This is a genomic window from Collinsella sp. MSK.8.10 (genome assembly GCF_019041915.1).
Taxonomy (GTDB): domain Bacteria; phylum Actinomycetota; class Coriobacteriia; order Coriobacteriales; family Coriobacteriaceae; genus Collinsella.
Window position 1 is genome coordinate 1 of record NZ_JAHPYF010000008.1, and the last position, 57,671, is coordinate 57,671.

Consider the following 57,671-nt stretch of genomic DNA (forward strand, 5'->3'; position numbering starts at 1 on the left):
TGTCCATCCTCGCAGTATCCGGTTCTCAAGGTGCACGCCCCGCGGCTCATCCGGTCCGACCGGGCCGCGCGGCAAGGAGATATATTGCCAGACCGGAGGGGCGCCGTGGGCGGGAATCTGGGCGTACACATTTCCTACACATCCTGGGATTCGACTAACGTTTGCCAGCCGTTAACTACCGCTCGCCGAGCATCTCTTTATATAAGGCAGTCTCATGGTTAAAGCGGATACGTCCCCCTAGCTAAAGCACAGCCAGCATCGAGCAACTCATCGCGTTCTTCCACCGAGAACCCCTCGGCGTAGACGCGCACCACTGGTTCGGTCCCACTAGGACGGACCAGCAGCCACGTGTCATCCTCGAATGCCAAACGCAAGCCATCCATATGACTAACGTTTTGCGGCACCTTGCCACAAATCGACTTGGGGTTTACGCCCGGCAGCAGGGTTCGTAACGTTTCGGCATCTTCGGCCTCAAGGCGTAAATCGCGTCGACCGTAACTCGTCTTACCAAAACTGTCCTCGAGTTGGTCGACCAGAACGCCCAAAGGCGCGTCCGTCTTTGCCATAAGCTCACACAGAATCAGACAGGCGAGGATTCCATCGCGCTCGGGCATATGTGCGGCGATGCCGATACCACCGGCTTCTTCGCCGCCTATGAGGACGCCGCCCTTCTTCATCTCCGCCGCTATATATTTGAAACCGACTGGTTTGACGGTCACGCGGCAGCCAAGCGCCTCGGCAATGCGACGCACGAGCGTCGAGCACGAAAGATTGACGACGACGCGCCCCTCCAAATTACGAAATTGAACCAAGTCGCCCAAAACGAGCGCCATGATCTGATGCGGATGTATATATCTGCCGCGCTCGTCAACCGCGCCGATGCGGTCGGCGTCGCCGTCGGTCACCAGGCCAGCGCAAGCTCCGTCCTCGATAACCGTGCGCTCGCAAGCGTCCACCCACGGCTCAACGGGGTCGGGGCAGATATCTTCTTGGTCAGACGCCTGCCCGGCGTGAATCTCGTGCACCTCAACGCCAAGCTCGCGCAGCAAGTCGGCTAGATAGCCCTGGGCTGCGCCGCCCATGGGATCGACAACCACGCGCAGGTGCGCGGCGCGGATGGCTTCGGCATCGACAAACGATGCCACCGCCTGCATATAGTCAGGAATGATATCCGCGGTGCGATATTGCCCCTCGATCCCCATTGGCTCGGGAGCCATAGTCTCTTCGAGCTCTTCGATGACATCCTGGTTGGCGGTCGAGCCGTCACCCATGCGAATCTTGAGGCACAGATAGCCCTGCGGATGATGGGACCCCGTCACCATGAGCGCGCCGCACGCTTCACCGTCATAAGCCGCCGCCCACGTAAGGGCAGGGGTCGGGACAGGTCGCGAAGCGAGCACGGCGTCTAGCCCGTGCGCTGCTAGCACGCCCGCCGCAAGCTCAGCGAACTCGCGCGCCAGGGGCCGGGTGTCGAACCCTATATATACCGTTTTGCCCGGATTGGTCTTTTGCCACAACTCGCCGACGGCATCGGCGATACGGGCAACGTTATCGGCAGTGAAGTCCTCATCGACGCGAGCGCGCCAACCGTCAGTTCCAAAATGAATTATCGCGCACACGCGCAGACACCTCACAGTGTTTGGATCATGGTACGCATGGGGTATACCCGCAACATGCACTCGGCAACCTGCCGGCACCAGCATTCACCATTTGGGCAAATGCTGCCGAGGACATGCAAGCAATAAAAAAAACCGCCCCGTATGGAGCGGTTTGCCCTTTATATATCGAGCGCCTCGGCCATCGCGGCCGTAGTGATTGCCGTGGTTCCACAGCAACTGCCCACCATTGCGGCACCGGCATGTCTCCATTCGATGCATGCGCGCGCGAAAGCTTCGGGGTTCTCGTGCCATACGGGGCCATCCTGAGTCTGGACCGGATCGCCTACGTTGGGACGCACCGTGACGGGAGTAGTCGCCGATGCAACCATCCTGGGCACCGCCGCGTTCGCGGCCGCAAGCGAACAGCAATTAACACCAACCGAATTTGCGCCGTGTTTTTCGGCGTACAAAACGGCTGCCTCGATGTTGAGGCCATCGCCCAGCAGGTCGCCTTTATCGTCAACGACAAAACTCACCAGAACAGGCATGCCGTCGGCGGCATCTCGGGCGCCGGCAAGCATGGGCTGCAGATTACGGATAGACGTCACCGTCTCGATCAGCAGACCGTCAACACCAGCATTGAGCAAGGCGTGCGCCTGTTCGCGCGCAATGCCGCGGATTTCACGATACTCGGCAGAGTCCTCGGCAAACCACTCAATACCGATCGGGCCCATCGAGCCCAGCAGCAGCTGAGGGTGCGCCTGGCGGGCATCGTCGACGGCCCCGCGATTGACCTCCGCCACGGACGGCGAAATCTGGTCGTGCTTGAGGGCATAGCTCGATGCCTGAAAGGTGTTGGTAATGAGCACCTGCGCGCCGGCGACGACATACAAGCGATGGATACGAGAAACGGTCTGCGGCTCTGCCAGATTCCAAAACGCCGGTGGAATGTCGGCGGCATCGTACTCACTCAACAAGACACTGCCCATGGGACCCTGCGCCAACAAGGTCTCGCTCGACAAGCGGCGCGCAAGTTCCTCGGCACCAAAGCGGTTGTAATAACTCGTATCCATATATATCCCGCTATTCCTCGACGCTGATTCCCTGCTTTTCGAGATAGGCGAGCCAGCGGCTCATCGTGTCCTCGGATAGCGCATGCTCCATCATGCAGGCCTCGGAATCGGCTCGCTCAAATTCGACACCGAGCTCCTGAACCAAAAACGTGCGGATGAGGCGATGACGGTACCAGATAGCCGTGCCAACCTCGCGGCCGCGATCGGTCAGGATCACCTTGCCGTAGTGCGATTGCTCGACAAGCTCGGATGCCTTGAGAGCCGAAACCGCTTTATTGACCGATGCCTTGGAGACGCCAAGGCGCTGCGCGATGTCGACCGATCGAACGCCGTTGGTTTCCCCCTCTTCGCTTTCAATGCGAACCATGCACTCCAAGTAGTCTTCGTTCGCCACCGTCAGATGCAGTTCGCGCGAGCTATTTGTCGTATCCATGATCTTCCGTCCCTTCTGCATTCAATGGCTGATTCTACCCCATCCAAGCGTCGCGGTATGTCGTGGCATACCGTGCTAGAGTTCTTGTTGCACACGACGACCAAGATTGGAGCGGTCTTTATGGAAAACACCACCACGAACCCCGATGTCCTCGAGCGCTTTTTGCGCTACGTCCAGATCAACACGCAGTCCGAGGATGCAAACTGCGACCAGGTACCCTCGAGCGCCGTTCAGTTTGACCTTGCCAACGTGCTGGCTAAAGAGCTGCGCGAGCTTGGTGCGGAAGATGCCCACGTGACCGAGCACGCCTATGTCTGCGCGCATATCCCCGCAAGTGCGGGCGCTGAGGACAAGCCCGCCCTGGGCCTGATCGCCCATCTCGACACCACCGAAGTTGCACCGGGTGCCGGCGTGAAACCGCACATCGTACACTACGAAGGCGGCGACCTGGTCTGCGGCACGGTTGACGGTAAGCCCGTTGCCATGAGTACCGCCAAGCTTCCCGCCCTGAACGACCTCGCGGGTGAGGACCTGGTCTGCAGCGATGGCACCACGCTGCTGGGCGCGGACGACAAGGCAGGCGTCGCCGAGATCATGTCACTTGTCGCGCGTATCGCTCAGGACCCCTCTCTGCCCCATCCCGCACTCGGCATTTGCTTCTGCCCTGACGAGGAGATCGGCCACGGAGCCGAGCTGTTGGATATCGATACCTTTGGCTGCAAGTACGCCTACACGGTCGACGGCGGCCCCATCGGCGAGCTGGAGTGGGAGTGCTTTAACGCCGCCGAGGCGACCGTCCGCTTTGAGGGCCAGTCCATCCACCCGGGCGACGCCAAGGGCCGTATGATCAACGCAGGCAATCTGTTCTGCGACTTCAACGCGTTGCTCCCCTACGTGCAGCGCCCGGAGTATACGGAAGGCTACGAGGGCTTTTATCACCTTGAGGGTGTATCTGCGACCGTCGATCACGCCACAGCGCGCTATATCGTCCGCGACCATGACGCCGCCAAGTTCCAGCAGAAACTCGACCTTATTGATGCCGCCGCCTCGATGCTCAACCTGCGTCTGGGTGAGGAGCGCGTGACGGTCGAGATTAAGCAGCAGTATCGAAATATGGCCGAGATCGTTCGTGACTATCCCGAGCTTATTGATGTTGCCAAGGAAGCCTACCTTGCCTGCGGCGTTGAGCCCCAAGTGCTGCCGATTCGCGGCGGCACCGACGGCGCGCAGCTGTCGTTCCGCGGTCTGCCCTGCCCCAACCTTTCCACCGGCGGCTATTGCTACCACGGCGTCAACGAGTTCGTCCCGGTCAGTTCGCTCGTCAAGATGACCGACGTGCTCCAGGAGCTCGTCGCCCGCTTTGCATAAGGAACTCGAACAATCTTGGTAAGCAAAATCGCCCCGTCCTCAAAACCGAGAACGGGGCGATTTTTGGTGCAAGGGGAGTAGTCAGCACCGCAGGTTGAGCCAACGTCAGCGAGCGACGTCCAAGGCGAACAAGTTGGCATGAAAAAGGCAGGGCATTGACCTTCTGGTCATGTCCTGCCTTTTGAATGACAAATTGTCGCCTTGGGCGGCGCGCAGCGTCGAGCCGTTACGGCGTTTGGTAAAACGCCGTAACTTAGTAGTTGGCCTCGTAGCCGTTGCCGTCGCCGGTGGGCTCTTCGTAGTAGTCCGAATCGCTCGAATCGTTTGAGTCATCGGAATCGTCAGAGCTGACCGATGAGGTTGCGGTACCGTTTGCGTAGTCGTCAGACGTGTTGTTGTTCAGGTCGCCGATCGTAGAGCTGGAACCGTCGGAAAGACCCATGGTGTTGGGACCCTTGGGATCCTTGCCGGCATCGACGCGCTCCATCATTTCCTTGAGCTCGTCCTCGTAGACAAAGACGTAGCTCACACCGTCGATCATGGTGCTGTCGTCGGCGTACGAGGGCAGGTTGGCCGAGTAGATACCGTCGACATCCATACCGCGCATGGCGTTGACCGTAGCCACGATATCCTGAACGCTCATATCGGTTACGAGCATATCGGACAGCGAATTAACCAGGCCAAAAATCTTCGTGGCATCGAAGTTATTGAGAATCTGGTTGGCAAGGGCGCCAAGCACCTGACGCTGGTGGCGCATGCGCGTGTAATCGCCGTCGGCATAGGTGTAGCGGCAGCGGGCATAGGTAAGGGCGGTGGCACCGTCCATATGCTGCTGGCCAGCGGTAATCTTAATATCCAGGTGCTCGGGGTCGTCAACATCATCGGTTGCGTTAATGTCGATACCGCCAACCGAATCAATCAGTGCCTGCATACCGTCGAAGCTGACCTCGGCATAGTGGGAAATCTGAACACCGCACAGCTCGTTGACCGCCTCGACCATGGCCTCGGCGCCGCCAACGGTATGGCAGGCGTTGATCTTCATGGTCTCGCCCTTGTACTCGACCTTGGTGTCGCGCGGAACGGAAATGAGCGTCGCCTGCTTTTGCGTGGGGTCGATGCGTGCCAGGATAATCGAGTCGGCACGATACGTATCCTCGCCCGGACGGCCGTCGGTGCCAAGAAGCAGCACGTAGAACGGATCCTTTGCCTCATCGGTGTCAACCAGAACCCGACGCAGATTGTCGGTAATGACATTAGAATCGCCGAGCTTGCCCATAATGGTGGCAAACCACAGGCCGGCAGCGGTAGTGGCACTCAGCAGCACGCCAAGCACGACAATGAGCGCGACGTGACGAATCGTGTGGCTACGACGACGTTGGCGAGCGCGCTCGGAATAGCGAGCCACGTTATCGCGACTGTAGATCTTGGCCTGCGCACCAGTTGAGGGTCTTCGGGCGGTGGTATCCGCGAGGGGCTTTTTATTAAACATAGGCAACCTGTATTAGTAGATGACGGGATCGGGGACGGTAGCATGCTCGACATGCGCGCCGAGCGCCTGCAGCTTTTCGACAAACTGCTCGTAGCCGCGCTTGATGTGATGGATGGCCGAAACCTCGGTCGTCCCGTCGGCGATCAAGCCCGCTACGACGAGGGCCGCTCCGCCACGCAGATCGGGCGAGGTAACCTGTGCGCCCGAGAAGCCCCTGACGCCATGAATCATGGCATGATGGCTCTCGATACGAATGTCGGCACCCATGCGCACCAGCTCAGAGGCAAACATAAAGCGATTCTCGAAGATGTTCTCGGTGATAACGGAGCTACCGTCGGCAAGGGCGGAGAGTACCATAATCTGCGCCTGCATGTCCGTCGGGAAGCCGGGGAACGGAAGCGTCTGGATGTCGACCGGCTTGATGCGCTCGGCACGGTTCACATGGACGCCATCCTCGACGCGCTCGCAGTCGATACCCATGAGCTCCATCTTCTTGAGCACCATGCCCAAGTGAATGGGGCAAAAGCCCGTGACATCGACACCGCGATCGTCGGCCATCAACGCACCGGCAACGATAAAGGTACCGGCCTCGATGCGGTCGCCCACTACGCGATGGGTAACAGGATGGAGCTCTTCCACGCCTTCGATAGTCACGACGGGCGTGCCGGCGCCAACAATCTTGGCGCCCATCTCGTTGAGCATGTTGGCGAGATCGACGATCTCGGGCTCGCGGGCGGCATTGTCGATAACCGTGGTACCCTGCGCGCGCACGGATGCCATAATGAGGTTCTCGGTCGCACCGACACTGGCAAACTCGAGCGTGACGGTGGTACCGCGCAGACCTTGGGGCGCATTAGCGTTGATGTAACCGTGGGCGGTATCGAACTCAACGCCCAGGGCCTCAAGACCAAGAATGTGCATATCGATCTTGCGAGCACCCAGGTTGCAGCCGCCCGGCATGGCGATCTTGGCGCGATGGAAGCGACCCAGCAGGGGTCCCATCACGGCTGTGGAAGCACGCATCTTGGCAACGAGCTCGTAGGGGGCCTCCCAAGAATCGACCTGAGAGGTATCAATCTCGAGCGTGTGCTCGTCGAGAACATCGATCGTAGCGCCCATGCCCTTGAGCACCTTGCCCATCACGTGGACATCGGAAATATCGGGCACGTTCTGCAGCGTCGTCTTGCCCGGCGCCAGAAGCGTTGCCGCCATGAGTTTGAGTGCGGAGTTCTTGGCGCCCGAAACGGGCACGGAGCCTCCGATGGCGTGGCCACCCTCAACGCGGATAATATCCAAGGTCTACCCTTTCAAAAAGCATGCCCGGGATGGCTGGGCCATCCCGGGCATGATGTGTTCGCAAATGGTCGAACGCTAAATCGTTTGACTATTGGGCAAGCTTGAGCTTACACCATGCGATTTCATTATAGAGGTAGGCGCGGCGTGCATCATCCTCCGACAAATTACCCAGCTTCTCTTCAAAACCTTGAATATCAGCTTTAAGCTTGTCGGCATCGACGGTCGCCAAATCGCAAGCGCGCTCGGCGAGAACGGTCACGACATCGTCCGCAACCTGGGCATAGCCGCCGGCCACGGCAAACGTGTGGTCGACAGTGCCCATGGCCTTATCGGAAACGCGAACGTAACCGCGGTCGATCGTGCAGATCTCGCTGGAGTGAGCAGGCAGAACGCCAAACTCGCCATCCGTGGACGGAATCGACACAAACGCAGCGTCGCCCTCATAGGCGCAGCTCACGGGGCACACGATGCGGATACGCATAACCTACTTCTCCCCCATCTTGCGGGCGCGCTCGCGCACGTCCTCAATCGTGGAAGCATAGCGGAAAGCCTGCTCGGGCAGGTCATCGGCCTTGCCGTCGACAATCTCGGCAAAAGAGCGGACGGTATCCTCGACGCGGACGTAGACACCGGGGTTGCCGGTGAACTTCTCGGCGACGTGGAAGGACTGCGAGAGGAACTGCTGAATCTTACGGGCACGGTTGACCGTAAGGCGCTGCTCCTCGGACAGCTCGTCCATACCCAGAATTGCGATGATGTCCTGAAGGTCGGAGTACTCCTGCAGGAGCTCCTGGACCTTGACAGCGACACGGTAGTGCTCCTCGCCGACGATCGAGGGATCGAGAGCGTCGGAGGAAGACGCGAGCGGGTCGATAGCCGGGAACAGGCCGAGCGACGAAATGCTACGCGAAAGAACCGTGGTGGCATCGAGGTGAGTAAACGTCGTGGCAGGCGCCGGGTCGGTCAGGTCGTCTGCGGGGACGTAGACAGCCTGGACGGAGGTAATGGAGCCCGTCTTGGTCGAGGTAATGCGCTCCTGGAGGTCGCCCATCTCGGTTGCCAGCGTGGGCTGGTAACCAACGGCGGACGGCATACGGCCCAGCAGTGCGGAAACCTCGGAACCTGCCTGGGAGAAGCGGAAGATGTTGTCGATGAACAGCAGAACGTCCTGGCCACGATCACGGAAATACTCAGCGGTGGTAAGGCCGGCCAGACCGATGCGCAGACGCGCTCCGGGCGGCTCGTTCATCTGACCGTAGACCAAGCAGGTCTTGTCGATAACGCCAGACTCGCTCATCTCGAGGAACAGGTCGGTGCCCTCGCGGGTACGCTCGCCGACGCCGGTGAACACCGAGGTGCCGCCGTGCTCCTGGGCGAGGTTGTTGATGAGCTCCTGAATCAGAACGGTCTTGCCGACGCCGGCGCCACCGAACAGACCTGTCTTGCCGCCGCGGATGTAGGGCTCGAGCAGGTCGACGGCCTTGATGCCGGTCTCGAAGATCTCGGTCTTGGTGGTGAGCTCGTCGAAACGGGGCGCTGCATGGTGGATGGGGTAGAACTCCTCCACCTCGGGCATGGGCTTGCCGTCGACGGGCTTGCCCATGACGTTCCAAATACGGCCGAGCGTCTTGGGGCCAACGGGCATTTTCATGGGCTCACCGGTATCGGTGGCGATGAGGCCGCGCTGCAGGCCGTCGGTCGAGGACATGGCGACCGTGCGGACGACGCCGCCCGGAAGCTGGCTCTCGACCTCGAGGATCGTGCTCAGATGACCGATCGGGGTCTCGGCCTCGACCGTGAGCGCGTTGTAGATCGGGGGCACCGCGCCGTCAAACTTGACGTCGACGACAGGGCCGATGATTCGCACGATGCGACCATCACCGGCAGTCGTCTTCTTGGTGGCTTCCTCGACCGCAAGCTTTACGGTGTTATTAGCCATTACTGTTCCTCCAATGCTGAGGCTCCGCCGACGATCTCGTTAATCTCGGTCGTGATCGAAGCCTGGCGCACGCGACTATACGTGCGGGTAAGGGTCGAGATGATCGCGGTGGCGTTTTCCGTCGCGGAGTGCATGGCCTTGCGGCGTGCACCCTGCTCGGCAGCCGCCGAATCGATCAGGGCCTGGTAGATGACCGTCAGGATATAAGACGGCACAAGCTTGCCGAGAACATGCTCGGGAGAGGGCACGAACTCGAACGTGGACGAGATGCGCTTAGGGGCGTCGGTCTCGTTCTTACGCGGACCGTGGGCCATAGCGATCATCTCGGGGTCGAGCGGCAACAGATGCTCGACGCGAAGCTCCTGATCCACGCGGTTCTTGGCGTGGTGGTAGACAAGCTCGACACGGTCAAGCTCACCGGCACGATACGCATCGCAGATATGAGAGGAGATCATGCGGGCCTGATTGAAATCGGGCTCAGAGGAGTTGCCCTCAAAGTGCATGATGACGTTTGCGCGGTCGCGGAAATACGTGGCCGGCTTACGCCCGCACGCGATGATCTCGCACTCGATGCCGTCGTTCGCCCAAGAAGCGGCGAGCTTTTCGGCCGTGCGCTCCACCGTCGTATTGAAACCGCCGGCAAGGCCGCGGTCCGAGGCAATAACGACAATCAGGCCATGCTTGACGCTCTCATGCTTCTGCAGCATGGGATCGGTGCCCGAACAGGAGGCGTCGCCGGCGACCGTCAACATGACGTCGGTCAGCGCCTCCTTATAGGGCTCGGCCTGCTTGGAGCGATCGAGGGCACGACGGATCTTGGCCGTAGAGACCATCTCCATCGTGCGCGTGATCTGCTTGGTCGTGGTAACCGAGGAGATTCGCTTCTTAATGTCGCGAAGGTTGGCCATGGGGCTTAGTTCTCCTCTGATCCAGAAACATCCGAATGGTGCTTGGCCATGAACTGCTGCTTGAAGTCGCCGATGACGCGCAAGAGCTCAGCCTTGGTGTCATCATCGATCTTCTTGGCGCGAACCTTGTCGAGCAGCGAGCCAAAGCCATTGTCCATGTACTCGATGAGCTCGGCACGGAAAGGCAGCACGTCGGCGATCTCCAGGTCATCCAGGAAGCCCTCGTTGCCAGCGAACAGCGTAACGATCTGCTCGCCAACCTCAAACGGCTTGTAACGCGGCTGCTTCAGGAGCTCGGTCATGCGGGCACCATGGGTCAGCTGCTTCTGAGTAGCCTCGTCGAGGTCGGAGCCGAACTGCGTAAAGCCGGCGAGCTCCTGGTACGAAGCGAGGTCCAGACGGAGGTTGCCGGCGACCTGCTTCATAGCCTTGGTCTGCGCGTCGCCACCGACGCGGGACACGGAAATGCCCACGTCGACTGCCGGGCGCTGGCCCTGGAAGAAGAGTTCGGACTGCAGGTAGATCTGACCATCGGTAATGGAAATGACGTTGGTCGGAATGTAGGCCGAGACGTCGCCGTCCTGGGTCTCGATGATCGGAAGAGCCGTCATGGAGCCGTAACCGTTCTTCTTGGACATCTTGACGGCACGCTCGAGCAGACGAGAGTGCAGGTAGAAGATGTCGCCAGGATAGGCCTCGCGTCCGGGCGGACGATGCAGCGTCAGCGACATCTGACGGTAGGCCACGGCCTGCTTGGACAGGTCATCGTAGATGACGAGCACGTGGCCACCGGGGTTGGTCTCGCTGGCGGGCTTGCCGTCCTCGCCGTTGTACATGAAGAACTCGCCAATAGCGGCACCGGCCATAGGCGCGATGTACTGCATAGGGGCGGAATCGGCAGCAGTGGCCGAAACGATGATGGTGTAGTCGAGCGCACCGTGCTGAGCGAGGGTCTCACGGATGTTGGCAACCGTGGAGGCCTTCTGGCCGATGGCGACATAGATGCAGACCATGCCCTTGCCGCGCTGGTTGAGGATAGCGTCGATGGCGATGGCGGTCTTACCGGTCTTACGGTCGCCGATGATGAGCTCACGCTGACCGCGGCCAATAGGCACCATGGAGTCGATAGCGAGCAGACCGGTCTGAACCGGCTCGCACACCGGGGTACGATCGATGACGCCGGGAGCCTTGAACTCGATGGGGCGACGGTGCGTGGCGACGATGTCGCCCAGGCCGTCGATGGGCTGGCCGAGCGGATTGACGACGCGGCCGAGCATGGCACGGCTCACAGGGATATCCATAATGCGGCCAGTGGTGCGGCACTCGTCGCCTTCCTTGATGGAGTCGACGGCACCGAACAGAACGGCGCCGACCTCGTCACGGTCAAGGTTCTGGGCAAGGCCGAAGACGGTCTCACCGGTATCGGAGCTCTTGAACTCCAGAAGCTCGCCTGCCATGGCGCTCTTGAGGCCGGAGACGCGCGCGATGCCGTCGCCTACCTCGTCGACCGTTGAAACCTCATGCGTATCGACCGTCGCGGAGAGGCTCGTGAGCTGCTCCTGCAGTTTCTTGGCGATATCCTGGGCATTGAGGGTTTCGGACATTAGGCTTCACCTCCGTACGAATTAGCAGAGTTTGCGAGGGTCTCCTGCGCGATGCGCAGCTGCGTCTTGACGGAAATGTCACGACGCTCGCCGCGGGCCTCGAGCACCAGGCCGCCCACGATAGACGGGTCGACCTGCTCGATAAGGAATACCTTGCGGCCGAAGTCCTGCTCGCATTTCTTAGTGATGGTTTGACGCAGCTCGTCGTCGAGCGGGATCGCCGTGGTGACGGTCACGCCCACTACATCCTCGTCTTCCTCGGCAACATACTTAAAGGCAGCTGCCACCTTGGGAAGAAGGTCGAGCTGGTCGCGCTTGGACATGGTGTCGAGCACGGCGATGATCTCGGGGCTGGCAGAAGCCAAACGCTCGACCATCTCGAGGTCCTCGAACACATGGTTCTCGGCCTTGGCGGCTTCCAAAAGGGAACGCGCGTAGGTCTCGAGCACCTTGTCCTGATAGCGGCTAGTCGGCATTCAGGCTACCTGCTTCCTGGATGTAGCGCTCGATGAGCTTCTTCTGCTCGGCATCGTCCTCGAGTGCCTCGCCCACGATCTTGGTGGCGACGGCAACGGACAGGTCGGCGATGGAGCTCGCGGCACCGGCGTAGATGGACTTGCGCTCGTCCTCGACGGTCGTATGGGCCTTGGCGATGATCTCCTCGGCCTCCTTGTGAGCAGCCTCGATGATACGGGCACGCTCGGACTCGGCGTCCTTACGGGCCTCGAGAACGATGTCGGCAGCCTGACGACGGGCGTCGGTGACGATCGAGTCGGACTCAGCGCGCTTGGCGATAGCCTCCTGCTTGGTCTTCTCGGCCTCGTCGAGGCTCTCCTCGATCTTCTTGCCGCGCTCCTCCATGGTTTTCATGATGCCCGGCAGGGCGACCTTGGCCAGCACGATCCAGATAATCAGGAAGGCGATAAGCGCCGGGATGAACTCCGCCATCTTAGGGATGAGGATGTCCGCACCGGCGGCGCCGTCCTCGGCGAACGCGGAAACCGGCATGAGCAGCGCGGCCGCGGACGCGGAGAGTGCGATCGCGCTCTTCTGGGATGAAAGATTCATACTTGACGCTCCGTGCTATTTAACGATCAGCGCGACAACGAAGCCGATCAGAGCCAGAGCCTCGCCGAAAGCGGAGCCCATGATGAAGACGGTGAACACGCGGCCCTGGACCTCAGGCTGACGGGCCATAGCACCCGTAGCACCCAGAGCAGACAGGCCGATAGCAAGACCAGCGCCGATAACACCGAGACCGTAACCGATAACTCCCACGATTCCTCCTTTGTCGTGCGTGTCTTATTTCACGCAGGATAACCTTTTTATAACTGCCGGGCTCCATGGGTACGGGCACCGGCGGTTTAACGAATTGCCTTACCTTTAAGGCACGAACGGAAGACTACTCCTCCTCCGCGACCTCCTCTGCCTCGGAGACATACACGGCGGTAAGGACCGTGAAGACGTAAGCCTGGATGGCGCCGACCACAAGCTCGATCGCATAGATCAGGATGAGGATGGCAAGCCAGGCCAGCGAAGGCAGGGCGCCGACGGCGTGGGCCGCGGAAACCTGCTGAAGCAGCGGCTGCATGAACATGCTCGCCATGATGGCGAACGAGCCCATGACCACGTGTCCTGCGAACATGTTGCAGAACAGACGGACGGCAAGCGTGATGAGGCGCAGGAAGGTCGAGAAAAGCTCGACGACCCACACGAGCACGTTCATCGGGAAGCTCACGCCCTGCGGGGCGAGGCTCTTGATGTAGCCGATCACGCCGTGAGCCTTGCATCCGTAGTAGATGAAGTACACGAAGGCGAAAATGGCGAGTGCGGCGGTGGAGCCGATTGCGCCGGTGCCGGGCTTCATTCCCGGGATCAGGCCGATCATGTTATTGATCAGGATGAACAGGAAAAGCGAGCACAGGAACGGGAAGTGCTTCTTCCAGTTCTCACCCACGACACCCTTGCCGATATCGTTCTCGACGTACTCGATGATGTACTCGAAACCGTTGACGAAGAAGCCCTTGGGAACCAGGGTCTGCTTCTTCTTGAACACGGCCAGGACGATCAGGAGCACGATCGTGGAGACGATCAGCCAAAACGAGTACTGCGTGATGCCGCAGCTCAGATCGCCCACGACAGGGGTGGAGCTGAACTCGCTGACCAGATGATTAATCTCATCAGGCAGCTTTTCAAAAATTTCCACGACTTACCTTTCGACCTCATGAGGATCTCGCAGCGCCTTGGCGACGCGAACCGCGCAGGCGGCCATAAAGGCCACGAAGCCGATCGCCTCGCCCAGGAGGAACATGCGAAATGCCTCTCCGAACAACACAAACACAACCAAGGTAAAGACAAGCAACGCGATTGCCGAGACCGCGAGACTCACCATACCCTTGAGCATGTCCGCATTCTGCTTATCGTCAAGAACCGGCTTGAGCGTAAAGACAAAGGGAAGGAAGGCAATCGCGCCCGCGATGGCACCTGCAACGATAGCGAGCAGATCGGCTATCTGAAACACTGGCGTCCTCACTTTCCTTTTTTATCGCCTCACAGGACAGTTCCCGCCAAACATTGGTGACTATTGTACGAGCCAATCGCTAAAGTACAACCGAAAAAGCATCGGTTAATACGCACCTGTTCGTTTTCTTAAGACCTTCTTTATGCCGCAGGTACGGTAATACGTTTTTCTCGAACCCTGCAGGGCAAAACGTCCGTTAACAGGAGTGCGCGCGGTCGTCTTTTGCTCGCCCGCGCGCACCATTTCTTCGTATTTTCGACGTTAGCCGGTATGGCCCTGAGATTACAGCGTGCCGTAGATGCGGTCGCCGGCGTCGCCCAGGCCGGGAACGATGTAGGCAGCTTCGTTGAGATGGTCGTCGATGGCGCAGGCATAGATATGCACATCGGGGTCCTTCTCAGTCAGCGACTTGAGGCCCTCGGGGGCCGCGACGATGCACAGCATGCGGATGTCCTTGACGCCGCGCTCGCGCAGGTAGCTGATGGCCATCTCGGCCGAACCGCCCGTGGCGAGCATGGGGTCGACGACCAGGCAGATGCGCTGGTCGATATCCTTGGGCATCTTGCAGTAATACTCATGCGGCTCGTGGGTAACCTCGTCGCGCTCCATACCGATGTGGCCCACGCGAGCGGAGGGTACCAAGTCGAGGATGCCATCGACCATGCCAAGGCCCGCACGCAGAATGGGAACGATGGCGAGCTTTTTGCCGGCGAGCTGCTTAAACGTTGCGGTGGTGATGGGGGTCTCGACTTCGACGTCTTCCATGGGCAGGTCGCGCATGGCCTCGTAGCCGTCAAAAAGTGCGAGTTCGCGCACGAGCTGGCGGAACTGGTTGGTGCCGGTGTTTTTGTCGCGCAGAATCGACAGCTTATGCTGGACGAGCGGGTGATCGACAAGGGTCACACGGGACGTATCGTAGGTGACGGTCATGGGTTGATTGCCCCTTTCGTTGCGGCCGGAAGATGGCCTTGCTGACAAGGCGCATGGCGATGTTGTTGCCGCGCGCCGTGCATAAGTTTAACGGTTTGTTGTATCGAGCAGCTCGTCGCAACCCTACTGAGCGGTGTTGAGCGAACGCTTGACGGCATCACGCCAACCAGCGAGATTGCTCTCACGGCGCTCGGCGGACATATGGGGAAGGAAGGTCTTAACGATCTGAGCGTTTTGCTCCAGCTCCTCCAGGTCCTCCCAATAGCCGACGGCAAGGCCCGCCAAGTACGCGGCACCGATCGCCGTGGTCTCCACCGTCTCGCACTGCAACACGGGGATATCCAGCAGATCGGCCTGGAATTGCATGATGAACTCGTTGCGCGAGGCACCGCCATCGACAGACAGGCGCTCAATCGAAAGTCCCACGTCCTGCTCCATGGCGCGCAGCACGTCGTAGCTCTGATATGCCATGGATTCGCAGGCGGCACGTACGATGGTCGCACGGCTCGAGGCGCCGGTCAGACCGCACACGATACCGCGGGCATGCGGGTCCCACCAGGGAGCGCCCAGACCCGCAAAGGCGGGAACGAAGTAGCAGCCCTCATTGTCGTTGATCGAAGCGGCGAGTTGTGCCGACTCGCTCACACTCGAGATGATGCCGATGTTGTTGCGCAGCCAGTTCATGGTGGAACCGGCAGCAAAGATGGAGCCCTCGAGTGCATAGCTGATCTTGCCGTCCGCGGCGATACCGATCGTGGAGACCAGACCGTTCTTGGATTCGACGACCTCGTCGCCGGTGTTCATGAGCATAAAGCAACCCGTGCCATAGGTGTTTTTGGTCTGGCCGGGATGGAAGCAGCAGTGGCCGAACAGCGACGCCTGCTGATCGCCCGCCACGCCCATGATGGGCGGCATGTTGGTCATGATGTCGCTCGCGACGCGGCCGTAGTCGCCCGAGCTCCAACGAACCTCGGGCATCATGGAACGTGGAACGTCAAAGAGCGCCAGCAGGTCGTCGTCCCAATCGAGCGTATGGATATTAAAGAGCGCCGTGCGGCTGGCATTGGTGTAGTCGGTGGCAAAGACCTGACTGCCGGTGAGGTTGTAGATGAGCCAGGTATCGATGGTGCCGAACATGAGGTCGCCCGCCGCCGCGCTCTCACGCGCACCGTCGACGTTGTCGAGAATCCACTGCACCTTGGAAGCCGAGAAATACGGATCGAGCGTGAGTCCCGTGCGGGAGCGCACCAGCTCTTCTGCGCCCCGCTCGACCAGCTCGTCGATCAGAGGTGCGGTGCGACGGCATTGCCACACGATGGCGTTATAGATGGGCTGGCCGCTTATGCGGTCCCACACCACCGTGGTCTCGCGCTGGTTGGAGATACCGATGGCGGCGATGCGGTCAGAATGGATACCGCTCTTAAACTGGACCTCCATCATCACGCCGATCTGGCTGGCAAGCACCTCCATGGGGTCTTGCTCTATCCAACCGGGACGCGGGAAGCTGGTTTTGACGCTACGACGTGCCTGCGCGACGATGCAGCCGTACTCGTCGACGATGGTCGCAAGTACCGAGGTGGTGCCGCAGTCGAGCGCCATGATGTAGGAACCGCCAAAGTTAAACGAGGCATCTTCCATGCCCAGGCTGCCCAGATTCAACGACATCGCTTACACCTTTCTATTGCATCGGGTCGGACAGGACCCGTTCGATCTCTGATGCGGGAAGTGCGCCTTGGCGCAGGATCTGGAGCCCGCCGTGCTGGAACGACACGATGGTCGAGGCGTCGCGACACGGGGTCTCGCCGGCGTCGACGGCAACATCGACCCCCTCCAGGATGCGACCTTCGACGGCGGCAAAGCTTGCCGGCGAGGGCGCGCCGTGTGTGTTGGCGCTCGTGCAGGCAAGGGGACTGCCGCAGGCGCGGATGAGCGCTTGGACCACGGGAGAGGCCGAAGCGCGCAGGGCCACGGTGTCGTCGGCAGCACGCATAAAGGTCGGCACGCAGGGAGCCGCCTTGACCACGATAGTCAGGGCTCCCGGCCAGCATCGTCGCGCAAGTACGCGGGCATCTTCCGGGATATCCACGCCATAGCGGTCGAGTGCTTCGGCATTATCAACCAGCCAGGCGACCGTTTGGGTGAGTTTGCGCTGCTTGAGGGTAAAGATGCGGCGGTAGCCGGTACCGAGCGCAGGGACCGCGGCGCCATTGACGACAGCCTGCGGATCGCGCGGCCACGATGGGAATTCGCTTGTATCTTGGGGCACGGCGTCCGAGAAGGCGTTGACTGCCACGGCGACACCGTAGACGGTCTCGGTCGGGATCAAGGCCAGGCCGCCGCGGCCGAGCACCTCGGCCGTGCGCTCGACGGCGAGCCGATGCGGCTCGCGCGTTCCCTCGTATACCCGATAGACCGTCTGCATGTGTATGCCAGCCCCTTACGCTCTGGTGAAAGTTTGTTTACTGAGGGGCATTCTCGCACGAAACGTTCAACCTATTTGGCCAGAGTGCATGTTGGTTTGGTGAGCGGCTTTAGTAGTCGGTGAAAGTGAGGGGGTCATTGGACTGCGATGAACTTCTTTGGCCTGCCGGCGTGGCGTTTTTGGGCGGCGTAGCGCTCGATGCTGTCTATCGTTATCATCCGACGGCCGTCGACAAGTTCAACATCGAGCTTTCCGGCTTTGACCAGCGCGGTAATCCGCGGAGCGGAGACTTTGAGGTCCAGCGCTGCGTCTTTAAATGTTCGGCACGCCGCTTCCCGAGCGTCCTCGTGGTCGATTTCGACTGAAAGGGCCACGACCTCGGCCGAGCGTTCGTACCCTGCCGGAGTCAAACCGTTGTTGAGGTCGTCGGCCAAAAACGCCATCAGCGCCTCGGTGGCATGGGCAATCGCTTCTTCGCGCGTATCGCCATCGGCAAAAGCGCCGGGAATCTGCGGGAAGCTGGCGCAGTACCCGTCGTCTTCTTTTATGAGAACGCAGTCATAGGTAAATCGCTGCCTCATTTTGCCTCCAACTACCATCCAGCTTGGCGACGAATACTTGCCCACGTGCCCTTCTTTGGTCGATCACCACCAGAGCCGTTCACGGTGACAACACGGTCGCCAGAAACATACTTAGCATGACTACCGACTTGCGCGACCTTCACGAATCCATCGTGCTTGAGTAGGGCAATGATTTCCCGAAAGGTAGGAGGTTGCATGGGCCGACCTCTTTCAGCCGTCCTAATTATAAACTAGTTTATAATTTTTGCTAACCAGTTAATAAATATTACTGGCGCTGTTTGGGCTCGGTGACGATGGCTCGGACGATGCGGGGGCGATCGGTGAGGTCGCGGACGATGCGCACGTCCGAGAGACCCGCCTGGCGGCAGAGCTCGGCGGCGGCGTCGAGGGCACCCTCGTAGAGCTCGCAGGCAAACAGGCCGCCGGCGCGCAGCATGTAAGGCGCCGCATTGAGCAGGCGGCGGAAGATATCGAGGCCGTCGGCGCCGCCCTCAAGCGCCAGGTCGGGCTCGAAGTCCTTGACCTCGTGCGGCAGTGAGCGCATGACGTCGGTCGGAATGTAGGGCGGATTGGAGACAAGCACATCAAAGGTGCCCCACTCTTCGCGGGGAATGGAACTCACCAGGTTGGTGAGGCTAAAGGCGACCTCATCGGATGTGAGACCGAGCGCGTCGCGGTTTTTGGTGGCCAGATCGATAGCGCGCGGCTCGATATCGGTAGCGGTGCAGGTAACGTGGCCGCGGCGCTCCCAGGCAAGGGAGAGCGAGATGCAGCCCGTGCCGCAGCCGACCTCGAGAACGCGGGCGATGCGGGGCTCGGCTGGGGCAGGCGAAGCGGCATCCTGAGCTGAAGCCGTCTCCTGGTCGGCACCCTCGATGGCGATGCCGTATTCGTCGAGCTCGGACTCGGCGGCTTCCGCGACTTCGGCTTCTGCTGCCTGCGCGGCGGCTTCCTCGGCCTCGCGGTCGGCCAGCTCCTCGGCATAGGCACGGCTGCCGAGCACGTCGCTACCCAGCGCAGCCTCATCGGCGGCCGTCAGGTTGGCGGCACGGCGCTCGGCGGTCGCGCGTTCGTCTGCCAGCGCGGCCTCAGCCTTGCGTGCCTCCTCGACCTCATCGTTCCAAGGCAGCTCAACACGCTGACGGGCAGCAGCCTCGGGGCTCAGCACCTCGGCATCCAGATAATTGAGGACTTCCTCGACGAGCATCTCGGTCTCGGGACGCGGAATGAGCACGCCGGGGGCGCACGTGACGTCGATCATGCGAAACTGCGTGCTGCCGGTGATGTACTGCAGCGGTTCACCTTTAGCGCGACGAACAACGGCCGCGTGCATGGTCTCGAGCTGAGCCGCGTTAAGCGTCTCGTCCATGCGCATATATAAGTCGATGCGTGCCAAACCCGTGGCAGCGCAGAGCAGCCACTCGGCAGAAAGACGGGGGTGCTCCTCGCCGCGCTCGGCCAGGTACTCCTTGGTCCACTCGAGACAACGCTTGATGGTCCAAATCTCGTTTGCCATGGGGCCCTCCCCTCTTAAGCGCCGGACGGCGCGCGAATGTCGGAGCAGATTGTACGCGAGGGCGGCACGCGGCAAGGGACGATTGGAAGCGATTATCGAGAATCAGCCCAGAATTTTGCTTGAATCGCAATCGAAGTGTTCATTCGTCGACGTCTAAATCTGCATCCGTCAAGCTTTTGGCAAGGTTGCCCCAAAACTGACCAATATCTAACCAAGAACTTGCCAAATCACTTGACGCGCGACGCATCAAAAATCGCCCCGCGACTTCTCGGACGATTTTTTGAGCATTATTTTCGATAGCAGATGAATGCCGCTAATTTCTTTGAGCAGGTAGCCGGCTTAATGGCCATCAAAGCCGATTAAATAACATCTCAAAGCAATGTGCCCAACCTAGTCATTTAAGAACGTCCCCAATGACTAAAATGCCATCACAGCCGACTGAATATAATATCAAGGCAATGTCCCCAATGACTCCCTACGGATCATTTGACAACCAAGAAAACGCCGATGTTTTGGCAATGCCAGCGAGCGACGTCCAGAGCGAACAAGTTGGCATGAAAAAGGCAAGGCATAGACCTTCTGGTCATGCCTTGCCTTTTGAATGACAAATTGTCGCTCTGGGCGGCGCGCAGCGTCGAGCCGTTACGCGGTTTGGCAAAACCGCGTAACCCACTACACAGCCTGCGCCAGCTTCTCGGCTCGCTCGGCGGCGGCGAGTGCCTCGATCACGGTGCCGAGCTGATCGCCCAGAAGGACGCCGTTGTAGGTGGAGTTGAAGCCGATGCGGTGATCGGTCACGCGGTCCTGGGGCTGGTTGTAGGTACGGATCTTCTCGGAACGGTTGCCATGGCCGATCTGGCTCTGGCGCTCGGCACCGAGCTCGGCCTGCTGCTTCTCGAGCTCCATCTCGTACAGACGGGCACGCAGCATCTGCATGCAGACCTCGCGGTTCTGGATCTGGGAGCGCTGCTCCTGCGACTGCACCACGGTGTTGGTGGGCAGGTGGGTAATGCGCACGGCGGAGTAGGTGGTGTTAACGCACTGACCGCCAGGGCCGGAGGCGCAGTAGGTGTCGATGCGCAGGTCGGACTGGTTGATCTGGACGTCGATCTCCTCGGCCTCGGGAAGCACGGCGACGGTAGCCGTGGAGGTCTGAATGCGGCCCTGGGACTCGGTCTTGGGGACGCGCTGGACGCGGTGCACGCCGGACTCGTACTTCATGACGGAGTAGACGCGGTCGCCCTCGACCTTGAACTCAATGGACTTAAAGCCACCGGCCTCGCTGGGGCTGGAGTCGAGCACGGTAGTCTTCCAGCCGCGCGACTCGCAAAAGCGCTGATACATCTTGTACAGGTCGCCGGCGAAGATGGCCGCCTCGTCGCCACCGGCGGCGGAGCGGATCTCGACGATGGTGTTCTTGTCGTCGTTGGGGTCGCTCGGGATGAGCATGTACTTGATGTCTTCCTCGAGCTGGGGAAGCTTGGCCTCGTTTTCGGAGATGTCCATCTGGAGCATCTCCTTCTCATCGGCATCGGTGGTATCGTGCAGCATTTCCTTGGCAGCCTCGATGTCATCGAGCGCGCCGATGTACTCGCGCGAGGCGGCGATGAGGTCGGACTGGTGCGCGTATTCCTTGTTGAGACGCGTGAACTCCTTGATATCGGAGGCGACGGCCGGGTCGGAAAGCTTCTTCTCGAGCTCCTCGTAGGCCTTGATGATCTTTTCGAGCTTGTCGCGCATGACGGACTCCTTTATATGCGTGAAGGTGAAAATCGGCAGAATTGATGGGGCGCGGGGCGCCGCTGCGGGGGTAAGCCCGGCTAGAACATGTCGATCCTCAGATACATGCGCATCCCTTCGCGTATGGGGTACATAGTTGCGGTCTAACCCATACATGATAGCGTGCGCAGGCAAACCTGCATATAACCCGCACGGAATCCGACAAAGGGACAGTCCCTTTGTTGGATTCTAGAGCGTGTGGAGCAGAGCGATGAAAAAGCGGACACCCTGAAGGTAGACTCGGCGGGTAATGCGCTCGTTGGTGCCGTGGACGCCTCGGTCGCACTCGTCATCGTCGACCACAAAGGCCGAGAAACGAATGCACTCAGGGCAAATGCGCTGATAGTTGGCAGCGTCGGTCGCGCCGATCACGGTCGAGGGGACGATGCTGACAGGAGCCCCGCCCGTCGCACTCGGTCCGTTTTCCTCCGTCCCCTTTGGATCACGGAAATAGCGGGCGGCGATGGCGCGAACGGCCTCGAGCCCCGGTCCACCGACACGCGGAGACGGCGAAGGCTCGGAGCTGCCGGGGCCCAGCTCCACTTCGACACAACCGGCAAGGTCCGCCCCGGCAACCGCCTCACGGCAGCGCGCCACAACGTCGACCACGCTCGTACCCTCGAGCATGCGGAAGTTAATGTTGGCCCACATATCCTGCGGCATTACGTTGGCGCCGGTGCTGCCACCCTCGATCTGCGTGGGCGCGCAGGTGGTCGTCACCAGCGGATAGAGCTTTTTGCTGGCGAGGCAATCGCGGACAATGGCATCCCCGTTGGCGGCAATTTCATCGGCCGTGTAGAGCCCCAACTCGACGAGTTGAGCGGCAAGCAAGTCGGTCACGCGCGTCGGCCACTCGATATCGCAGATTGCGGTGATGGCACGGCTGAGCACCTCGAGCGATGTGCCGCCGTAGGGGTTGGACGAATGCCCGCCCTCACTCTTCGTCTTGAGTATGATATCGGCGTAACCCTTCTCCGCGAGGTCGGCATGCATAAGCCAGCCCTCGCCCGCGCCATACTCGGCAGCCGAAACAATACGGTAGTCACCCTCGTCGATCAGATATTCAAGTTCAACGCCACGCTCCTCGAGCACACGACCGATCGCCCCCGCGCCGTACTGCGTGGTTTCCTCGTCCTGGCCAAAGGCGAGCAGCAGGGTACGCTTGTGCTCCCAGCCGTGCGCGAGCGCATACTCAACCGCCTCGAGAATGCCTGCGACCTGGTCTTTCATATCGATGGCGCCGCGACCCCAAATGTAGGTGTCGTCCACATGTCCGCTAAAGGGGGCATGCGTCCAGTCAGCCTCGGTGCCGGGTACCACGGGAACCACGTCCATGTGGCCCATGAGCATAATGGGCTTGAGGGCAGGGTCGGAACCGCTAAGCGTCACCAATAGCGAATGGTCGATAAGCTCGACCTTACCCGCCGTAAATACGTGCGGCCAAGCCTGCTGCATATACGCGCGCAGGTCGTCGAACGGCTGCCAGTTCACCGCCTCGGCATCCATACTCGAGATGGTCGGAAACGACAGCACGCGGCCCAGGCGCTCGCACGCACCAGCTTCGTCCAAATCGGCAAAATCATCCTCATGCGCAAAGAAGCGCCAAACCTCGGCCATGACATCCTTTCGATTGTGATGACGAGGGCCGCCCCACGGGAGCGGCCCTGTCATGCAAACATTTGCGGTCGGTTACTTGTCCTCGAGATAACGCGAGAGGAACTCGCGGGTGCGCTGGTGTTTGGGGTTGCCAAAGAGCTCGGCCGGCGCGGCGTCCTCGAGCACCACGCCCTTATCCATAAAGACCACGCGGTCGGACACGGTTCGGGCAAAGGCCATCTCGTGCGTGACGACGACCATGGTCATGCCGTCGGCCGCGAGCTTGCGCATGACCTCGAGCACCTCGCCCACGATCTCGGGGTCGAGTGCCGAAGTCGGCTCGTCGAACAGCATGATCTGCGGATTCATGCACAGGGCGCGTGCGATGGCTACGCGCTGTTTTTGACCACCGGACAGGCGGCCCACGGCGGCGTGCGCGAACTTTTCGAGTCCCACGCTCGTCAGATGCTCCATCGCAATTTTTTCAGCCTCGGCCTTGCTCATCTTTTTGAGCATGACGGGCGCAAGCGTGCAGTTGTCGAGCACGTCCATGTTGTTGAACAGGTTAAAGCCCTGGAACACCATGCCGATGTCCTCGCGGAGTTTATTGATATTGCAGCGCTCGGCCGTAAGGTCCTGGCCGTGGAACCAGATGTGGCCCGCGTCCGGGGTCTCGAGCAGATTGAGGCAGCGCAGGAAGGTCGACTTGCCCGAGCCCGAGGCGCCGATAATGGTGACGACCTCGCCGGGGTTAACGGACAGGTCGATGCCCTTGAGTACCTCGAGCGAGCCGAAGCTCTTGCGCAGGCCCTCAACGCGGATGAGCGGCTCATTGGTCTGTGCGGCGGCCGCAACGCCGGTAGTGGCGGTATCTGCCATGATGATTCTCCTCGTCTTAAGCCTAGTTAGAGCTGGGCAGCGTGGCCGGAGCCTCGGCACCGAGCTTTTTGCCAAAGGCTTCGAGCAGGCGGCTCGCCACGAGCGTCAGGATCAGGTAGACCACGAGCGCCACGCAGTAGACCTCCATCTGGCGGTAGTACACGCCGGCGACCGTGGTAGTAGCGTACATAAGGTCGAACACGCCGATGACCGAGAGCACCGACGAATCCTTGATGTTGATGATGAGCTCGTTGGTGAGCGCCGGAATCGCATTTTTAATGCCCTGGGGGAACACGACTTTGCGCATGGCCTGCCACTGCGACAGGCCCAGCGATCGCGCCGCCTCGGCTTGGCCGGGATCGATGGACTCGATGCCGCCGCGCAGGACCTCCATCATGTAGGCGGTGGAGTTAAGCGAGATGGTGACGAGGCCGGCGGTAAAGGTGCTCCAGATCTGGTTGGCCTGGGCGGTCTCGAAGCCCATGCCGCGCAGAACGGTAAAGCCCGCGTAATAGATAAGCAGGCCCTGGACCATCATGGGCGTGCCGCGCACAATGGTGGAGTAGACGGTCGCGAAGCCGCGGCCGATACTCTTAAAGAAACGCACCAAGTCGTTGTCCACGCGGTCGAACGTCTGAATGCGCAAAAACACAAAGAGCAGTGCCAGGAAGAAGGCGATGACGGTGCCGAAGGTGGCAAGCGCGATGGTGATTTCGATGCCGCGGATGAAGAAGTCGCCGCTCTTGTAGGTCATGTAGACCAGGCTCGACAAAAAGTCGCTGGGGTTGGAATCCGAGACAATGCTCACCTGCACCAGGTCGATAAACGACATGATGCAGCGGTCCACGAAAAAGATCGCTGCGATGGCGACCACAACATAGCTACCCAGGCGCGCGCCGCGGCGGAAACGCTCGGAGGCGAACGGCGACTTTTCGCGATAGTCGTTCCAGTGCATGAGCTTGGTGACGAGTGCCGCCGCCGACACGACGACCCAGGCCCACAGGATCGCCCAAAGGCAGTCCTGGAAGATGCCAGTGGGCGCCAAAAAGCTCAGCGGCGTGGGGTTGCGCTGGCTAAACGCCAGGCCAAGCGCCGCGATGACGCTCGTGCCCAGGTATACGTAACGGTGATCGGCCTTGATAAAGGAGGCCAGGCGATTGACGGTTTTCATGCTGCCTCCCTATGCCGGCTGACGGTCGAGGCACGCGTCCCACATTTGGTCGCGCTCCTCTTGGCTAATGCCCTTGAGTGTCTTGTCGATGAGCTTAAGCAGTTTGTCCGAGCCCTTGCGGCAGCCGACGTTTGCCGCGACCTCCTGCTTAAAGCCCTCGCCTTCGGCAAAATGAATGGGAACGATGCCCGGGTTTTGAGCCATATAGCCCTTCTCGTTCTCGGTGTTGTAGGTCACGGCGTCGCAGGTGCCCTGCAGCAGGTTCGAGAACACCGTGGGGACGGAGTCGACCGGGTTTTTGTGCACAACGCCCGGGATCTCGTCGATGACGGTGTCGAGCATGGTGTCCTTTTGGCCGAGCACCGTGGCACCGCTAAAGTCGCTAAGCTTGGTGGCGTTTTGGTAGGGCGAGCCCTCTTTTACGAATAGGCCAAAGTAGCCAATGAAGTACGGGTCGGAGAAGCCGACCGACTCTTCGCGCTCGGGCGTGGCGCTCATGCCGGCGATGATGAGGTCGATTTGGCCGTTGTTGAGCGAATCGATAAGGCCCGAAAAGCTCTGCTTGACGGCAACGGGCTCGCCACCGAGGGCCTTGCAGACGATCTTGGCGATCTGCACGTCGTAGCCATCGGCATAGGCGCCCTGCACGTTGTCGATGGGGATGGTGTACTCGCTGGCTTCGGAGACCTGCCAGTTGTACGGGGCGTAGGCCGCCTCCATGCCGATACGGATCTTGTCCTTGCCGATCACGGAATCGGACAGGTCGTCGCGACCGCCGCCCGTCGTGGGCTGAACTACTTCCAGCGTGGAGGGACGCTGGCAACCGGCAAGTGCGCCGGCGACGACAGAAGCGCTCGCAGCGAGAGCATTACCCAAAAAGATGCGACGGCTGCATATCGGCTGGACATGCATGCCGCGCTGTTGTCGAGATTGCATCTGATGCCTTCCCTATTTCGTTTTGCTGACAATAAGACAGGATATACGCCAGCGACCAGCAGCGCAGTACAAGCTCGAAAAATTAATAGACACACGGTAGTCATTGGGAGCGTCGATGTTTTGGCAATGCCAGCGAGCGCCGCCCAGAGCAAACAAGTTGGCATGAAAAAGGCAAGGCATAGACCTTCTGGTCATGCCATGCCTTTTGAATGACAAATTGTCGCTCTGGGCGGCGCGCAGCGTCGACCGGCCCGCCGTTCGTCAGAACGGCGGAACCTCTAGAGCAAGGTGACGCTAAAGCTACGTTTGTCGGTAGCGCCGGGAGCCAAGGTGATGGTGTTGACCTTGTGCTCAAAGACGTCGTCCTCGGTGTCCATGGTGGTGTGACCGGTCCAGGGCTCGAGCGCCACAAACGGGGCGTCGTTGGCGGCAGACCACACGCCAATGTACTTAAAGCCCTCAAAGTCGATCTTGACGCCGTGGCCCGACTTGCGGCCGCGCAGCGTGAGCGTGGAGCCCGGGGTATCGGTGAACATGATGGCGTCGTTATCGAAGCTGCGGTGCGTGATGGGCAGCACGTCCGAGTTATCGGGAGCCTTGTAACTGCCCTCAAACGTCATAAGACCGTCGGGCGTGATGATGGGAGCCTCATTAGTCCAAGCCTCGGTAAACGCCAGCTCGTAATCCTCGAATGCCTCGTCCTCGGCACCGGGAGCCGGTACGTTAAACGCGGGGTGGCCGCCCACCGAGAACGGCAGGTCCACGTCGCCGGTATTGGTGACGGCAAAGGTCTGGGTAAGTGTGGCGTCACCAGTCAGGGCATAGGTCATGTTGAGCTTAAAGTGGAACGGGAACGCCTTGAGCGACTCGGGCGTGTCGGTGATCTCGTACGTTACCGAGGAGCCGTCCTCCGAAACCTCGACCAGCTTGTGTTCGACGATGCGCGCGAGTCCGTGGCGCGGCATCTCGCAGGTGCCGGCCGCAGACGTCGCCGTGTTGTTGCGCAGCGAGCCCACAATGGGGAACAGGATGGGCGCATGCTTGCCCCAAAAGGCGGGGTCGCCCTGCCACAGATACTCGTTGCCGTTGAGGGCAAGGCTCGTGAGCTGGGCACCCATGGAATCGATGGCCGCGGTGAGGCCGCCGCGCTTGATGGTAGTGACAGTAGACATGCTACTTCCTCCAAAAGTAAACAATAGTGTCGAGGGCTATTGTCCCACTCTTGGCGGCGGGACGGGACGGCAGGCGATTATTGAGTAGCCATAGCGGAATGAGCGGCGAGTGCCTACTGGGTATCCACGTAAAGGTCGAACCTGCCCTGCGGTGTGGTGTCGACCGTGTCGGGCGCCTGTGAGTTAAAGCTCACGGGGACCATGCGCTTTGAGGCACGGAAGCGCGTGCCGTCGGTGGCGACGGGCGGTTCATCGACGGTGAGCTCGTAGTCGCCGGGCTTGAGCTCGATGCCGTCACCAGCGGAATTGACGTATTGATACTCGTCAATCGTCTGCCCTTTGAGCGTGCGCCCCACGATATGGATGAGCATTTGGCTGTCGCCGCGCGCGGTGTCCCACGTCGCGCCGTCCTTGACCTCGACCGACACATGTACCGAGCGCGTGCGGCTGAGCGATTGCTCGACAGACATCTCGACCTTGGCGGCGTCTTTTCGCTGTTGTTCGACATGGCTCCAGACGTTTCCAATTACCGAGCATGCGATAACGCCGGCCATGAAGGCGATAAGGATGGGGCCAAGCGGAGAGCGACGTCCTGCATCTTCCTCGCGAGACAGATTGGGGCGACGTGTGGGTGCGGGCGCCTGAGCGCCCTGCGAGGGCACGTCGAGAATACTGAAGGATGCCGTGCTGTCGGGATCGATGGTGTGACGCGGCTGCGGGGTCTTTGCCGGCGAGATCGACATGTCGGCTGGCTCGCCGAGCGTGGCCGTAGCGTCGGCCTTGGCCTCGTCTGCCTCGGCCTGGGCCCAAGCTTGTTCGAAGGTCAGGGGCTCGACAGGGTCGAGGGCGGCGTCCGAGTCGGCGGCGACGTCGTTGCCGGTCTCGTCCTCGTCGCTCGACACGTCACGCGGCGCGGGCTCGTCCCACCCCTCGTCCGGAGTCTCACCCTCGCTATACCACCATTCAAAGTTATCGATATCCATACGGGGCGCCCCTTAGGCCTCGCAAATAAACACTCGCTAGTTTTATACCCCCAGACGACACCGAAGCTCACCCGCGCCGGACACAAAAACCGTCACAACATTCGACGCTTTTCCTCGATTTCGAGATTTTCGCCGAATGTTGTGACGGTTTGGGCGACTGGCCGGCAGCGCAATGCGACAAAGGGACTGTCTCTTTGTCACATTCTGTTAGAGTTGCAGGGATTGAATCCCGCTTATTAATGCGACATTGGAGTGACAGCCTTGACCGCCGCAACCACGCCTAAAAGCAAGTCAACCGCCGCCGCGCTTTCACCTGCGCGCACCAATCTTTGCCTGGCGCTGCTCGTGTTGTTAGGTTTTTCGCTCGGCTGCTCGGAGTTCGTGGTCATCGGCATCGAGAGCGACCTGGCGACGGAGCTCGGCATATCGCTTGCCACCGCAGGCCAGCTCATCAGCGTGTTTGCGCTTGTCTACGCCATCGCCACGCCGGTGCTTGCGCTCAGCACGGGACGTTTTCGCCGCTACCAGCTGCTCGTGTGCTACAGCATCGTCTTTGTGCTCGGCAACCTGGTCATGGCGTTGGCGCCCAACTTCCAGGTGCTGTTTATCTCGCGCATCATCCTGGGCTCCGTCTCTGGCGCACTGCTCGCTGTGGGTGTGACGTACATCCCCGAGCTGCTGTCCCCGCAGCAAACTTCGTTTGCCATCTCGGTGGTATATGGTGCGTTTTCCGTGGCAATGGTCTTTGTCACTTCGATCGGCAAGTCTGTGGCCGACACACTCGATTGGCACGTGGCCATGTACGGCACGCTGGCCTTTGCCGTTCTGATCTGCGGAGCACTCGTGATGTTTATGCCGCGCGCTGGGCAAACCGACGAACCTGCCACCTTTCGCGAGCAGGCGGGGCTGCTGCGCGAACCGAGCATCATCACCGGCATGCTCATCTTTTTGTTTGGCGTGGGCTCGGTCTATGTGTTCTACGGCTACGTGACGCCTTATCTTGAGCAGGTGCTGGGCATGGGCACGGTCGAAGCCAGTACCACGCTCATGGCCTACGGCGTGTTCTGCCTGATCTCGAACATCCTGGGCGGATGGATCGATGCTCGCTTTGGCATGAAGGCGCTACTCGTGACGTTTGTGCTGCAGGCTGCAGCGTTACTCGGACTGTTTGCTGTGGGCGGCACCATGCCGCTCGCGCTGGTCTTTGTCTTTAGCCTGGCGCTGCTCATGTACCTGTTCTCGGTGTCGTGCATCACGCACTTTATGGACGTGGCACGCAGCCGCCATCCCAAGTCGATGGTACTCGCAAGTTCGGTTGAGCCCATGGCGTTTAACGTCGGCATCTCGTTTGGCACCGCAGTGGGCGGCGCCGTGGTAAGCAGCGTTGGCATTGCATATGTAGGCGCAGTGGGTGCCGCGTTCTCGCTTGTGGCCTGGGTGCTTACGCTGGTGACGATTAAGTTGGCTCGCTGGGAACGCAAGAGGGCGATGGCGCAGGCGTAGATGCGATACTCGAGCTCGATGATGGCGATCGAAAGGAAACCGCATATGCAACGTGTACTGTTTATCTGCTATGGAAACATCTGCCGCTCGACGATGGCCGAGTCGGTGTTTACCGAGCTCGTGCGCCGCGCTGGGCGCGAGGCGGAGTTTGCCATCGATTCCGCGGCGACCTCGACCGAGGAGATCGGCAACCCGCCACACCACAGTACCGTTGCCAAGCTACGCGAGGTCGGGATTCCCGTCGTCGCACATCGCGCACGTCAGGTACGTCGCGCGGAGTATGGCGACTGGGACCACATTGTCTATATGGACGACGAGAACGCCCGCGCCCTGTACCGAATTTTTGGGAAGGACCCCGATGGCAAGATCTCGCGCCTGCTCGATTGGACCGATCGCCCCGGCGACGTGGCCGACCCCTGGTACACCGGCAATTTCGACGCCACCTACCGCGATGTACTCGCCGGTTGCACCGCCATGCTCGAGCAGCTGTAGGCGCTCGGGCGGCGCGGGCACACGGGCCACGCCATCGGCATAAACGAGCGTGGATTTTCTCCCACTTTGAGCGTTCGAGTGCGCTCTAAACGGGAGAAAATCCACGCTCGTTATCTCGGTGGGAGAAAATCCACACTCATGAATGTGACAAAGGGACTGTCCCTTTGTCACATCCGGGACTGGCCCTAGACCGGCTTGACCTCCAGCTTTATCCCCTCGGCGCAGGAGTCGCCCAAAACATCCGAAAGGGCCCAGGTCGCATATAGCGGCAAATAGAGAACCGCTCCGTTGCGCTCAACGTTGCCTCTCGAAAAAACAATCCCGAGCCTTACGCCATATTCAGCCGTATCAAGCACATGACCGAGCGCAGCGTGCGCGTGGTAATAGGAGCCCGATTTAACCTCGATCGGAACAGCCGTCCCATCCGGTCCGTCGACCACAAAGTCCACTTCACCGCGCTTTTTTGTCTGATAGTAGTAAAGCTGGCGATTTTGGGCAGTCAGCTGCTGGGCTACCACGTTTTCGTAAATGCCGCCCAGATTGGGCTCCTTGCTATCAAGATACGCCGCTTGGGCGACTCCAACGGGGTAGCGCGCCATCAACATGCCCGTATCCGATTGGTATAGCTTGAACTGCGATGGCCGTGCCGTCTTGAGCAGGGGCGACTTTGGCTCGGTTACGATATCGGCTTTGAGAGCAACGCCGGCATCGACAAGCCAGACAAAATCTCGCTGGTACTTCTCATAATGCGCCTTGGGGTCAATGGAATTGAGCACGAAACGCTTGTGTTCGCCCTCGAGCATAATAGGGAGCTGATCGTAGATGCTCTGCACCTGCAGGGCTCGCCCGCTTGCATACTTGGAGATATCCCGCCGGTACTGTTCGTTGAGCTCTGACTGTAGCTGACGAACAGAGGCAAGGTCGCCCTGCGTGTCAAGGAAACGCTGCACGACCTCCGGCATTCCGCCGACAACGGTATAGGTCCTGAAGTTTGCCATCATCGCGTCATGAATGTAATCAGGAATGGGCCTCTCGCTGATACACGCGTCACGTATCGTTTGGCGAGCCCCCTCGCTCACCCCGGTTGCCCAGCAAAACTCCTCAAAATCGAGCGGGAACATCCTAAGCTCGTGGACATACCCCACGGGATAGGACCTGACGCCCTTGAACTGGGTCCCGAGCATTGACCCCGAAAACGCCCAGCGGCACCTCCCGTCCTCAACAAGGAACTTTGCCATCGTCATGATGTCGGGGGCCTCTTGGACCTCATCGATAAACACGAGCGTTTTGCCTGGTGCAATCGACTTTCCCGAAAGAAGCGTCACCCTGCTGATGAAATCATCGGCATCCCGCGCCTCGAGAAGAGCATCTTTTGCCTGGCGATTTTCCATGAGGTTAAGCTCGATGTAGGTTGCATGGCTGGCTTTGCCAAATGCGCGAATCGAATAGCTTTTGCCGATCTGGCGAGAACCCGTGATGAATAAGGCCTTTTGCTCGGCAGACTTCAGCCAACGCTCCAGCTCTGCCGCTATTTTCCTGCGCAGCATAGGCTCTCCCCTCAGTGTCATCAAATGAAATGCAAAGTTTTATGCGCTTAATTATCGATGAAATGTAGGATTTTTAGAACCTAAAATCGGATGAAATGCAGAGATTTAGGATTATAAGCAAAAAGAAGGGGCAGCCCCGGCGAATGTGACAAAGGGGCTGTCCCTTTGCCACATTGCGCTCGACTACTCGTCAACGATCTCGGCAAGCCAGACGTTCAGCGTATCGACCTCGGGGCAGCAGAACTTTGCCGTACCAGGCTCGTTGCCAGGCACGGTTCCGCCATAGCGCAGGATATCGATATAGGGAAAGCCCACATGGCAGGCCATGGCACACATCTTGCCGCGGTCGCGGTCAAAGTCGAAGACGTCGCCCGGTTTGTGACCATGGTGGCAGCGGCACGCACCCAGCTGGTCCACGCAGCTCACGCGGATACGCGGACGCTTGCCACGCGGCGCGCCGAGCGGCTTGCCCCCGCCCGCAGGCTTGGCGCCGCCCTCGCCAGCATTACTCATGGTCAATCACGTCCAGGCAGGCCTCGATGGGAAGGCCAGCCGACTTATCCTCTTGGTCGGCATTGCGCTCGATAAGCTCAGCCACCACGCGCATGGCATCGGACGTCGCGCGCTGCAGACTCCAACCTGCCATAACGCGGCCGACGAGCACCGCCGAGAACGTGTCGCCCGTGCCCGGGAAATAGACCGGGATCAGGTCGAAGGGAATCGTGAAGTACTCCCCCGCCACATGGTCGTAACCGATGACGACATTCGCACCGTCGACCACAGCGCTCGTAATGACCACCGACTTGGCGCCCAGGGCACGCACGGCATCCACAAGAGTGCGGCCCTCATCGGGCGTGATTTGCTCGGCAATGGGCGTATCGGTGAGCAGGCACGCCTCGGTGTAGTTTGGCACCGCATAGTCGGCGCACTCGAGCAGGCTGCGCATGAGACCGATCGTGGACTCGGGCACGCCGGCGTAGAGCTTGCCGTTGTCGCCCATGATGGGGTCGACGAACACCTTGGTACCCTTTTGCGCGCGACGGTGGCAGAAGTCCGAAATGATGCGCGTCTCTTCCTCGGTCACGATAAAGCCGGTAGAGATGGCGTCGAACTCAAAGCCGAGCTCCTCCCAGATGGCGAGGCTCTGGCGCACGTACTCGGTGGTGTCGTGGATGTAGAACTTGGGATAGTTGAGCGTATCGGACACAAGTGCCGTCGGCAGGTTGTGGATGCGGTAGCCCATGTGCGACAGCACCGGCAGCATGGCGGAAAGCGCGACCTTGCCGTAGCCGCACATATCGTTGATCAACAGCAGCTGAGTGTTCTTCATGAGGGTCTCCCTTGGTTCGGGCACGGCGCAGCAGCGCCACAGTGCGACTAAGTGTAGCGCAGGGAGCACGGCAGGCGGGCGCTGGTGCCGTGGAGGTCGAATTGTTGCGGAAAGGTTACGGGAAGGAAGTTAGTCGTTGGGGACGTTCTTAAATGACTAGTCAAACAAGAACGTCCCCAACGACTAACCCAACGACTATCAGCGCAAGGAGTGTCCCCAAGTGCCGGCACATAAGGAACGTCCCTAAGTGCCACCTAAGTGCCAAAACGACTGGTCGGGCAACACCGATGTTTTGGCGAAGTCAGCGAAAACTCGCCAGAGTGAGCAAGGTGCCTTGAAACGAGGCGGCATTGACCTTCTGGTCATGCCGCCGAAGTTGAAAGGCAGATTGCCGCTCTGGCGGGTTTGCAGCGTCGAGCCGTTACGCGGTTTGGTAAAACCGCGTAACCACTAGTTTGGTACCTTGACATTCATTTCTCATGCTCCTAGATTGGTTAGGCACAAAACAATTCCACTACCTAACTAAAGAAAGGAGCAACACTAATTCATGTGCGATGAACCTCTTAACCTTTGTTCGCACGAGCCCGGCGGCGACCCGTCACAGCCGGCGGATGCACCCGAAGCGGTTAGCTCAGAAGACAAGCTTGCCAAGCGCATCCTCAATGGCCTGGGCTTTTGCGGCCGTTACATGCATTTTCATGGCGGAGGCGTGTCCGGCAAGGCGCCCATCATCTGCCTGCTGGCCAAGCAACCCGGCGGCGAGATGTCGCAGCAGGAACTCGGCATGCACTTTGACCTCAAGCCGGGGTCGCTTTCCGAGATCCTGTCCAAACTCGAGCTCAACGGCCTCATCGAGCGCAGCCGTAACCCCAAGGATCGACGGCAGCTCACCATTCGCCTGACCGAAACCGGCCGGGAAAACGCCCGCATCGACCAGGCAGCCCGCATTCGCTTTAGAGAGCAGGCCTTTGGTGCCCTCACCCACGACGAGCGCGAGCAGCTCGCCGAAATGCTCGAGAAAATCCGTGTAACCTGGGAGGAACTGGATGATTAAAACCCTCATGGGCAGCATCCGCGACTATATAAAAGTCACCGTTGCCACGCCGTTGCTCGTGCTTGGCGAGGTGCTCTGCGAGATGCTGATTCCATTTATCACCGCCAACCTGATCGACGCCATCAAAGATGGCACCACCGTAGCCGAGATGCTTCCCACCGCGGGCTTTTTGGTGCTCATCGCGCTGACGTCGCTTGCTTTTGGCGCCGCTGCCGGCGTCACCTGCAGCCATGCGAGTTGCGGCTTCGCTAAGAACCTGCGTCACGACCTGTTCTACAAGATCCAGACGTTCAGCTTTGCCAACATCGATGAGTTCTCGAGCTCCTCGCTCGTCACGCGCCTGACCACCGATATCAACAACGTGCAGCAGGCCTTTATGATGATCATCCGTATCGCCGTGCGCGCGCCGCTGGTATTGATCTTCGCCTTTACCATGGCATTTATCATGGGCGGCAGCGTCGCCATGGTCTACCTGGTCATCATTCCGCTGCTGGGCTTTGGGCTGTTCTTTATCATCTTTAAGGTGCGTCCCATCTTCTCGCGCGTGTTCCACAAGTACGACGCCCTTAACGAGTCCGTCGAGGAAAACGTCACCGGCATGCGCGTGGTCAAGAGCTATGTGCGCGAAGACTTTGAGAAGGAGAAGTTCGCGACCGCTGCGCGCGACGTCCAGATGGACTTCACCCGCGCCGAGAAGCTGCTTGCCTTTAACAACCCCATGATGAACATCTGCGTCAACGGCGCGTTTGTCGTCATCATCTACCTGGGCTCCAAGCTCATCATCACGAGCCAGGGCACGCTGTTCGACGTGGGCCAGCTCTCCTCGATCTTTACCTATGGCTTCCAAATCCTCATGAGTCTGATGCAGCTGTCGATGATCTTTGTCATGGTGACCATGGCCGACGAATCGGCGCACCGCATCACCGAGGTGCTGGCCGCCGAGCCCACGATCGCCGATCCCGCCGAGCCCGTGCTCGAGGTTGCCGACGGTTCCATCGACTTTGAACACGTGAGCTTTAAGTATTCCGCGCATGCGAAGCGCCAGGCGCTCGACGATATCGACCTGCACATTAAGAGCGGCGAGACCATCGGCATCATCGGCGGCACCGGCTCGGCCAAGTCCACGCTCGTAAACCTCATCGCCCGTCTGTACGACGCCACCGAAGGTACCGTGCGCGTGGGCGGCATAGACGTACGCGACTACAACTTGGACGCCCTGCGCCACCAAGTGGCCATGGTATTGCAGAAAAACGTGCTGTTTAGCGGCACGATTGCCGAGAACCTGCGTTGGGGCGACTCGAACGCCACCGACGAAGAGGTCCGCGAGGCCGCGCACCTGGCCTGCGCCGACGAGTTTGTCGACGGCTTCCCCAAGGGCTATGACACCTGGATCGAACAGGGCGGCTCCAATGTTTCCGGCGGCCAGAAGCAGCGCCTGTGCATTGCGCGCGCCCTGCTGCGTCGCCCCAAGATCTTGATCCTGGACGACTCCACGAGCGCCGTCGACACCAAGACCGACGCCAAGATTCGCGCAGGGCTGGCAAGCTATCTGCCCAACACGACCAAGCTCATCATCGCCCAGCGCATTAGCTCCGTGCAGGACGCAGACCGCATCATCGTCATGGAGGGCGGCCGCATCGCGCAGATCGGTAACCACGACGAGCTGCTCAAGACGAGCGAGATCTACCGCGAGACCTTTACCTCGCAGAACAAGATGTCTGCCGAGGGCGAAGAGGCCGTCGAGGCCGACACCGAGGCATCCGTAACGCAAGCTCAGACCCAGGAAGGAGGCGAGGCACATGAGTAAGGCAACGACCGCCGAGCGCGCGCTCAACCGCAAGGGCGGCACCATGTCGCGCCTCATCAAGACGCTCTTTGGCTTTTACCCCGTGCTTTTGCCCCTCGTCATCGCCGGCGTGGTGCTCTGCGCCATCATCAACTCCATCGGCGCGACCTTCCTTCAGAGCGCCCTGCAGATTATTAGCGAATCGTGGCAGTCGGGCGATTGGGGAGCCGCGCAGCCCAAGATCGCACAGCTCGTGACCACCCTCGCCTGCATCTACGGCATCGGCATCCTGTCCTCGCTCTTCTGGAACCGCGCCATGGCCATCGTCACGCAGGGCTCGCTGGAGAAGCTGCGCGAGAAGATGTTCAACCGCATGCAGGACCTGCCGATCCGCTACTTCGACACGCACCAGCGCGGCGACATCATGAGCCACTACACCAATGACATCGACACGCTGCGCCAGATGATCAGCCAGTCGCTGCCCAACCTGCTCATGACGGTCATCGTCATCGTCACGGTGTTCTTTATCATGCTGTACTACAGCGTGTGGATGTGCTTGGTCATTATTGCCGGCGTCGCCTTTATGACCTTTATGACCAAGCTGCTCGGCTCCAACTCCGCGCGCTTTTTTATTGCGCAGCAGACCGAGCTCGGCGTAGTCGAAGGTCATATCGAGGAGGTCATGAACGGCCAGAAGGTCGTCAAGGCATTCTGCCACGAGTCTGCCGCCGAGGCCGATTTTGACGAGCGCAACGAGAAGCTCTTCGAGGTCTCGCAGAAGGCCAACATGTACGCCAACATCCTCATGCCCGTCCTTATGAACCTGGGCAACCTGCTCTACGTGCTGGTCGCGCTGGCCGGCGGCATTTTCCTGGCGCTGGGCGTGCCCAACCTGAGCATCTCGGGCATGGCGCTGTCCATCGCCGTCGTGGTGCCGTTCCTCAACATGACCAAGCAGTTCTGCGGACAGATCGGCCAGATCTCGCAGCAGATCAACGCCGTGGTCATGGGCCTCGCCGGCGCCGACCGTATCTTTGAGCTCATCGACGAGGAGCCCGAAGCCGACGAAGGCTATGTGACGCTCGTCAACGCTCAGGTGAACCCCGACACCTGGCAACTCGAGGAGGCCGACCACCACACCGGCATGTGGGCGTGGAAACATCCGCACCGCGCAACCGGCGAGATCGAGTACGTGCCGCTGCGCGGCGACCTGGTCATGGACAACGTCGACTTTGGCTACACGCCCGACCACGAGGTGCTGCACGGCGTGTCCGTGTTTGCCAAGCCGGGCCAGAAGGTCGCGTTTGTCGGCGCCACCGGTGCCGGTAAGACGACCATCACCAACCTCATCAACCGCTTCTACGACATCGCCGACGGCAAGATCCGCTACGACGGCATCAACGTCAACAAGATCCGCAAGGCTGATCTGCGCCGCTCGCTGGGCGTGGTGCTGCAGGACGTGAACCTGTTCACCGGCACCGTGATGGACAACATCCGCTACGGCAACCTGGACGCTACCGACGAGGAGTGCGTCGCGGCGGCCAAGCTCGCGGGCGCGGACGACTTTATCACCCGCCTGCCCGACGGCTACGACACCATGCTCACCGGCAACGGCGCACAGCTGTCGCAGGGCCAGCGCCAGCTGATTTCGATCGCACGCGCCGCCGTCGCCGATCCGCCGGCAATGATTCTGGATGAGGCCACGAGCTCCATCGATACCCGCACCGAGGCCATCGTGCAGGCGGGCATGGATAAGCTCATGGAGGGCCGCACGACGTTTGTCATCGCGCACCGCCTGTCCACCGTGCGTAACTCCGACGCAATCATCTGTCTGGACCACGGCCGCATCATCGAGCGCGGCAACCACGACGAGCTGATCGCCAAGCGCGGATACTACTATCAGCTCTATACCGGAGCGTTTGAGCTGGAGTAGATCTGGCAACCCGGAACTACGCCGCAACGCATAAGCCCCCGCAGTTCATATGAGCTGTGGGGGCTTTTTTCATGCCAGCCGGAAACCATATCCCACTTTTCGGGCCCAGAATGGGATGCCGTTTCCCGCTGGACCCCCTCCGGAAAACGGCATCCCATTTCAAGGGAGTAAACCGGGATGTAGTTTCCCCTAACGGCACCTTTGGGAAGCCGCATCCCACTCTAGACGCACAAAACGGGATGAGCTTTCCCATGGTGATCCAAGACCAGAAGCATGTCCGATAGCGCAGCAAGGTCAAGAACAACAAGGCAAGCGTCACGCCAATTTGGACGAGCGTCTGCTGCAGTTTGAGGCTGCTGGCCCATATGGTAGAGTTAACCACCCATGAATTTCAGCACACTGCGTGCTACCTGCTCTTTTGTCATTTAGGGGAGTGAACTTGTGAATACTTCTGTCGCCAAGAAGGCCAGCCAGGCGGTGCGCCTGCTCATGATGGTGCTCACGGCAGTTCTCATCTTCTTCTTCATCAATGTTATGCTGCTCGTCTCCGATATCCAGGGCACGGCGCGTGTGGTCAACTACGCCGGCCTGGTGCGCGGTACCACGCAGCGAATCGTTAAGCTCGAGGACGCGGGCCAGCCTCAAGATGACCTGCTCAAAGCCGTGGATTCATACATCAACGGTTTGCGTTACGGAAGTGACGACCTCAACCTCGTCCGTCTCGATGACGACGAGTATCAGGCAAAGATGACCGAGCTTGCAAATTATTTTGATGAGCTTTGCGCCGAGATCATCCGCGTGCGCGAAGTCGGCTATGAGAACACCGACATCATCCCTATGAGCGAGGAGTTCTTTGGCATTTGCGACGATGCTACGCGACTCGCAGAGGACTACTCTCAGGAGAAGGCGTCGGCGCTCAACTATCTCGAGGGCTTGGTGATCATCGACATCATGGGCTTGGTGGCGACCTTTGCGGTCGAACTTGTTCGCGCGGTGCGAACTGCCGCGCTCAATCGCGAACTGCAGAGCAAAGTCTATCTCGACGAAGCCACGGGACTGCCCAACAAGAACAAGTGCGAGGAGGTCTTGGGGCAGGAGCAGCCTGTCTCCGCGGAGGCGCCCGTTGCGATGTGCGTCTTCGACCTTAACAATCTGCATACGGTCAATAACAACTTCGGCCACGAGAAAGGCGACGAATACATCCGTTCTTTTGCCCAGCAGCTGGGGCGTGTGACGTCCGAGACGTGCTTTGTGGGTCGCGACGGCGGCGATGAGTTTATCGCGGTGCTGCGGGATACCGATCGAGCTGCCGTGGAGTCCTGTCTCGCTCGGGTTCGTGCGAACGTGAACGAGTATTCCGAGGCTCACCCCGACATGCCCATCAGCTATGCGGTGGGCTATGCGCTTTCCAGTGATTTTGACGAGCCGCCTACCATGCGCGAACTCTTTTCCCAGGCCGACAAAAACATGTACATCGACAAGAACCGCGTAAAGGCAGCCGAGGCAGCCGGGCTGCCACGCGAGGAACGCTAAACCCGTAGCAAAGGGTAGCTAATTTGGGACGGGGCTCTTTTGGCTACTTGAGAAGCTGGGCCATGGCGTTGACGAATTTTTGGACTTGGAGGGTGGGCTCGAGCGGGTAGTGCAGAAAGACCGGCACCTCGCGGCCGCACAGGAACGGTACGCCCACAAAGGCCGGGTGCACCCCCGACCATGCGCCGCAGGTGAGCACCGCGTCGCCCTTTTCCTCCGCCTCGTTAAAGAGCGCAAAGTCGAAGCTATCCACATCGATCACGTCCACGCCGCCGTCGGCCAACAGGTCGATGCGCAGGCTGTCCATGGCATCGTTGCCGTGACGCAGCACGCGCAGACGCATGCCCTCCAAGTCGGCAACCGTGATGCGATTCTTGCGCGCCAACGTACTCGTGCGCGGCAGGTCGATATAAAACGGCACGTTAACGATGCGGAGCTTTTGGCAGGCGTCGCCCCAGCGTGGGGTAGAAAAACTCGACTGCACCACATCGACCTCGCGGCCCAAGCTGCGCATGACGGTCTCGCGCTCGTCGTAGAGGTCGCTTACCGGCACAATCTCAAATCGCAGCGACGGCTCCAGATCGTGGATGCCCGTCCACATCGAAAGCGTTTGGCGCCCCGGGCACATCATCGACACACCCAGGCGCACGGCACCGCCATCGCCCGCCGCGCGTCGGGCGCGGCGCAGCGCGTCCTCGGACTGCCGCATGATCGAGCGCGCGTCATCCACCAGCAGAGCGCCCGCCGGCGTCACCTTAACACCCGAATGCGAGCGCTCGAACAACGTGATACCAAATTCGGCCTCAAATCCCGACACCTGTTTGACGAGCGCCGGGGTCGACACGCGCAATTTTGCCGCCGCACGCGAGAAGCTTCCCAGCTCCGCGGCGGCCGATATGGCCTCAAGTCGTCGATCGTACACGTCAATCTCCCGTTTTCGCGCCCGTGGCCACATGGTGCCATAGGGGGTTGTTTTCGCAGGTCACGCGCTCAATTGAGAATAAACTGCATCGCACAGTGTAAACCTACGATTAACGCCATTCTAACAAATATGCAATTCACCTGCGCAAATGCAAAGCATACGATAACCAGCAAAAACCACGTGGGTCGGTTAACGGGAGCGACCCACCGGGAGGCACAAGAAGGGAAGTTCCTATGAGCAACTGGCTTAAGCTCGAGGGCGATGTCTGCGCCGTGACTGGCGCGCTCGGCGGTATGGGCGTCGAGATTTGCCGCGAGTTCGCCCGCAACGGCGCCAACGTCGTCCTGCTCGATCTGGACGAGGAAAAGGTCAAGGCCGCTGCCGCCGACCTCGCCGCCGAGTTTGGCATCCACGCCGAGGGCTACAAGATGAACGCTACCGACGAGGCCGAGGTTCAGGCCGCCGTCGACGCCACGATCCGCGACTTCGGCCGCATCGACGTTCTCGTCAACACCGCCGGCATCCTGCGCTTCGCCGCCATGGAAGACCTGCCGCTGAGCGACTGGGAGCAGGTGCTCAACGTCAACCTCACCGGTTACTTCATCACCTCGCAGCGCTTTGGTCGCGAGATGATCAAGGCCGGCCAGGGCCGCCTGGTGCACATCTCGACCGTTGCCAGCCACTCCCCCGAGACGTTCTCGGGCGTGTACAGCTCCACCAAGGCGGGCGTCAACATGATGTCCAAGATGCTGGCTGCCGAGTGGGGCCCCTACGGCGTCCGCTCCAACTGCGTCGAGCCTTGCTTCGTTAAGACCCCGATGTCGGCCAACTTCTACGCCGACCCCGAGGTCGAAAAGAGCCGCAGCCGTCTGATCGCCACGCGCCGCATCGGCGAGGTCAGCGATATCGCCAACGCCGTCATGTTCCTGGCGTCCAAGCGCTCGGACTTTACCACCGGCGACGCCATCAAAGTCGACGGTGGCTTCTCCAATATGATGGGCGACCTCACCGCCAAGCCCGGCGGCCGTCGCGCCTATGCCGACAACTACCTCAAGAACAAGGGTGTCGAGCTTTGGTCCGATGAGTCCGGCGTCGCCAAGCCGACTGACCAGTAAACCAACCTAACAGGGAGGCCCGCGGATACGCCCGCTCCTCCCCCGTATCGATCAGAAAGAGTCCAATGGCTTCCACCAACTCCAACAAGGGTCGCGCCGTCGTGCTTTCCGCCGCGTGCGTCACCATGTTCTTCATCAGCTCAATCGCGCTGTACTCCGTCGTGAGCAAGAACCTGCTCGCCGTCTACCCCGAGTGGTCCAGCGCCCTTACCTGGGCGTTCCCGGTCTTTCAGACCATCATGGCCGTGACGGGCATCTTCGCCGGCCGCATCTCCGATAAGATCGGCCCGCGCAACGTCGTGATCGCCGCCGCTGTGTGCTACGGCCTGGGCTGGTTTATGTCCGGCACCGTCACCGAGCCGTGGCAGTTCTACCTGTGGTTCTCGCTCGTCGCCGCCATCGGCAACGGCCTGGGCTACAACCCGGCACTCACCACCGGTCAAAAGTGGTTCATCGACAAAAAGGGCCTTGCCTCCGGCATCACCCTGGCCGCTTCGACCGCCGGCCCCGCCGTGCTCTCCCCGGTGCTCGCCTCGTTGCTCATCCCGAGCCTGGGCATCTTTGGCGCCCTTAAGGCGCTCGGCGTCATCTTCTTTGTGACGATTGCTGCCTCCGCCCTGTTCCTGAAGGCCCCCGAGGCCGGTTGGCTGCCCGAGGGCTTCGAGGCCCCCAAGGGCGGCGCGCACGCCGGCACCTTCGGCGACCTCACCCCGGGCGAGATGGTCAAGACCCCGCGCTTCTGGGTCCTCATCGTCACTTTCGCCTTTGCCGCCACCGCGGGCACCCTGCTCGTGGGCAAGGTTGCCTCCATCGCCGCCGTCCAGCTCTTCGCCGACCCCACGAGCGCCGCGGCCGTCGCCCTCGGCGGTGTGGTGGTCTCCGTCAACACCTGCGCCAACCTGGTCGGCCGCCTGTCCTTTGGCCAGATCATCGACAAGCTCGGCGCCTATAAGTCGCTGCTCATCAGCCTTGTCGTCACCATCGTCGCCCTCGTCATCATGTCGATGAGCTTTACGCAGAGCATGTTCTTTGTGGCGCTCGCCCTGCTCGGCTTTAGCTTTGGCGCTCTGCTCGTCATCTACCCGCCGCTCACCGGTGGCGCCTTTGGCACCAGCAACATCGGCGTCAACTACGGCATCATGTTTTTGGGCTACGCCGCTTCCACCTGGATCAGCCAGCCCATCACCGCCGTGCTGTATCACGCCGAGGCCGGCAGCGCCGCCTACCAGCAGTCCTTCTACGGCGCTATTGTGATCGCCGCCATCGCCGTCGTGCTCACCGTCTACATGATGGTCTCCGACAGCAAGAAGAAGTCCGCCTAGTTTTACCGATGCGACGAAGGGACAGCCCCTTTGTCGCATTCCACCGGTCACCGGTATTAAGGAGTCGAAATGTCTGAGCTCAACCCCGTCCGCATTGCCGTTATCGGCGCCGGCGCCATGGGCCGCAACCACATCCGCTTTGTCACCGAGGAGCCCGAGGCCGAGCTCGTCGCCATCGCCGACGCCTTTGAGGGCGCCCGCGCCACGGCCGAGGCCGCCGGCGTGCCGTTTTACACCGATCCCGCCCAGATGATGGACGAGATCAAGCCCGAGGCCGTCATTATCGCTACCCCCAACGACCTGCACCTAGGCGTTGCTCGCGAGGCTGTGAAGCGCAACATCGTGCCGCTGGTCGAAAAGCCGATCTCCAACGATCTCGAGGATGCCCAGGCCTTCGCCGCCGAGGCCGAAACCGCCGGCGTGCCCGTGCTCGTGGGTCAGCACCGTCGCCACAACCCCTTCGTCAACAAGGCCAAGGAGATCATCGAGTCCGGCGAGCTGGGCAAGCTCACCGTGTCGAGCTTCCACTACATGATCTATAAGAATGACGAGTATTTCGATGTCGAGTGGCGCCGCAAGAAGGGCGCCGGCCCGATCCTAGTCAACCTGGTGCACGACGTCGACCTGCTCCGCTACCTGCTGGGCGAGCCCGTTGCCGTCCAAGGTATGCAGTCCAGCGCCGCCCGCGGTTTTGAGACCGAGGACTCCGCCGTGGTCAACGTCCGTTTTGCCGATGGCGCGCTCGCGAGCATGACCATCTCCGACGCCACTGCCAGCCCTTGGAACTGGGAGGCAACCGCTCGCGAGGATCCGCAGTACCGCCCCTTCGACGCCGACGCCTACTTTATCGGCGGCACTAAGGGCGCCCTGTCGCTGCCCCGCCTGCACCAGTTCTCCTACGACGGCGCCTCCAACTGGCACAAGCCGCTGCAGATGGAGATTCCGGCCGTCGACCCGGCACTGCCGCACAAGATGCAGCTCAAGCACTTTGTGAAGGTTGTCCGCCGCGAGGTCGAGCCCGTCGTGACCCCCGCCGACAACGTTAAGACGCTCACGCTTCTCAACGCTATCAAGGAGGCCGCCGAGACCGGCCAGCTCGTCGAGCTGTAATGCCTTAAGAGCGACCGCGGCAGAAACCCCATGCCGAACCCTTCGGTCCGTCACCAACAAGCCCCTCTTCTTTGCCCCGCGAGCAGCCTCCTGCCCGCGGGGCATTTTGCTACCTTCCCGACGATTTTTCTGGGGCGGGGGCTATTTTGCACCTCGGCTTGATTCGTTCGCCACGAAATGGGCCTATCTACTACGTTTAACCGACCGCCCTCAACCATGCCGAATTTCCTAAAATCAAAAGCGCAGGTAGACGGCTTGCGCATTCTCGGAAAACCGGGGGATGGTCGACCCATACGGTTCAAACGTAGTAGATAGGTCGTTTTCGTGGCGCGGGCCCAAAACAGTCTTTTGAAACGGGTGGTATCCTTGGTAGCCCTGTGCTGCAAACGCACCTTAAACGCAAGGAGTCCCATGGATCTTATCGCCCAGCTCGCCCACGAGCTCAACCTTAAGGCCGCCAACATCGAGGCAGCCGTCAAGCTCATCGACGAGGGCAACACCATCCCCTTTATCTCGCGCTACCGCAAGGAAGCCACAGGCGGAATGGACGACGTCGCCCTGCGCGCACTCGACGAGCGCCTGTCCTACCTGCGCAATCTTGAACAGCGCAAAGAGGACGTCATTCTGCTCATCGACGCCCAGGGCAAACTTACGCCCGAGCTCGAACAGCAAATTCGCGAGGCCACGCAGCTCCAGCGTGTCGAGGACCTCTACAAGCCCTACCGCAAAAAGCGCATGACCCGCGCACAGAAGGCCCGCGAGGCAGGCCTGGAGCCGCTTGCCAACATGGTCATCATGCAGGCCTCGGCCAAGGGCAGCGCGCTCGACGCCGCCGCGGCATACGTCAACGAGGAAGCCGGCTTCGACACGCCCGAGAAGGCGCTCGCCGGCGCGGCGGACATCGTGGCCGAGACGGTGGCCGAGGACCCCGAGAACGTCGCCGACCTGCGTGCCTTTACGCAAAACACCGCAAACATCGTCGTCGAGGCCACCGACCCCACCGAGAAGACCCCCTACGAGCCGTACTACAGCTATGATGAGCCGCTGCGCCGTATACCCAACCACCGCGTGCTGGCTATCGACCGCGGTGAGCGCGAGGGCAAGCTCCGCGTGCGCGTGAACGTCGACGGCGCCGCCGCCACGGCACGCCTCGGCAGCCGTTGGCCCCGACGCCAGGGCGTCTTCGCGCCCGTCTTTGACGCCGCCATCGCCGACGGCTACAAGCGCCTCATGGCCCCCTCGCTGGAGCGCGAGGCCCGCGCCAAACTCACCGTCCGCGCGCAGACCGAGGCCATCAATGTCTTTGCCAAGAATCTCGAGGGCCTGCTCTCGGCACGCCCCGTGCGCGGCGCCCGCGTGCTCGCGCTCGATCCGGGCTACCGCACCGGCTGCAAGGTCGCCGTCATGGACGAGACCGGCAAGCTGCTCGACCACGGCGTGGTCTACCCCACCAAACCGCGCCACGACGTCGCCGGCACCAAGCGCGAGCTCGCCCGCCTCGTCAAGAAGGACGGCGTCAACACCATCGTCATCGGCAATGGCACCGCCAGCCGCGAGACCGAGGAAGTCGTCTCGGAGTTCATCGCCGAGCAGGCGCCTGAGCTGCGATACACCATCGTCAACGAGGCCGGCGCGTCGGTGTACTCCGCCTCCGAGCTCGCCAGCCAGGAGTATCCCGATCTGGACGTCACCGTGCGTGGCGCCATGAGCCTGGGCCGCCGCCTGCAGGACCCGCTGGCAGAGCTCGTCAAGATCCCGCCCCAGTCTATCGGCGTGGGCCAGTACCAGCACGACCTTGACCAGGCCGAGCTCTCGCGCACTCTGGGCCACGTGGTGGAGGACGTCGTCAACCGCGTGGGCGTCGACGTGAATACCGCGAGCGCAAGCCTGCTGGGATACGTATCGGGCATCACGCCGAGCGTGGCCAAAAACATCGTGGCCTACCGCGAGGAAAACGGCGCCTTTACCGATCGCCGCCAGCTTAAGAAGGTCCCCAAGCTGGGACCCAAGGCATATCTCAACGCCGCGGGTTTCCTGCGCATTAGCGGCGGTAAGAACCCGCTCGACGCGACGAGCGTCCACCCCGAAAGCTACGAGGTGGCCACGGCCGTCCTAGAACGCGCCGGCGTTAAAACAAGCGAGCTCAGCCGCGGCGGCGTGCCCGACATCGAGCGCCGCCTGGGCAGCATCTCGGCGCTGGCAAGCGACCTGAACTGCGGCACCCTCACGCTCATCGACATCGTCAACGAGCTCAAGAAGCCCGGCCGCGACCCGCGCGACGACGCACCCGAGGTGGTCTTTAGCCGCTCAGCGCTTTCCATCGACGACCTGGAACCCGGCATGGAGCTCAAGGGCACGGTGCGCAACGTCGTCGACTTTGGCGCCTTCGTCGACGTGGGCGTGCACCAGGACGGCCTCGTGCACATCTCCAAACTGGCCAACCGCTTTGTCAAGCACCCCAGCGACGTGGTGCGCGTCGGCGACACGGTCAAGGTGTGGGTCGAAAAGGTCGATCGCGACCGCAAGAAGATCTCGCTCACCATGGTACAGGGCAAGTAACAGCAAAGGACGAACCACCGCTGTCCATCGTCGAACTTGCAAGTTTTTCTCACCCAATGGGAAAACTTGCAGATACCGCAACAAAAATGGTGCCGCCCCATCAAAGAGGCAGCACCAGCTAAGTCTTATTCAGCTCAGAACCTACCGGCAAGCTCGTGTCGGCAGCCCCGGCCTTTCCTTTGCCTAGCGCGACCCCCGCGAAGCGCGTGAGCGATAGGGAAAGGAAAGCCGGGGCGAGCAGCCCGCGGCGTAGTCAGTGTTCGCGCTACGGCAGGATATGGAAACCGAGCGCCGCGATATCCTTGGCAAAACCGCGCACGGTATCGAGCGAGACCTCGTACGGGTCGCGACCAATGTTCTTGCGCTTGGCCAGGATGCTGTTGGGCACCGTAATGATCTGGCAACCGCAGGCCTCGGCCTGGTAAATGTTGATGAGCTCGCGCGTGGACGCCCACAGGACCTCACAGTTGGGCTTGGCGGCGGCCTTCTTGACCGACTCCGTCATAAACGGAATGGGGTCGACGCCGGTATCGGCGATACGGCCGGCAAAGAGCGAGATGATGGACGGCGTCTCGGCGTCAACGGCTTCGACTATCTCATCGACCTGCGTAGGCGTAAAGATGGTAGTGACGTTGACCTTGATGCCGTCGGCGGAAAGCTTGCGGACCAGCTCGGCGGTGGACTCGCCCTTGGTGGTCACGCACGGAATTTTGACGTAGACGTTCTCGGCCCAGGTAGCGATCTCGCGGGCCTCGACCTCCATGGTCTCGACGTCGTCGGCAAAGACCTCAAACGAGACGGACACATCGGTGATGTGGGTCAGGACCTCCTTGGCAAACGCGCGGTAATCCGTCACGCCGCCCTTCTTCATAAGGGACGGGTTGGTCGTGAAACCCTGAACGTTGCCGTTCTCGTACATGTCGAGCATGCCCTCGAGGTTTGCACCGTCAGCGAACACCTTGATTGCCATCTGCCTGATTCCTTTCGTTAGCATACGGCCAATAAACTGCTAAACACTTTACCTACGTTTATCAAGGCGTGAGCTGCAGTTTTTTATCTTCTCGGCGAACGGTATAAACACCTCAGTGTTTGGATTGATAAATCGATTGAGCATGCAAAAGCAAAGAGTCGCAGTTTGGGCAAACGTCAGAACGCGGGATTCATTAGATGAGGCCGAAATGCTGCATCGCTGTGACGGTGCCGTCGTGTGCGACATCGTCGGTCACGTAGTCGGCGACCGCCTTGACCTCGGGCATGGCGTTGCCCATGGCCACGGCCGTCTCGACCGCAGCGAGCATGCCCAGGTCGTTACCCGAATCGCCGAAGCCAAAGGTGCGTGCGTTGCCGGTGCGACCCAGGTATTCCAGCGCTCGCGCCACGCCCACGCCCTTGTCGATGCCCTTGGGGCTCAGCTCGCGATTCTGACCACCGGTGTTGCACAGCTCAAACTCGCGATCGATAAAGCCATCATCGTTGGCTACGCGAGCCAGGTCGCTCGCGACGATGCCTACCTTGCCCACGCGCAGACGGCCGTCGACGCGCATTTCCTCGGTGCTGTGCACCACAGAAGTGCCGATCAGAGACGACTGCTCAACACCCGCGGGTTCCAGGGCAAAAGTAGCCACGTTGGTCTCGAAAAAGGCTTCAATCCCTGCCGCGGCCATACGGCGTGCAAGCTCCTCAACAATGTCTTCGTCAAAGCAGTCCTCATACACCACGCGGCCCTCAACCTCGAGCGTGGCGCCCGCCATGGCAACGACGCCCGCGGGGTCGAGCGCACGCAAGCTATCGGCGATGAGCCACAGGGGGCGACCCGTGCAGATAAACGCCTTGTGTCCCGCGTCGCGCAGACGATGAAACGCCTCGACGACCGCCTGCGAGGGGCGAACCGCCGAAAAGTCCTTGTCGGTCATGTTGTCGGGATCGAACGACGTCAGCGTGCCGTCCACGTCAAAAAAGAGCACAGCGGGTTCGGGACACGCATCAATCATATGGGTTCCTTTCGAGGATAAGGGCAAACGAAGCATCCATCATATAATGGAGCGACGCAACCAGAGAGGTCACCCATGGAATTTTACGCAAGCTGCCCCGAAGGCTTTGAGTCCGCACTCGCCGATGAGCTTAAACGCCTCGGGCTTTCGCATGTTCGCCGGCTGAAGGGCCGCGCCACGTTTGAGGGCGAGCTCGAAGAAGGCTACCGCGCCTGTCTGTGGTCGCGCCTAGCGAGCCGCGTGTTTGCGGTGCTCGGGCGCTTTGAGGCGCAGGATGCCGATGAGCTGTACGATAGCGTTTACGACATCGCCTGGGAGAACATCGTCCGCCCCGGCGCCACCATTGCCATCACCGCCCGCGGCGTGACCGAGCAGCTGCGCAACACGCGCTTCTCGGCCCTGCGCGCCAAGGACGCGCTGTGCGACCGTCTGGCCGAGACCACGGGCCGTCGCGCCGATGTCGACGCTGCCGATCCCGACGTTCACCTGTTGCTTTCGCTGCGCCAGCGCCGCGCGAGCATCAGCCTGGACCTTTCGGGCGACCCGCTGTTCAAGCGCCTGCCGCCCGCGGCGACCCGTGCCGGCGAGGGTGCGCACGTGTTGCGCCCCGACTACGCCGCCCTGGTGCTGGCGCAGGTCGGCTGGACCGCACTATGCGAGCGCGAGCTGACGGCCGACGATTACGAAAACGAAGCCCTTCCCACGCTGATCGATGCCTCGTGCGCCGGCGGCGGTCTGCTGCTGGAGGCCGTGAACATTCTGACCGACCGCGCCCCGGGCGCCGCACGCGAGCGCTGGGGCTTTGAGGGCTGGCAGCTGCACGACGCTGTCCTGTGGGAGCAGCTGCTTGCCGAGGCGCGCGAGCGCGAGGCGGCAGCGCGCGAGCGCCAGGCGCGCATCGTGGCCGTAGACATCGACCCCGCCGCCCGCAAGACTGCCGAGCGCATGGTCAAGTGCGCCGGCTACAAGCGTTTTGTCGACTTTTGTGCCGCCAAGCCCGCCACCGTGCTGGACCATGCGGGCGCCGTCGCCGGTGCCGCCCTGGTCGCGGACACGACCGAGACCCCGCTTTCGCTCATGCACGATGCCATGACGCTCATCGGCGAGCTGCGCCGCGCCCCCGAGCTCGCTTCGGCGCCGGTCGCCGCTCTCACCCGCGACGGCTTGCTGGCCCGCGCGCTCCACGCCGAGCCCGAGCGCTCGATCGCCGTCATGCCCAATAACGAGGAGGCGGCTCTTGAGGTTTGGCCCTCACTCGACCACGCCGCTGCAGCGTTTGAGGCTGCGACCAGCGCGGATGCCGAGGCCGAGGTTGCGGATGCCAACGAAGCCAACGACGAAGCCGCCGCCTCCTCCATGCCCGAACCTGCCGCCACGCTCGACTTGGGCGACGGCAAGCCGCTGCCCGTGCTCATCCCGGAGTCCGAGCAGTTCGCCAACCGCCTGCGCAAGAATGCCCGTCTGCGCCGCAAGTGGGCCAAGCGCGAGGGCGTGAGCTGCTATCGCGTCTACGATGCCGACCTGCCCGACTACTCCGCTGCCATCGACCTGTACGAGGGTTGCCCGCAGACGCCGGGCCGCTGGCTCGTCATCGCCGAATACGCCGCGCCCAAGACCATCGACCCCGCGCTGGCCCAGGCCCGCATGCTCGACATCTTGGCCATCGCGCCGCGCATCCTTGATGTTCCGGCCGAGCATGTGCACGCCAAGGCCCGCATGCGTTCGCGTGGCGGCTCGCAGTACGGCAAGCAGGGCGCCGGCAAGGGCGGATCGGGCGAGCGCGCCAACATCGCGCGCCGGCGTCTGCCGCTCATCGAAGAAGGCGGGCTCACCTTTGCCGTCAACTTTGACGACTACCTGGATGTGGGCATCTTCCTGGATCATCGCGTCACGCGCAACCTGGTGCGCGAGCACGCCAAGCAGGCGCGCCGCTTCCTCAACCTGTTTGCCTACACCGGCACTGCCACCTGCTACGCGGCCGATGGCGGCGTCGAGGAGACCGTGACGGTCGACCTTTCCAACACCTACCTGGACTGGGCCGAGCGCAATATGCGCCAGAACGGCTTTGTTGGTCCGCAGCATCATTTTGTGCGCGACGACGTGCTCGCCTGGATTCGCGACCAGCGCCAGACGCGCAACCGCTGGGACTTGATCTTTGTCGACCCGCCCACGTTCTCGAACTCGTCCAAGATGGGCCGCCGCACCTGGGATGTCCAGCGCGACCATGTTGAGCTTTTGGCCGGCGTATCGCGCCTGCTCGCACAGGGCGGCCACGCCATCTTTAGCTGCAACCTGCGCGGCTTCCGCCCCGAGACACGCAAGCTCGCGCGCGCGGGCGTGGTGCTGGAGGACATTACGGCGCAGACCATCCCCGAGGATTTCGCACGCAACCAGAAGGTGCACCACTGCTATATCGTGCGCCGCCTGCCCATTGAGGACGCCATGGCCGAGGTCGGCTTTAGCGCCGAGGAGATTGCCGAGCGTGTCGAGGAGCTGCGCAACCCCGAGCCCCGCAAGCCTCGCGCGGCAGTACCCGCGCACGCGCAGGCCGGAGACCGAGGGCCGCGCGGCGACGGCAAACCCTCCCCCGCCGGCAAGCCCAAAAAGAAGAAGTTCTACGCCAGCAAACCCAGGGGCAAATAAACAAAGTTGCGGTGGAATATGGACTGTTTGGCCGCCAAATAGGCCATTTCCGTCCGTATTTCACCGCAACTCATATTGGGACGGTGGTTGGCGATCTAGCCTTGGGTGACCAATCGGTAACCGATGCCCACGTGTGTTTGGATATAGCGCGGGTGCGCGGGGTCGGACTCGATCTTCTTGCGCAGCGTGCCCATAAAGACGCGCAGGCTCGCCAGGTCGCTCTTAGTTGCCGTACCCCAAATCTCGTGCAGGATAAACTGGTGCGTTAGTACCTTGTCGGCGTTATGTGCCAGCAGGCACAAGAGCTTGTACTCAATCGGCGTCAGATGCAGCTCCTCGCCATCCATCGTGGCAATGCCGGCATCAAAGTCGATATGCAGCTCACCGGTATCGAACGAGCCCTCGGAGGCAACACCACCCGTCTGCGCATACGAAAGGCGCCTGAGCGTCGTGCGAATGCGCGCGAGCAGTTCCTCGACCGAAAACGGCTTGGTCAGGTAGTCGTCGGCACCGGCATCGAGCGCGCGGATCTTATCCGCGTCCTCGCTGCGCGCCGAGACCACAATGATCGGCATGCCCGACCATGTGCGCACCGACTCCACCACCTTGACGCCGTCCATATCGGGCAGGCCCAGATCGAGCAGCACAATGCTCGGCGCCTGCGATGAGGCGGCGGCGATGGCGGCATGGGCGGTCTCCACAGCCATATGACGCAAGCCGTGCGCCTCGAGCGCGGCAACAATAAGATTGCGAACGGCGGGGTCGTCCTCAACGACCAAGATGAGCGGTTTTACGGCAGAGTTCGGCACAGCGCTACTCCTTATCAAACGAAACGTCGGCGGCGGGAAGTTCAATCGTAAAGACCGAACCGTGCGGGTCCGCCGCGGCAACCTCTATGCTACCGCCATGTGCCAACGCAATGGAACGGCAGAGCGAAAGACCCAAGCCAACGCTGCGGTGGCTGTCGGCCAGACCATGGTTGGCGGTATAGAACGACTCGAAGATCCGTTCGCGATCCTCGGGTGCGATGCCCGGACCATCATCGGCCACCGAGCACGCCACGCGTCCATCGTCGACGCTAATCGAAATCATGATATGCGAGCCCGCGGGCGTATAGGTGATGGCGTTGTTCACCAGATTGACCACCAGCTGCACCATCAGGCGTGCATCGACGTTGACGAGCGCCGGCTCATCGCACGCCACCACCTTAAGGTCGTGCTCGCGCACGGCAGGGTTCACGTGGCGCAGCGCCTCCTCGACGATATCGTCCATGAGCTCGAGCGTGGTCGACAGGCGCATACCGCCACCCTCGAGCTTGGTGATGGCGAGCAGATTCTCGACGGTGGCGTTGAGCCACAGCGCATCCGAGCGAATGGATAGAAGCAGGCCGCGGCGCGTCTGGGCATCGAGCACCGCGGTGCCGGTCGAGCCCTGATCGAGCAGCACGTCGGCATTACCCGAAATACTGGTAAGCGGCGTGCGCAGATCGTGCGAAATGGAGCGCAACAGGTTGGCGCGCAGCTGTTCGTTTTTGGCGAGCACCGCCGCTTCCTCGCGGGCCTCCATGGCGCGGGCGCGGTCGAGCGCCAGCTCGCCTTCGCTCACGATGGCATCGGCAAGCGTCCGCTCCTCATGCGTCAGCACGTCGGGCTCGGCAACGATGGCCAGCACGCCCACCACCGAGGCGGGGTCGCCCGAGCGGACGAAACCGTCGCCCGTGCGAACCGTCAGGTAGATGCCATAAAACGCCGAGCCGCCATAGGTGGCATCGAGCGGCGTTCCCACATAGGCGGACGCCGAGAGCCGCGGCGGCATCTGCGGCGCCAGTTCATGCACCGGCGCGGCATCGCCCACGGCCGTGTATGTCGCGCGCGGCAGCAGGTCATCGCCCTCGGCGTCGGCGCTGTACCACACGACCGGACAGCCCGAAAGACGCGCCAGCTGCGTTGCCATGGCATGGACAATCTGCTGCTCGTCGGCGCAGCGCTGCAGCATGCGGTTGGTCTCGAGCACCATATGCGTGCGACGGTCGCTGGCGGCAGCCTGCGCCAAGGCCCGGCGCAGGGCCAACGCAATCGAGCTCGACACAAGCGAGACCACAAACATGATGAAGAACATGCCGGGATAGACGCGGTCGATAAACGACAGCGAGCAGCGCGGGTCGACAAACAAGAAGTTGTAGAGCGCCACGGCGGCAGCCGAGCTCAGCAAGCAATACAGGCGACTGCAGGTAAAGAATGCGCACAACTGAACGGCGAACACATAGACGATCATGATGCTCGGCGCGAGACCCGGATGGTCGAGCAGCGCGCCCACGATCGTCGCCGCGACCAGCAGCCCCACCGATACGCAGGCGTCATACAGAGGAGTGCGGCGCGTCAGCGTTGTGCGCCGCCACCAAAAGCTATCGGCAATATCGCCGTCCGTACGGACGTCCATCAGCGTCCCGCCCCTCTCTCAAAAACAAAAACCACCACAAAGGGGACAGGCACCTTTGTGGTGGTTTCCCTTGTGGTGGTTCCAAGTGTATAGCCTTTGCAACCGGCGGTCGCTAGACAAACAGCACGTGCGCGAGCAGGGCACACACGCACACCGCTCCAAATACCAGTGCCACGATCGAGATCACGCGGTCGGCCATATCCATGTTGGCACGGTTCGTAAGGAACCGATCTTCGGCGGCGTCGACACGCGCCTCACGCACCATTTCGACCACCGCCTCACGGCCATCGAGCGCCTTTGTATCCATGTTTACCTCCCCGGCCTCATGCTTATCCATCAAAAACCAACTCCGTGTAGCCGCCGACGTCTACGGCCGCTCGTTGGGGGCCAGGCGCTGCATCTTGTTCACGGCCTTGAACTTAGTGAACAGCGGCACGTACTCAAAGCTCACGTTGGAGTTCTCCAGGCCGTACCAGCGTGCAGGGGTGCCGGCGGCGCGGCGGATGATGTACTTGAGCGTGATGGCCGTACGCTCGCTCGGCTCCACATCGCTTTCAGGCGCCAGAAGCTTACGAATCAGGACGAACTTGAACGTACCGATGTTGCCCGGATCCTTGTAGACCGAGTAGTCATGCGTCTGCGCCGGCAGCTCGCCGGTGGCAGCCAGATCCTGAACGACCTGACGCAGATAGGCATTGACGCGCTGGTTAATCTTGTAGCCCAGGTACAGATGCACGCGGAACACGTAGTCGGTGCCGAACGTCTCGACCGAATAGGCAAAGGTGTGCGGTTCGTCCATGGTCTCGACATTCACAAACCACCAGGCGCGGGCGCGCTTGGGATGCTTGTCCAAGATCGAATAGACGATATCGCGGTCGATGTAGTCGGTATGGGTGTCCTTGGTCAGGTACACGACGTTGTCGCTCATGCGCTCGTAACGGTCGTCGTCGCGCAGGCGCTTGAGCTGCGGCAGGTAGCTGCGCAGCGGCAGCAGCGTAAACTGGCGCTGCTCGACCGCCGTGCCGTTGTACCAGCACACCATAATGCCCATGATGAGTGCAGCCATGAGGATGGTGAAATAGCCGCCGTGGAAGAACTTGGTGAGCGAGCTCACGAAGAAGAAGCCTTCGAGCAAAAGGAAGAAGGCCGCGAAGATCCACGGAGCAACCTTGAGCTTGCGCTCCTCGTGCAGGTAGAAGAAGAGCAGCAGCGTGGTGCACATCATAGTCAGCGTAATGGCAAGGCCGTACGCGGCTTCCATATGCGCCGAGTTCTGGAACAGCAGCACCACGATGACGCAGCCTACGAGCATGACGTTGTTGACCATGGGGATGTAGAGCTGGCCCTTGGTCTCGGCAGGGTAGAAGACCTGCATGTGCGGCATGAGGTCCAGACGGCTGGCCTCGGACACCAGCGAGAATGCGCCGGTGATGAGCGCCTGCGAGGCAATGATGGCCGCGACGGTGGAAAGGCCGACGGCAAACGGGCGCAGACCCGGGGCGAGCATCTGGTAGAACGGGTTGAGGTCGGCAATGCCCATGAGCTCGGGGTTGACAGCGTTGTTCATAAGCCAAGCGCCCTGGCCCATATAGGAAAGCAGCAGGCAGCACTTAACGAACGGCCAGGTAGCGTAGATGTTGCCGCGGCCGACGTGGCCCATGTCGGAGTAGAGCGCCTCGGCACCGGTGGTGGCGAGGAAGCAACTGCCCAGAATCATGATGCCCGCGTGGTTGTTGGGGCTCAGCAAAAAGGCGATGCCGCGCACCGGGTTGAGGCACAGCAGCACGGCGGGGTGCTGGAAAACAAAGAACAGACCCGTGCCGCCCAGGAACAGGAACCACAGCGTCATGATGGGGCCAAAGGCGTGACCGATCTTGGCCGTACCGATGCGCTGAACCAAGAAGAGCACGATGATGATGGCGAGCGTAATGGCGACGACGCGGCCCTGGTCATCGCCCAGCACGGCATGGACCGCCGGGATGGTGCGCAGGCCCTCGATGGCCGTGGTAACGGTAACGGCCGGCGTCAGGATGCCGTCGGCGAGCAGCGCGGCGCCACCCAGCATGGCGGGGATGATAAGCCACTTGCCGCAGCGCTTGACCAGGCTGTACAGGGCAAAGATACCGCCCTCGCCATGGTTATCGGCGCGCAGCGAGATGAGCACATACTTGATGGTGGTCAGCAACGTGACCGTCCACACGACAAGGGAGAGCGCGCCGAGCACGAACTCCTCCGTGACGCTTCCGATGCCGCCGTTGCCGGCAACGAGCGCCTTGGTTACATACATGGGGCTGGTGCCGATATCGCCGTACACCACGCCCAGCGTGACGAGCATCGCCGAGATGCTCACAGGAATCGCAGCGTGCGAAGCTGCCTCCTTGGCCTTTTGTTCCATAAGCCGGTTTCCTCCCAACTTTAATGTTCGAAGGAATTATAGGTAATCGGCCCATGTTTGAATGGCACTGTTTTCCCAGCTAGATAAACATTTATACGGCCTTTAAGCCACCTCGGCGATATGGAATGTGACAAAGGGACTGTCTCTTTGTCGCATCCGTCATTTTCCGAGCCAATTTTTGAACCACCACTCCATGGAGCGGCTCATCTCGGCCATAAAGGGACTCGTGTGCTTGCGGGTATAGATGTCCACGACGCGCTCCCCCACCACGCGGGCATGCGGACGGAACATCGCGTCCATCTCGGCTACCTGCGCGTCCATAGTCGCAGCATCGGCGCGGCAGTAGCGCTCCTCGTGCACCAGGTTCACCACGGGATGCGCAATGGCCGGACGCTCCTTACGGGGCGTGCCGATGATGAGCATCGACAGCGGCATGGTATACGGAGGCAGATCGAGCAGCTCGGCCACTTCCTCGGCATTCTCGACGATATCACCGATGTAGCAGCTCCCCAGGCCCAGGGCCTCGGCGGCGACCACGGCGTTTTGCGCAGCGATCACGGCGTCCTGGGCCGCGATGGCAAAGTCACCCAAACCCGGTGCACGGCGGGGCGCCTTGCCCGTGCGCTCGACAAACTCGGGCTCAAAGCAGCCCACGTGCTCAAACAGATCGATCCACTTGGCATAGTCGACCACAAATATAAGTGCCCAGGGCGCCTTGGCGATCATGGGCTGGTGGTCGCACAGGTCGGCCAGACGATCCAGCGTAGCCTGCTCGCGAATGCTCACGATGGAATACATCATCATGGCGCCCGCCGACGGCGCGCGACTCGCCGCATGCAAAATTGCCGCCCGCTGCTCGTCGGTCACCGCCACGGGACGGTCGTCGTCATCACGCGCGAAGGCACGCGTGGAGGAACGGTGCTCCAACGTGTCCAGCACCGCATTGCCCGTCGTCTCGACCGGATAGCCGTTCGTATCCACAGCCTTGGTGCAAACCTGCTCGTTCATCGCCTCATCCTCGCTAATTCTTTAAGAAGCCTTTACGTTTCCGTGTAATTCCCGTCCATTATCGCGCAGGTCGCCACTACATTGCGCCACACCGCCACACGTGCGCGTTAATATGGCTGGTTGTTGTGCGCAGACACCAATTGCAGCGCATATCTTGGTAACAATCGGGTAAACCCCCGCTTTCGTACGTTTTAGTTTGTGAGGAGTCTCAGCATGTTCGCTGCCGCCATCTCGCTCGTCGGTCTTGCGGCGACCGTCTACCTTGTCTTGCGCGAGGCCAAGGCCATTCGCGCTCAGTCGGGCACCGTTGCCAAAAGCGCTCTTGGGTGGAGCGTCGCCTTCGGCCTGTTCCAGGTCTTTTTGACTATTTGGGGCGCCGTGGGCCTCGTCGCTCAAAACGAGCCGCTCGCCTTTGTGATGCTCATCCTGACCAACGCCATCCTCACCGGCTGCGCTTGGGCCAGCATCGCACGCGACCGCATCGCCCCGCGCGTCTTTGCGTTCGCCGCGCCCGACGCCCCCGCCCCCACCGGCAAGCTCGCCCGCCTGCGCGGCGCCTTTGTGGGCAAACCGCTCGTCGCCGCCGTCCTGTGCCTGCTGCTCGCCGGCGTCTTTGCGCTGCTGGGCATGGAGGTATCGTCCAACCACGACTTTACCTGGGTCTACCCCCTGTGCATCCTGCTCGAGTGGGCCATCATCACCACGCTCATGGTCGGCTTGTTCTTCCTATTCCAGCGCCACGGCGCAGCCCCCGCGGTCCTGGCCTTTGCCCTCTTTATCCTGGGCATTGCCGAG

51 protein-coding genes (1 of these 51 running past the window's edge) are annotated in these 57,671 nt (G+C 61.0%); 13 read left to right on the forward strand and 38 right to left on the reverse strand.

The window, feature by feature from the left end:
- Positions 1-218 precede the first annotated feature (218 nt).
- From KTF55_RS08520 to KTF55_RS08530, 3 genes are all read right to left on the reverse strand, one after another.
- Positions 219-1,619: a phosphoglucomutase/phosphomannomutase family protein gene (locus tag KTF55_RS08520; protein WP_148331849.1), complete on the reverse strand. Its 1,401-nt coding sequence runs from the start codon at positions 1,617-1,619 to the stop codon at positions 219-221.
- A gap of 158 nt (positions 1,620-1,777) precedes the next feature.
- A complete protein-coding gene (locus KTF55_RS08525) occupies positions 1,778-2,671 on the reverse strand; it encodes a homocysteine S-methyltransferase family protein (protein ID WP_217108329.1) in 894 nt (297 codons plus the stop codon).
- A 10-nt stretch (positions 2,672-2,681) separates the two neighbouring features.
- Positions 2,682-3,104 (reverse strand): metal-dependent transcriptional regulator, encoded by a 423-nt coding sequence (locus KTF55_RS08530; RefSeq protein ID WP_040359600.1) that lies wholly within the window; start codon positions 3,102-3,104, stop codon positions 2,682-2,684.
- A 120-nt stretch (positions 3,105-3,224) separates the two neighbouring features.
- Between KTF55_RS08530 and pepT the strand changes: the two genes are divergently transcribed.
- Positions 3,225-4,472: a peptidase T gene (gene pepT, locus KTF55_RS08535; RefSeq protein WP_217108330.1), complete on the forward strand. Its 1,248-nt coding sequence runs from the start codon at positions 3,225-3,227 to the stop codon at positions 4,470-4,472.
- A gap of 253 nt (positions 4,473-4,725) precedes the next feature.
- Here the strand turns inward: pepT and KTF55_RS08540 are convergent, their stop codons facing one another.
- From KTF55_RS08540 to KTF55_RS08655, 24 genes are all read right to left on the reverse strand, one after another.
- Complete coding sequence (locus KTF55_RS08540; protein ID WP_215674550.1) at positions 4,726-5,961, reverse strand: LCP family protein; 1,236 nt, start codon at positions 5,959-5,961, stop codon at positions 4,726-4,728.
- A gap of 12 nt (positions 5,962-5,973) precedes the next feature.
- Positions 5,974-7,257, reverse strand: coding sequence for a UDP-N-acetylglucosamine 1-carboxyvinyltransferase (murA, locus tag KTF55_RS08545; RefSeq protein WP_195535818.1), 1,284 nt, complete (start codon positions 7,255-7,257; stop codon positions 5,974-5,976).
- Between the two features lie 88 nt (positions 7,258-7,345).
- Positions 7,346-7,738: an ATP synthase F1 subunit epsilon gene (gene atpC, locus KTF55_RS08550; protein ID WP_006235718.1), complete on the reverse strand. Its 393-nt coding sequence runs from the start codon at positions 7,736-7,738 to the stop codon at positions 7,346-7,348.
- 3 nt (positions 7,739-7,741) lie between these two features.
- Positions 7,742-9,196, reverse strand: a complete 1,455-nt coding sequence (atpD, locus tag KTF55_RS08555; protein ID WP_006235717.1) for a F0F1 ATP synthase subunit beta — start codon at positions 9,194-9,196, stop codon at positions 7,742-7,744.
- Positions 9,196-10,104: an ATP synthase F1 subunit gamma gene (gene atpG / locus KTF55_RS08560; protein WP_117743860.1), complete on the reverse strand. Its 909-nt coding sequence runs from the start codon at positions 10,102-10,104 to the stop codon at positions 9,196-9,198. The genes atpD and atpG overlap by 1 nt, the downstream gene beginning before the upstream one ends.
- Before the next feature lie 5 nt (positions 10,105-10,109).
- Entirely contained in the window at positions 10,110-11,708 is a 1,599-nt protein-coding gene (gene atpA / locus KTF55_RS08565) for a F0F1 ATP synthase subunit alpha (RefSeq protein WP_035138794.1), read from the reverse strand.
- Positions 11,708-12,184: a FoF1 ATP synthase subunit delta gene (locus KTF55_RS08570; protein WP_035138792.1), complete on the reverse strand. Its 477-nt coding sequence runs from the start codon at positions 12,182-12,184 to the stop codon at positions 11,708-11,710. The genes atpA and KTF55_RS08570 overlap by 1 nt, the downstream gene beginning before the upstream one ends.
- Entirely contained in the window at positions 12,174-12,776 is a 603-nt protein-coding gene (gene atpF, locus KTF55_RS08575; RefSeq protein ID WP_006235712.1) for a F0F1 ATP synthase subunit B, read from the reverse strand. The genes KTF55_RS08570 and atpF overlap by 11 nt, the downstream gene beginning before the upstream one ends.
- A 15-nt stretch (positions 12,777-12,791) precedes the next feature.
- Positions 12,792-12,986 (reverse strand): ATP synthase subunit C, encoded by a 195-nt coding sequence (locus KTF55_RS08580; RefSeq protein WP_022094262.1) that lies wholly within the window; start codon positions 12,984-12,986, stop codon positions 12,792-12,794.
- A gap of 124 nt (positions 12,987-13,110) precedes the next feature.
- On the reverse strand, positions 13,111-13,914 hold the full coding sequence (gene atpB, locus KTF55_RS08585) for a F0F1 ATP synthase subunit A (RefSeq protein ID WP_022094263.1): 804 nt from the start codon (positions 13,912-13,914) through the stop codon (positions 13,111-13,113).
- A gap of 3 nt (positions 13,915-13,917) precedes the next feature.
- A complete protein-coding gene (locus KTF55_RS08590) occupies positions 13,918-14,229 on the reverse strand; it encodes a hypothetical protein (protein WP_035138788.1) in 312 nt (103 codons plus the stop codon).
- 282 nt (positions 14,230-14,511) lie between these two features.
- Positions 14,512-15,159: a uracil phosphoribosyltransferase gene (upp, locus tag KTF55_RS08595; protein WP_148331844.1), complete on the reverse strand. Its 648-nt coding sequence runs from the start codon at positions 15,157-15,159 to the stop codon at positions 14,512-14,514.
- A 123-nt stretch (positions 15,160-15,282) separates the two neighbouring features.
- A complete protein-coding gene (gene glpK, locus KTF55_RS08600) occupies positions 15,283-16,824 on the reverse strand; it encodes a glycerol kinase GlpK (RefSeq protein ID WP_148331843.1) in 1,542 nt (513 codons plus the stop codon).
- Between the two features lie 13 nt (positions 16,825-16,837).
- Positions 16,838-17,581 carry an L-threonylcarbamoyladenylate synthase gene (locus KTF55_RS08605; RefSeq protein WP_117770548.1) on the reverse strand — a complete coding sequence of 248 codons (744 nt, stop codon included), beginning with the start codon at positions 17,579-17,581 and terminating at the stop codon, positions 16,838-16,840.
- 134 nt (positions 17,582-17,715) lie between these two features.
- Complete coding sequence (locus tag KTF55_RS08610; RefSeq protein WP_147333371.1) at positions 17,716-18,207, reverse strand: type II toxin-antitoxin system HicB family antitoxin; 492 nt, start codon at positions 18,205-18,207, stop codon at positions 17,716-17,718.
- The gene (locus KTF55_RS10160) at positions 18,174-18,359 is read right to left on the reverse strand and encodes a type II toxin-antitoxin system HicA family toxin (RefSeq protein WP_089573106.1); all 186 of its coding nucleotides are present in this window, start codon (positions 18,357-18,359) and stop codon (positions 18,174-18,176) included. Before KTF55_RS10160 ends, KTF55_RS08610 begins: the two co-directional genes overlap by 34 nt.
- A 68-nt stretch (positions 18,360-18,427) precedes the next feature.
- Entirely contained in the window at positions 18,428-19,678 is a 1,251-nt protein-coding gene (locus KTF55_RS08620) for a HemK/PrmC family methyltransferase (RefSeq protein ID WP_117770546.1), read from the reverse strand.
- A gap of 672 nt (positions 19,679-20,350) precedes the next feature.
- A complete protein-coding gene (prfA, locus tag KTF55_RS08625; protein ID WP_035138783.1) occupies positions 20,351-21,418 on the reverse strand; it encodes a peptide chain release factor 1 in 1,068 nt (355 codons plus the stop codon).
- 228 nt (positions 21,419-21,646) lie between these two features.
- Positions 21,647-23,074 carry a M20/M25/M40 family metallo-hydrolase gene (locus KTF55_RS08630; RefSeq protein ID WP_117770545.1) on the reverse strand — a complete coding sequence of 476 codons (1,428 nt, stop codon included), beginning with the start codon at positions 23,072-23,074 and terminating at the stop codon, positions 21,647-21,649.
- A 72-nt stretch (positions 23,075-23,146) separates the two neighbouring features.
- The gene (locus KTF55_RS08635; RefSeq protein WP_117770544.1) at positions 23,147-23,932 is read right to left on the reverse strand and encodes an amino acid ABC transporter ATP-binding protein; all 786 of its coding nucleotides are present in this window, start codon (positions 23,930-23,932) and stop codon (positions 23,147-23,149) included.
- 22 nt (positions 23,933-23,954) lie between these two features.
- A complete protein-coding gene (locus tag KTF55_RS08640) occupies positions 23,955-25,103 on the reverse strand; it encodes an amino acid ABC transporter permease (protein WP_117770543.1) in 1,149 nt (382 codons plus the stop codon).
- Positions 25,104-25,112: 9 nt separating this feature from the next.
- Positions 25,113-26,039 (reverse strand): transporter substrate-binding domain-containing protein, encoded by a 927-nt coding sequence (locus KTF55_RS08645; RefSeq protein ID WP_217108333.1) that lies wholly within the window; start codon positions 26,037-26,039, stop codon positions 25,113-25,115.
- A 278-nt stretch (positions 26,040-26,317) separates the two neighbouring features.
- Positions 26,318-27,211: an aldose 1-epimerase family protein gene (locus tag KTF55_RS08650; RefSeq protein WP_217108334.1), complete on the reverse strand. Its 894-nt coding sequence runs from the start codon at positions 27,209-27,211 to the stop codon at positions 26,318-26,320.
- Between the two features lie 113 nt (positions 27,212-27,324).
- Positions 27,325-28,194, reverse strand: coding sequence for a hypothetical protein (locus KTF55_RS08655; protein ID WP_217108335.1), 870 nt, complete (start codon positions 28,192-28,194; stop codon positions 27,325-27,327).
- Positions 28,195-28,455: 261 nt separating this feature from the next.
- Between KTF55_RS08655 and KTF55_RS08660 the strand changes: the two genes are divergently transcribed.
- Both KTF55_RS08660 and KTF55_RS08665 read left to right on the forward strand, forming a co-directional pair.
- On the forward strand, positions 28,456-29,697 hold the full coding sequence (locus KTF55_RS08660; protein WP_226790698.1) for an MFS transporter: 1,242 nt from the start codon (positions 28,456-28,458) through the stop codon (positions 29,695-29,697).
- Between the two features lie 45 nt (positions 29,698-29,742).
- The gene (locus KTF55_RS08665) at positions 29,743-30,189 is read left to right on the forward strand and encodes a low molecular weight protein-tyrosine-phosphatase (RefSeq protein WP_217108336.1); all 447 of its coding nucleotides are present in this window, start codon (positions 29,743-29,745) and stop codon (positions 30,187-30,189) included.
- A 185-nt stretch (positions 30,190-30,374) separates the two neighbouring features.
- Here the strand turns inward: KTF55_RS08665 and KTF55_RS08670 are convergent, their stop codons facing one another.
- From KTF55_RS08670 to KTF55_RS08680, 3 genes are all read right to left on the reverse strand, one after another.
- A complete protein-coding gene (locus tag KTF55_RS08670) occupies positions 30,375-31,736 on the reverse strand; it encodes an ATP-binding protein (protein WP_217108337.1) in 1,362 nt (453 codons plus the stop codon).
- Between the two features lie 183 nt (positions 31,737-31,919).
- Complete coding sequence (locus KTF55_RS08675) at positions 31,920-32,249, reverse strand: TIGR04076 family protein (protein ID WP_084591874.1); 330 nt, start codon at positions 32,247-32,249, stop codon at positions 31,920-31,922.
- Positions 32,242-33,066, reverse strand: coding sequence for a PfkB family carbohydrate kinase (locus tag KTF55_RS08680; protein WP_035138774.1), 825 nt, complete (start codon positions 33,064-33,066; stop codon positions 32,242-32,244). The genes KTF55_RS08675 and KTF55_RS08680 overlap by 8 nt, the downstream gene beginning before the upstream one ends.
- 547 nt (positions 33,067-33,613) lie before the next feature.
- Between KTF55_RS08680 and KTF55_RS08685 the strand changes: the two genes are divergently transcribed.
- The 4 genes from KTF55_RS08685 (at position 33,614) to KTF55_RS10165 (ending at position 39,372) form a co-directional block, all read left to right on the forward strand.
- Positions 33,614-34,120 (forward strand): MarR family winged helix-turn-helix transcriptional regulator, encoded by a 507-nt coding sequence (locus tag KTF55_RS08685; RefSeq protein ID WP_217108338.1) that lies wholly within the window; start codon positions 33,614-33,616, stop codon positions 34,118-34,120.
- Complete coding sequence (locus tag KTF55_RS08690) at positions 34,113-35,927, forward strand: ABC transporter ATP-binding protein (protein WP_217108339.1); 1,815 nt, start codon at positions 34,113-34,115, stop codon at positions 35,925-35,927. The genes KTF55_RS08685 and KTF55_RS08690 overlap by 8 nt, the downstream gene beginning before the upstream one ends.
- Entirely contained in the window at positions 35,920-37,839 is a 1,920-nt protein-coding gene (locus KTF55_RS08695) for an ABC transporter ATP-binding protein (RefSeq protein ID WP_217108340.1), read from the forward strand. Before KTF55_RS08690 ends, KTF55_RS08695 begins: the two co-directional genes overlap by 8 nt.
- A gap of 441 nt (positions 37,840-38,280) precedes the next feature.
- On the forward strand, positions 38,281-39,372 hold the full coding sequence (locus tag KTF55_RS10165) for a GGDEF domain-containing protein (protein WP_217108341.1): 1,092 nt from the start codon (positions 38,281-38,283) through the stop codon (positions 39,370-39,372).
- Between the two features lie 43 nt (positions 39,373-39,415).
- Here the strand turns inward: KTF55_RS10165 and KTF55_RS08705 are convergent, their stop codons facing one another.
- Positions 39,416-40,294 (reverse strand): LysR family transcriptional regulator, encoded by an 879-nt coding sequence (locus tag KTF55_RS08705; protein ID WP_226790700.1) that lies wholly within the window; start codon positions 40,292-40,294, stop codon positions 39,416-39,418.
- Positions 40,295-40,527: 233 nt separating this feature from the next.
- Between KTF55_RS08705 and KTF55_RS08710 the strand changes: the two genes are divergently transcribed.
- The 4 genes from KTF55_RS08710 to KTF55_RS08725 all read left to right on the forward strand — a co-directional run bounded on the left by KTF55_RS08710 (position 40,528) and on the right by KTF55_RS08725 (position 46,400).
- On the forward strand, positions 40,528-41,409 hold the full coding sequence (locus KTF55_RS08710; RefSeq protein WP_217108343.1) for an SDR family NAD(P)-dependent oxidoreductase: 882 nt from the start codon (positions 40,528-40,530) through the stop codon (positions 41,407-41,409).
- A 65-nt stretch (positions 41,410-41,474) separates the two neighbouring features.
- The gene (locus KTF55_RS08715) at positions 41,475-42,731 is read left to right on the forward strand and encodes an MFS transporter (protein ID WP_117646283.1); all 1,257 of its coding nucleotides are present in this window, start codon (positions 41,475-41,477) and stop codon (positions 42,729-42,731) included.
- 69 nt (positions 42,732-42,800) lie between these two features.
- On the forward strand, positions 42,801-43,841 hold the full coding sequence (locus tag KTF55_RS08720) for a Gfo/Idh/MocA family protein (RefSeq protein WP_217108344.1): 1,041 nt from the start codon (positions 42,801-42,803) through the stop codon (positions 43,839-43,841).
- 411 nt (positions 43,842-44,252) lie between these two features.
- Positions 44,253-46,400, forward strand: coding sequence for a Tex family protein (locus KTF55_RS08725; protein WP_217108345.1), 2,148 nt, complete (start codon positions 44,253-44,255; stop codon positions 46,398-46,400).
- Positions 46,401-46,665: 265 nt separating this feature from the next.
- On the opposite strand, the gene KTF55_RS08730 is transcribed toward KTF55_RS08725, so the two are convergent.
- Entirely contained in the window at positions 46,666-47,370 is a 705-nt protein-coding gene (locus KTF55_RS08730; protein ID WP_254179384.1) for a transaldolase, read from the reverse strand.
- A 193-nt stretch (positions 47,371-47,563) separates the two neighbouring features.
- Positions 47,564-48,391 (reverse strand): HAD-IIB family hydrolase, encoded by an 828-nt coding sequence (locus KTF55_RS08735; protein ID WP_217108347.1) that lies wholly within the window; start codon positions 48,389-48,391, stop codon positions 47,564-47,566.
- 75 nt (positions 48,392-48,466) lie between these two features.
- Between KTF55_RS08735 and rlmKL the strand changes: the two genes are divergently transcribed.
- Entirely contained in the window at positions 48,467-51,034 is a 2,568-nt protein-coding gene (gene rlmKL, locus KTF55_RS08740; protein WP_217108348.1) for a bifunctional 23S rRNA (guanine(2069)-N(7))-methyltransferase RlmK/23S rRNA (guanine(2445)-N(2))-methyltransferase RlmL, read from the forward strand.
- 95 nt (positions 51,035-51,129) lie between these two features.
- Here the strand turns inward: rlmKL and KTF55_RS08745 are convergent, their stop codons facing one another.
- The 5 genes from KTF55_RS08745 to KTF55_RS08765 form a co-directional block, all read right to left on the reverse strand.
- Positions 51,130-51,843: a response regulator gene (locus KTF55_RS08745; RefSeq protein WP_217108349.1), complete on the reverse strand. Its 714-nt coding sequence runs from the start codon at positions 51,841-51,843 to the stop codon at positions 51,130-51,132.
- A gap of 4 nt (positions 51,844-51,847) precedes the next feature.
- Complete coding sequence (locus tag KTF55_RS08750; RefSeq protein ID WP_217108350.1) at positions 51,848-53,473, reverse strand: ATP-binding protein; 1,626 nt, start codon at positions 53,471-53,473, stop codon at positions 51,848-51,850.
- A gap of 112 nt (positions 53,474-53,585) precedes the next feature.
- Positions 53,586-53,780, reverse strand: coding sequence for a hypothetical protein (locus KTF55_RS08755; protein WP_195363687.1), 195 nt, complete (start codon positions 53,778-53,780; stop codon positions 53,586-53,588).
- Positions 53,781-53,840: 60 nt separating this feature from the next.
- A complete protein-coding gene (locus KTF55_RS08760; protein WP_217108351.1) occupies positions 53,841-55,868 on the reverse strand; it encodes a KUP/HAK/KT family potassium transporter in 2,028 nt (675 codons plus the stop codon).
- A gap of 159 nt (positions 55,869-56,027) precedes the next feature.
- A complete protein-coding gene (locus tag KTF55_RS08765; protein WP_217108352.1) occupies positions 56,028-56,876 on the reverse strand; it encodes a nitroreductase family protein in 849 nt (282 codons plus the stop codon).
- A 213-nt stretch (positions 56,877-57,089) separates the two neighbouring features.
- Here KTF55_RS08765 and KTF55_RS08770 point away from each other — a divergent pair, with 213 nt between their 5' ends.
- Positions 57,090-57,671, forward strand: the beginning of a protein-coding gene (locus KTF55_RS08770) for an LTA synthase family protein (protein WP_217108353.1). 1,719 nt of this gene lie beyond the right edge of the window; the window shows 582 of its 2,301 coding nt (coding positions 1-582); its start codon is at positions 57,090-57,092; its stop codon lies beyond the right edge, outside the window.

Excerpts from the sequence above, each read along its gene's own strand:
- KTF55_RS08605 (WP_117770548.1), bottom strand. The coding sequence starts at position 17,581 with ATGCAGACGGTCTATCGGGTATACGAGGGAACGCGCGAGCCGCATCGG.
- pepT (WP_217108330.1), top strand. The coding sequence starts at position 3,225 with ATGGAAAACACCACCACGAACCCCGATGTCCTCGAGCGCTTTTTGCGC.
- KTF55_RS08670 (WP_217108337.1), bottom strand. The coding sequence starts at position 31,736 with ATGCTGCGCAGGAAAATAGCGGCAGAGCTGGAGCGTTGGCTGAAGTCT.
- KTF55_RS08685 (WP_217108338.1), top strand. The coding sequence starts at position 33,614 with ATGTGCGATGAACCTCTTAACCTTTGTTCGCACGAGCCCGGCGGCGAC.
- KTF55_RS08540 (WP_215674550.1), bottom strand. The coding sequence starts at position 5,961 with ATGTTTAATAAAAAGCCCCTCGCGGATACCACCGCCCGAAGACCCTCA.
- KTF55_RS08750 (WP_217108350.1), bottom strand. The coding sequence starts at position 53,473 with ATGGACGTCCGTACGGACGGCGATATTGCCGATAGCTTTTGGTGGCGG.
- glpK (WP_148331843.1), bottom strand. The coding sequence starts at position 16,824 with ATGTCGTTGAATCTGGGCAGCCTGGGCATGGAAGATGCCTCGTTTAAC.
- KTF55_RS08755 (WP_195363687.1), bottom strand. The coding sequence starts at position 53,780 with ATGGATACAAAGGCGCTCGATGGCCGTGAGGCGGTGGTCGAAATGGTG.
- KTF55_RS08635 (WP_117770544.1), bottom strand. The coding sequence starts at position 23,932 with ATGGCAGATACCGCCACTACCGGCGTTGCGGCCGCCGCACAGACCAAT.
- KTF55_RS08735 (WP_217108347.1), bottom strand. The coding sequence starts at position 48,391 with ATGATTGATGCGTGTCCCGAACCCGCTGTGCTCTTTTTTGACGTGGAC.
- upp (WP_148331844.1), bottom strand. The coding sequence starts at position 15,159 with ATGACCGTCACCTACGATACGTCCCGTGTGACCCTTGTCGATCACCCG.
- KTF55_RS08665 (WP_217108336.1), top strand. The coding sequence starts at position 29,743 with ATGCAACGTGTACTGTTTATCTGCTATGGAAACATCTGCCGCTCGACG.
- KTF55_RS10160 (WP_089573106.1), bottom strand. The coding sequence starts at position 18,359 with ATGCAACCTCCTACCTTTCGGGAAATCATTGCCCTACTCAAGCACGAT.
- KTF55_RS08725 (WP_217108345.1), top strand. The coding sequence starts at position 44,253 with ATGGATCTTATCGCCCAGCTCGCCCACGAGCTCAACCTTAAGGCCGCC.
- rlmKL (WP_217108348.1), top strand. The coding sequence starts at position 48,467 with ATGGAATTTTACGCAAGCTGCCCCGAAGGCTTTGAGTCCGCACTCGCC.
- KTF55_RS08710 (WP_217108343.1), top strand. The coding sequence starts at position 40,528 with ATGAGCAACTGGCTTAAGCTCGAGGGCGATGTCTGCGCCGTGACTGGC.
- KTF55_RS08765 (WP_217108352.1), bottom strand. The coding sequence starts at position 56,876 with ATGAACGAGCAGGTTTGCACCAAGGCTGTGGATACGAACGGCTATCCG.
- atpD (WP_006235717.1), bottom strand. The coding sequence starts at position 9,196 with ATGGCTAATAACACCGTAAAGCTTGCGGTCGAGGAAGCCACCAAGAAG.
- atpA (WP_035138794.1), bottom strand. The coding sequence starts at position 11,708 with ATGTCCGAAACCCTCAATGCCCAGGATATCGCCAAGAAACTGCAGGAG.
- KTF55_RS08645 (WP_217108333.1), bottom strand. The coding sequence starts at position 26,039 with ATGCAATCTCGACAACAGCGCGGCATGCATGTCCAGCCGATATGCAGC.
- KTF55_RS08720 (WP_217108344.1), top strand. The coding sequence starts at position 42,801 with ATGTCTGAGCTCAACCCCGTCCGCATTGCCGTTATCGGCGCCGGCGCC.
- KTF55_RS08680 (WP_035138774.1), bottom strand. The coding sequence starts at position 33,066 with ATGAAGAACACTCAGCTGCTGTTGATCAACGATATGTGCGGCTACGGC.
- atpC (WP_006235718.1), bottom strand. The coding sequence starts at position 7,738 with ATGCGTATCCGCATCGTGTGCCCCGTGAGCTGCGCCTATGAGGGCGAC.
- atpG (WP_117743860.1), bottom strand. The coding sequence starts at position 10,104 with ATGGCCAACCTTCGCGACATTAAGAAGCGAATCTCCTCGGTTACCACG.
- KTF55_RS08620 (WP_117770546.1), bottom strand. The coding sequence starts at position 19,678 with ATGGCAAACGAGATTTGGACCATCAAGCGTTGTCTCGAGTGGACCAAG.
- KTF55_RS08530 (WP_040359600.1), bottom strand. The coding sequence starts at position 3,104 with ATGGATACGACAAATAGCTCGCGCGAACTGCATCTGACGGTGGCGAAC.
- KTF55_RS08690 (WP_217108339.1), top strand. The coding sequence starts at position 34,113 with ATGATTAAAACCCTCATGGGCAGCATCCGCGACTATATAAAAGTCACC.
- KTF55_RS08630 (WP_117770545.1), bottom strand. The coding sequence starts at position 23,074 with ATGGCCGAGGTTTGGCGCTTCTTTGCGCATGAGGATGATTTTGCCGAT.
- KTF55_RS08525 (WP_217108329.1), bottom strand. The coding sequence starts at position 2,671 with ATGGATACGAGTTATTACAACCGCTTTGGTGCCGAGGAACTTGCGCGC.
- KTF55_RS08570 (WP_035138792.1), bottom strand. The coding sequence starts at position 12,184 with ATGCCGACTAGCCGCTATCAGGACAAGGTGCTCGAGACCTACGCGCGT.
- KTF55_RS08730 (WP_254179384.1), bottom strand. The coding sequence starts at position 47,370 with ATGGCAATCAAGGTGTTCGCTGACGGTGCAAACCTCGAGGGCATGCTC.
- KTF55_RS08760 (WP_217108351.1), bottom strand. The coding sequence starts at position 55,868 with ATGGAACAAAAGGCCAAGGAGGCAGCTTCGCACGCTGCGATTCCTGTG.
- KTF55_RS08675 (WP_084591874.1), bottom strand. The coding sequence starts at position 32,249 with ATGAGTAATGCTGGCGAGGGCGGCGCCAAGCCTGCGGGCGGGGGCAAG.
- KTF55_RS08655 (WP_217108335.1), bottom strand. The coding sequence starts at position 28,194 with ATGGATATCGATAACTTTGAATGGTGGTATAGCGAGGGTGAGACTCCG.
- KTF55_RS08715 (WP_117646283.1), top strand. The coding sequence starts at position 41,475 with ATGGCTTCCACCAACTCCAACAAGGGTCGCGCCGTCGTGCTTTCCGCC.
- KTF55_RS08650 (WP_217108334.1), bottom strand. The coding sequence starts at position 27,211 with ATGTCTACTGTCACTACCATCAAGCGCGGCGGCCTCACCGCGGCCATC.
- atpF (WP_006235712.1), bottom strand. The coding sequence starts at position 12,776 with ATGAATCTTTCATCCCAGAAGAGCGCGATCGCACTCTCCGCGTCCGCG.
- prfA (WP_035138783.1), bottom strand. The coding sequence starts at position 21,418 with ATGCGCGACAAGCTCGAAAAGATCATCAAGGCCTACGAGGAGCTCGAG.
- KTF55_RS08640 (WP_117770543.1), bottom strand. The coding sequence starts at position 25,103 with ATGAAAACCGTCAATCGCCTGGCCTCCTTTATCAAGGCCGATCACCGT.
- KTF55_RS08695 (WP_217108340.1), top strand. The coding sequence starts at position 35,920 with ATGAGTAAGGCAACGACCGCCGAGCGCGCGCTCAACCGCAAGGGCGGC.